Raw genomic sequence first — 57,671 nt, forward strand, 5'->3', positions numbered from 1 at the left:
CTTTCTATATCATTTGTCGGCGCTACATATACTTTACTTTCAACTTTAATTTCTGGTAAAGCTTTTTTATTCAGCTTTCCATTTGAAGTTACTGGCAGTTCATCAAGTTGCGTCATATATGCAGGTATCATATAATCTGGTAACTTTTGACCTAAAGATGTTTTTAAAGATCCAAAATCAAGTGAGTCATCTGATACTAAATACGCACAAATAGATAGTTCATTATCAACCATCGGTCTCGCTACAATCGCTACATCATTGATATGAGTATGTTGTCTTAAAATACTTTCTATTTCACCCAATTCAATACGATAACCGCGTATTTTAACTTGTTCATCTATACGGCCTATATAAATAATATTGCCGTCGCCATTCCATTTCGCTAAATCTCCCGTACGATATAATTTACCTTTCCCAAATGGATTATCAATAAATTTCTCTTGTGTTAATTCAGGACGATTTAAATAACCTGCTGTGACACCGACACCTGCAATACAAAGTTCACCAGGCACTCCGATACCCATTATATTATTATCTTCATTTAAAATATAAGCTTGAATATTGGAGATTGGTTTGCCGATTGGAATCGAATCATATGTTTTATGATTTTCACAGTCAAAACTTGTTACGTCAACGGTTGTTTCAGTAGGGCCATATAGGTTGAGTAAGGCAGTATTGTTTTTATTTCCAATAAAATGATTAAAGTCATTAACTTGTTCCGGTTTTAATGCTTCTCCACTAGCTAAAACATATTTTAGTTTCGAAATGGCTTGTGCGTTGTTTGTAGATTTAATAAAATTAACAAACATATTTAACATCGACGGCACGAAGTGAACCATCGCTACTGAGTAACCTTCTAATAATTCAGTTATTTTTTCAGGGTTCCCTTCTTCTCCAGAAGGTAGTAGAACAATTTGACTACCAAGCATTGCCCAGCCAAAGATTTCCCATACTGAAACATCGAAGGTATAAGGCGTTTTAAATAATATTGTATCTTCACCATCGACATTATATTTATTTATCACCCAGTTTAAACGGTTCATAACGCCTCCACTATGCGCCATAACGCCCTTCGGTTTTCCAGTTGTACCTGAAGTATAAATAACATACATTAAGTTAGACTCATCTGAAATTTGTTTTAAATTAGAAGTTGGGAATGCTTCTAACCTTGTTGTTTCAGTTAAATCAATGACTTTATTTCCATAATTTATAGCTTCATCTAATTCTCGATCTGTTAATAAAACCTTCGGTTGACTATCTTCTAAAATATAATTAATGCGGTCAATTGGGTACTTAGGATCGATTGGAACATAAGCACCACCTGCTTTTAAAATCCCATAAATACCAATAATCGTTTCAAGTTGTCGATCCATAATTAAGGCAATTAAACTGTTAGCTCCAACACCTTCAGCTCTTAATTGATAGGCAAGCTGATTCGCACGTGCGTTTAACTCATCATAATTTAAACTTTCACCTTCATACGTAATGGCTGTTTGATAAGGCGTTGCTTTTACTTGTTTTTCAAAACGCTCTACAAATGTTTCCTTATTATTTAAACTAGCCTCTGTATCATTAAATTCATTTAAAATTGTATATTTCTCATTTTCATCCAATATCTCTATATTTTTGATTTTTGTATTTGGATTTTCTATTGCCTTATCCATGATTTTTAAAATAATATTATGTAAATCTATAATTTCTTTCTCATTTACAATAGCTGTTTGATAATCATAATCTACAGTTAAAGTGTTCTTTCGATTTCTATTACTAATATTCACAGTTAATGGCGCGTTATTTGAGCCATTTTCTATCCATTCATCTGAATAAACATTTTTTAAAACTTCATGACTGTATTGAGTATTTTGGTAAGAGATCAGACAGTCTAATAGTCCTTTTTGCCCACCACTATCTTCTACTATATTTCTATAAGGGTATTTTCTATGCTTTAATATATTGAAGGTTTCATATTTTGTTTGAGTTAATAAATCAGATATAGAATAATCACTAGAGACATCAATTATAATTGGCAACGCCCTTGAAAATACTCCTGTAACTCCTTTTTCTGCTTTTTTATTTCTATTATGCATTATCGACCCAACTGAAATTTTTTTCGATGCCGTTTTTTTATATTTTATAATAATCATCATAGCAGAGAATAAATTATTAATACTTATATTATTTTTTTCACAAAATTCGTGTATTCTATGGGTTTCAATATCAGACAAACTATAACTTTTTCTATTACTATGACCATTATTATCACTATTTTTCTCGAATAATTCATTGTCTTCTAAATTTTCAGTCTTTTTCAACCAGAAAGATTTATCTTTTTCAAATCTTTTAGTATTTTTATATTCTATTTCTTCTTCGATGTAATCAAAATATGTAGATTCTATTTCCTTGCTATTCGGTCCATCATTTAAATATTTACTTATTGTATTTGCAGCTACTGTTATACTCCATGCATCTGAAATGACATGATGTTCCATCAAAAATATTCCGATTTTTCCAGTAGGTAATTTCACTATTTTAAAGTCAAATAAGTCACTATCTGTTGAAAATAAATTTTTGCGTGCTTGTTCATTAATCCATTTGGTATACCCTACTTGATTATTCTTAAAGTCAACAAAATCAAATTTTTTGTCTTTATGTTCACTAATATATTGTTTATATTCACTCTTCACTTTTTTCAATTTAATTCTATAAGTTTCATGTGTTTTTATTAGATTATTTAATGCTTTTTCTATTTCTTCTATTTTAATACCAGGTTTAATATAAATAATAACTGATATATTATTAATACTATTATTTTCATAATATTCTTGTAGTTGAATAATCTCAGTTTGTGCATCTGATAAATTAATTGTTTCCATAATTAAACCCCCTTTTTTTATATCTTAAGATTAACATATTTTTTTAAAAAATAACCTTTTATAACTTTTATTATTATTAAAATAAAAGTTATAAAAAGTTATAGATTTTAAATATTTTGTAAATATTTTATTGAAATCAAAAAATAATATTAATTAAAACAAACGTAGTGTAAAAACAGCCTATAGGAGCAGCTGGTTTACAACACTTTAATAAGTGATTTTTTTATATTTTGATAAGTAACCAATTCAATATCAGGTTCGGTGATATTTTTGCAACAAACAGCTACTTTGTAATTTGCGATAATATCTAACAATAGAAAATGATTTGTAATAACTTGATTATTGAACGACAGTTTAATGTTTTGTTTCCTATTAAGATCAAAAGATAAATCTTGAATATTCAAATATAAACCCTGTCCTACAAATTTAATATAGCTCTCTTTTAAGCACCAAATCGAAAAGAAATTTTCTTTATTATTGCTCAGCTTAGCGCGTTCACTATCATGTGTTATATCATTAAACAGCTTCTTATTTATGTCTTCTATTTGTTCTATATCGACCCCTACTGACGAATTGGAGATATAACAAGCCGCCCATTCATTTGAATGAGATAAATTAAAATGTACATTCTGTGCTTTTGCTAAAAAAGGTTTGCCATACTCATTTTCCTCAAAAATGAGTTCTTCAGGAGAAAATCCATAATCTTGTATCAGCGCATAATACAATAACAGTTCACTAACCAAAGCAAGCATTTTATCATTTTCAACATGTAACTTATGGATTCTGCTCCGCTTGTCGCCTTTTATACGATTTAAAAAACGTTTTTGTATAGCATCATAGTTTAAGTCACTAACATTTATTAAATATAACTTCATCTATTTGCTCCATTCTAACTAGGTTTAATACATATCGATTTACAAAAATATACAATGATATAAAAAGTTATTAAAAATATTATATTATTATTTACATAATAACACGTTGAAATAATTTTGATATTAAATATTTTTTAATATTTTGTTATTGTAATAATAATTTATATCATACAGATATATTGGTTTTAGAAGAAACAAATTGATGGAAATGACAAAATATTATGTATACCCCCTTTTATATTGTATAGTGCGTATAAAAGAGTTAGGAGATGCTTGAATGAAAGTTAACAAAATAATTTATATGCTATTAGCCTTCTTTCTAGGTGGATTGGGCGTCCATAAATTTTACTCAAACAAAAGAAAAATAGGGATATTATATTTTGTGTTTTGTTGGACTGGTATTCCTGAAATCATTGGTATCGTAGAGGCGATTTTAACTGTTTTTAAAAAGGCAGATAGTAATGGTGATATAACAGTATAAAGAAATTTAAAATTCCAGTTCCCAAGGAATCTATTAATATAAAAAATAGCAGTGAAGTCCTCTATCATTATAGATTTCTTCACTGCTATCTTCTTATGTTTTAATTTTATAACAATTCAAACATTTATATTGTTAAGAATTCTGAGCGTTGTTTCTCACGCTTATCAATTACAATTTGTGACGTTTTAACATCTAATTCTAATAATTTTTCGATATTTTGAGTTACGAATTCATCGCTTCCTACTATATAGAATAAGGCGTTTTTATCCATTGCAATATTTTCTAACTCTTCATAATATGATGCTCTACTATCCACAAATTGTGATGTGAATTTTTTATCTGGTACAGACTTAAATATATCTGTAAATAAGAATTCTCTAGACGAATCAACATTTATAGAATGTATTTTATTAACATCCTCAGCGTTCTCTAAATATTTAAGTACTATTGGTCTATATGTTGCCAAACCAACGCCAGAAGATAGTAAATACACATTTTTACTTTCTCTTTTTAGTGGAATATTTGAATGTGTTTTAAAAATTGCTACTTCCTGTCCAACTTCTAAATTATTTAAAATATTTTTAAACTCAGAACATTGTTTTCTTATTCTTGTAGTAATTCCAATTATATTCTCATTAGGAACGGTAGAAATCGACATATGGCGCACCAAGCTTTTATTTGGTTTTTCGCCTTCATTAAAGCCTTTTAAGCCCATGTGTGTATGAGATCCTTCTTCCCAAGTAAATCCCTCTGGGCAATCAAGTAAATACGTTTTAATTTCAGACGTTTCATTAATAATCTTATTTATTTTAGTCCAATATATCTGCATTTATATATTCTCCTCATCATTTACGATTAAATCTATTTATATAATATACTCCAAATGATAATAATTATCAATTAAATCATATTACTGTTTATCGAAAATAATTTTACAGAAGTGATTTTCGCTATATTTGAAGCGTGAGTAGAAAAAAGGGCAGCTAACTCTCCTGTTGAATATATAGACATATTTTTCACCTCCTATTTTATTTAATAAACTATTACCCTGAGTAACAGTCAATATAAATAAACACTCTCATTATGTTTTCTACCAAATTATTTATGAAAAGTCGAAATATTTATACCCATATAGGGTATGTGTTATACTAAAATCATCTTATTACCAATTCTATAAATATAGGGGGTTTTATTATGGAACATAATGATCAACACCATAATCATGATGCTCATAGTCATCACGAACATGAGCATCATGACAGCCATAATGGTCATGCGCATCATCACGGCAATTTTAAAAATAAATTTTTTATTTCTTTAATTTTTGCAATACCTATTATTATTCTATCACCAATGATGGGTGTTACATTGCCATTCCAATTTTCATTTCCAGGTTCTGATTGGATTGTTTTAATCCTTGCTACAATTTTATTCTTTTACGGTGGCAAACCATTTTTAACAGGTGCTAAGGATGAGATTTCAACTAAAAAACCTGGCATGATGACGCTAGTTGCTTTAGGCATTTCAGTGGCTTATTTTTATAGTTTATATGCTTTTTACATGAATAATTTCACCGATTCCTCAACGCATACAATGGATTTTTTCTGGGAATTAGCGACTTTAATTTTAATTATGTTGTTAGGTCATTGGATTGAAATGAATGCTGTAGGTAAAGCAGGCAATGCATTGAAAAAAATGGCAGAACTGTTACCGAATATTGCAATTAAAGTGACAGAAGATGACCAACGTCATGAAGTTAAAATTGATAACATCAATATTGATGATATTGTTGAAGTTAAAGCTGGGGAAAGCATACCTACAGATGGCACAATCACTCAGGGCGAGACATCAATTGATGAATCATTAGTTACTGGTGAATCAAAAAAAGTTGCCAAAAAGTATAATGATGACGTTATTGGCGGCTCTATCAATGGTTCAGGCACAATACAAGTTAAAGTTACAGCCACTGGTGAAAATGGCTACCTATCTCAAGTTATGGGATTAGTTAATCAGGCGCAAAATGATAAGTCAAAAGCCGAGCTTCTCTCAGATCAAGTAGCAGGTTATTTATTTTATTTTGCAGTGAGCGTAGGGTTAATTTCATTTATTGTATGGATGCTTATTCAAAATGATATCGACTTCGCACTTGAAAGACTTGTTACTGTATTAGTTATTGCTTGTCCACACGCATTAGGACTGGCCATTCCATTAGTTACAGCACGCTCTACTTCTATAGGTGCACATAATGGCTTAATCATAAAAAACAGAGAATCTGTAGAAATTGCCCAACATATTGATTACGTTATGATGGATAAAACAGGAACACTTACTGAAGGTGATTTTACAGTGAATCACTATGAAAGTTTTACTGATGAATTCCATGAGGAGATAATATTGAGTCTATTTGCTTCATTAGAAAGTAGTTCTAATCATCCACTTGCTACTGGAATCGTTGATTTTACTAAAGGTAAAAATATCTCGTATGCTAATCCTAAAGAAGTTAATAATTTACCAGGCGTAGGATTAGAAGGCACAGTTGATAATAAAATACTCAAAATAACGAATGCTTCTTATCTCGATAATAACAATCTTAAGTATAATAAAGAACAATTCACTCATCTTGCTCAACAAGGTAATTCTATTAGTTATTTAATTCATAACCAACAAGTTATTGGCATGATTGCACAAGGCGATAAAATCAAAGAAAGCTCACAACAAATGATTTCAGACTTATTATCAAGAAACATTACACCAGTGATGCTTACTGGTGATAATAAAGAAGTTGCAGAAACAGTTGCTAAACAATTAGGAATTAACGATGTCCATGCACAATTAATGCCCGAAGATAAAGAAAGTATTATTAAAGCATATCAAAGCAGAGGTAGTAAAATTATGATGGTTGGCGATGGAATCAATGATGCTCCCAGTCTTATAAGAGCAGATATTGGAATGGCGATAGGCGCTGGAACAGATGTAGCAGTCGAATCAGGCGATGTCATACTTGTTAAAAGCAATCCATCCGATATTATCAATTTCTTTACACTTTCTAAAAACACTATGAGAAAAACAATTCAAAATTTATGGTGGGGTGCTGGATATAACGTTGTAGCCGTTCCTCTTGCAGCCGGTATATTAGCTTTTATAGGTTTAATATTATCGCCTGCTGTAGGTGCAATACTCATGTCCTTAAGTACAGTTATCGTAGCAATTAACGCTTTTACTTTAAAATTAAAATAAATGATAGGGGTTAAAATTATGATTAAAAAATTAAGCTTTATTATATTAGCATCAGGCCTCGTATTATCAGCTTGCTCAAATGGCAGTGGAGAGGAAAAAGATTCTAAAGATCAAAAACACGAGGAACATATGGAACATAAAAGTGAAAATAAAGTTCCAGAGGATATGGAGAGCACAGAAGAAAGTAAATTTAAAAAAGATGATGAAGTTACTATTACAGCAGGACACATGCCAGGTATGAAAAATGCGGAAGCTACTGTAAAAGGTGCTTATGAGACTTATGCTTATGTCGTAAGCTATACACCCACAAATGGGGATGAAAAGGTAAGTAATCATAAATGGGTTGTTAATGAAGAAGTTGCCGATGCCCCTGAAAATGGCTTTAAGAAAGGTGATACAGTTAAATTAGAAGCTGACCATATGCCAGGTATGAAGGGGGCAGAAGCAAAAATAGATGATGTAAATAAGACAACTGTTTATGTAGTTGATTATAGATCAACTGAAAATGACAAAATGGTTAAAAATCATAAATGGATGACAAGTAACGAACTAAAATCGAGATAAATTAAATTATCCTTTTAGACTTTTTAAAATCTAACCGCATTTAGCATTCCCATTACTTTCGATATTATAATACAGATGATATGACGTAATAAAAAGAGCAAACACTTTTCAATAAAAAAATAAACCTGGCACTATCATTAAAATTACTCAATGATATTGCCAGGTTTTTGTGTACTAAGCATTTTTAAGTTTAATCAATTACGATTGTTTCTTTTTCTCAGCGTCTCTTAATTCGATACGTCTAATTTTACCTGAGTTGGTCTTAGGTAAGTCTTCGACAAACTCGATGGCTCTTGGATATTTATATGGCGCAACGTCATGTTTGACGTAGTTTTGTAATTCTTTGATTGTGTCTTCATTACCAGTTACATCATCTTGTAAAATAATAAATGCTTTAACGATGTTCCCTCTAATTTCATGTGGGCTTGCAACAACAGCACATTCTTTTACGTAAGGATGTTTCGTAAGTGAATCTTCAACCTCGAATGGTCCTATTGTATAGCCAGAACTAATAATGATGTCATCTTTACGACCTTCAAACCAGAAATAACCATCTTCGTCTATTTTAGCTAAATCACCCGTCATAAAATAGTCACCATTTTGTGGTTCTGCTGTGCGTTCTGGGTCTTTATAATAACCTTTGAATAATGCAGGTAAGTCTAACGGCACTGCGATATTACCTACTTCGCCTACTTTAGAAAGTTCACCATCATCATTAATAACTGTTACATGACTACCAGGGATTGCTTTACCCATTGAACCGGGACGGCTCTCTGTATCTTTTAAAAATCCAATCAACAGTGTACTTTCTGTTTGGCCGTATCCATCTCTTACCGTAAGATCAAAGTTTTCTTGGAATTTTTCAACGACTTCTCTATTTAATGGTTCGCCTGCAGACACTGCACTATGCAAATGTTCTAAATTATAATCTGTTAAATTAGACAGTTTTGCCATCAAGCGATACTCAGTCGGTGTACAACAAAGCGCATTAATTTTATTATCTTGTAATAACTGTAAATATTTTTCAGCATCAAATCTTCCATTATATACAAAGGCAGTTGCACCTGATCCCATAATTGATAACAATGGGCTCCATACCCATTTTTGCCACCCTGGTGCAGCAGTTGCCCAAACAATATCGTCTTCTTTAATACTCAACCAATGTTTTGGCGCCATCTGCATATGTGCATAGCCCCAACCGTGTGAATGGACAACAGCTTTAGGATTACCAGTTGTACCAGACGTATAAGATAATAAAGCAATATCTTCACGAGAAGTTTCAACAATCTCTAATTGATCCGTTGAATTTGCTTTTTCATCTTCAACTGACATCCATCCATCTTCTTGACCGCCAACAATAAATTTAGTTAAAGTGTCGTATTCTTTGACTGCTTTAAACTCATCAAGCGCATCTGAAATAACTACAATTCCTTTTACTTCACCATGTGTAATTCTGTATTGTAAATCTTTCGTACGTAACATTTCAGAACTAGGGATAATAATGATACCTAATTTTAAGGCAGCAAGATAAACCTCATATGTCTCAATACAACGTGGCATCATGACGAGCACTTTGTCACCTTTTTTAAAACCATATTTTAAAAACATATTACCAACTTTATTCGCATTTTTGATAAGGTTGGTATATGTAATTTCTCTATTTTCTCCTGTTTCATTTTCAAATATTACAGCTTTTTTAGATTGATCTACTGTAAATTTTTCGATTTCGCTCACTATGTTATAAGTTTCTGGAGCGATTAAATCTTGTTTATTCATTATTTACTCTCCTTTTATTTGAATATCTATAATCTGTACAATTGTACTTTAAATGTATAGATTACTGATTACTTATCCAAATACTTTCCAATAATTTAATGATAATTTTAAACTTATTACATGTAAATAGATACGATTATGACTTAAATGATTTATTTACTTATTTATTATAGCAAAAGTGACCCATAGATAGATATATTTTAAATTCAGAATAATTAAAATATTTTTGCAAAATCATTTTTTTATACCCTTATTAATTCCACAAAAAGCTCTAGCAATCACTTTATAGAGTTCTGAAATTAATCTAAATAATTTATGTTAACTCCTGATTTTTCAACTTCATTTATATTTCCCTTCATATAAATAGAGTTTATTTTGACATTAGCTATAATAAAAGTGTAGTATTTCATACGTAGCATTATAAATGTGTAAATCACTACGAAAATTATACGCACCATTTCAAAATTATTAAAATAGATTGAGAAATGGTCCCTGTTCATCAATTATCGGATGTATTATTTATTTTTAAGCTTAATCACTAGATTGAAAATGAGCTTAGTGTTAATCTGTTTAGATGTGCAATTTTTATGAAAGAAGTGAGTCTATTGACTGAAACAGGAGCATTCCATGTAGAAAAAAGAATCCCCTTATTTATCGTATTATTATCAGGGGCCTTTATTACAATTTTAAACCAAACATTACTTGGTACAGCTTTACCCCCTATTATGAAAGACCTACAAGTATCTGAAAGTACGGTACAGTGGTTACAATCTATATTTATGTTAGTAAACGGTATAATGATACCTGTTACTGCATTTTTAATTCAACGTTATACATCGAGGCAGTTATTCTTAACCGCCATGAGCATTTTTGCATTAGGTACTTTAATCTGTGCTGTCGGACTAGATTTTTCAATGCTATTAATTGGACGTGTCTTACAAGCAGCAGGCGCTGGTATTATGATGCCATTAATGCAAACAATCTTATTCTTACTTTTCCCTGTAGAAAAACGTGGTACCGCAATGGGCTTATTCGGCTTAGTCATTGCATTCGCGCCAGCGATTGGACCTACGCTATCAGGTATTTTAGTAGAGCATCTCTCATGGAGAAGTGTCTTCTACGTCGTATTCCCAATTGCAGTTGTTATCATCGTTGCTTCAATTTTCCTATTGAAAAACGTTACAGAAACTTCAAACCCAAAACTAGATATCGCATCAGTAATTCTATCTACACTAGGTTTTGGTGGACTCTTATACAGTTTCAGTTCTGTTGGAGAAGCAGGATGGGGCAGTGTACAATTTATCTTACCACTTATCGTTGGTATCATTGCATTAGTTATATTTATTCGTCGCCAGTTAAACCTCAAAGAACCTATGCTTGAATTTAGAGTGTTTAGCTACAGCATTTATACGTTAGGTACAGCATTAAGCATGTTCGTATTTGGTGTATTAATCGCATCAAACATTATTTTACCATTATATATGCAAAATATGATTGGATTCTCTGCATTAGAATCTGGTTTAGTATTATTACCAGGCGCTGTTGTTATGGGAATAATGAACCCAATTACAGGTTATTTATTTGATAAATTTGGCGGTAAATGGCTCGCTCGTATTGGCTTGCTCGTATTAGTTGCTTCAACAATACCATTTACAATGCTCACAGCTGATACAACCTTTACTTATCTTGCCACGGCTAACGCAGTACGTATGGTATCACTAGCAATGGTTATGATGCCTATGACAACGCTAGCGATTAATCAATTACCGAATAGTCTCATTGCTCATGGTACTGCTATGAACAACACATTTAGACAAATGGCCGGTGCAATCGGTACAGCGTTATTCATTACGTTAATGTCTGTTTCAGCTATTCCTAGTGAAGGTCTAGAAGGTATGATTCATGGTGTGAATGTAACATTCATGGTCGCTACTGGTATATCAGTCATCGCATTATTATTATCAGCTAAACTTAAAGATGACAGTAAACCATCACGCAGAACAATTTAATTAGACAATCGATCAAAAAGCTTCATTATAATAGATAATAAAAAAACACTTTCGTTACATTCATATAAATAGAATGTTTTCGAAAGTGTTTTTTATATTTTAATATATTAACTTTGGTTGATAAAAATGCTTTATTAACTGTTCGATTTGTTAGCGTGCAGTGTTTTCATTGCAAATCTCGCTATTGGTTGAGCTATGAGTAGTTCAATCCAAAATGCAATAAAAAGTTACGAGGCCAATTATAAAAGAATATTTCAAAGATTAGTCTGTAGCAGAAAGTCTGTTAATTGCAATTTCACCCACTGCTTTCGCTGCAACTAATAATGCATCTTCATTCACTTCAAACTTAGGATGATGATTCATATATGGCGCTTCAATGTCTTCTGGTTTACAGCCAACGATGAAAAAGGCACCTGGTATTTCTTTTAAATAATACGCAAAATCTTCAGAACCTGAAACTGACGGTATTTCTACAAGATGTTCAAAATAATCACCCTTACTTGCTGTTAAAATATCTACCACTTGTTCTGTTTGTGCGGGATGATTGTATAGCACAGGATAACCAAATTGGTAATCTAAATCATACGTAACATCAAAACCGACCGCTACGCTTTTTGCGACTTTCTCAATCTCTTCATACATAAATTGCTCTAAGTCATCATTAAGATAACGTGCTGTTCCTTTGATTGTAACTTTGTCTTGTATAACATTGGCTCCACCAGGTGCATCAAACGCACCAACAGTAATCACACCCATTTCTGAAGGATCGATACGTCTAGACACTATTGTTTGGAGGGTGTTTACAAAATTGGTACCTGCAATCAAAGCATCGTGTGTTTTATGAGGACTCGCAGCATGACCACCTAAACCATTAATCTTTAAAGTAAATGTAGAACTACCAGCGAAAGCATTGCCTTTATTATATCCAATCACGTCTGTACCAGCGACGGGTACTACATGAATACCATATATTTCATCTAAATCATTTAATGCACCTGATTGCATCACTTGTTGTGCACCACCTGGAGGCATTTCTTCAGCATGTTGATGAATAATTTTAACTGTACCTGAAAGTTCATCTTTTATTTCAATTAATGCGTCTGCTAATCCTAACAAATACGCGGTATGTGCATCATGGCCACACGCATGCATCACCCCTTCATTTGTTGACTTAAAGGGCACATCTATCTCTTCTTGTATTGGCAACGCATCAAAATCAGCGCGTAATCCTATTGTTTTGCCAGGTTGTCCCCCTTTGATTTCTACAATAATTGCGTTACTACCTAGAACAGGTTGCGTAACTGTAACTTCTTTCGATTTGTAAAAATCTTTAATATATTGCGCCGTAGCATCCTCTTGGAATGACAACTCCGGATGTTGATGTAAATAACGACGATGCTGAATCATCTCAGATTCCTTCTCTTCCAACTTTTCAAATAATATCTCTTTTGTATTCATAACTGTTCACTTCTTTCGATTTGTTTATAAATAATTTAACTATTTTAAAATTTTAAATCTAAAAGAAGATTAATACAAAAATAAATTACTGTTTTATGGAATTTTACATTTTTAAATATTTAATGAAGTAATGTTAATCTCTCTTATTATGAAATTTTTATAGTATATCTACTTGTACTTCTGTCTCATTTTTATAAACGATATACATCATAATGCTAGCAATCACCACCATAATAAAGCCAAAATATGGTGTCATTGAAAGAGAAAAATGATTGAGCACATATCCTCCGATGACCGCTCCCAATGTGATACCGATATTGAAGGCAGCAATGTTTAAACTAGAAGCAAAGTTAGTCGTTGCCTTATTTTTACGTTCTGCAAAAAGCACCACAATCAATTGCAGACCCGGAACGTTCATAAATGCGAACAACCCCATAATAAGTATGGCTATCGTACCTAAGAAATAATGTGTCACAGATAAGCCTAGAAGTAATAAAACAATAGCTTGAATTAAAAATATCCATATAAGTACTTTTGTTGGCTTATTGTTTGTTAATTTCCCACCAAGTGTATTGCCAATAGCAACCATTACACCATATATCACAAGTAGTAGTACCACCGCTTCGTCACTATAATTCAAAATATCTGTAAGTATACTAGTCAGGTATGTGTAGACTACAAAAGTGCCACCGTAACCGAGTGCAGTAATCAAATAAACCATCATTAATGACTTGTTTTTAAACACTTCTAATTGTTCCTTTATCGATGCCTGAGCATATTCTTTCAAATTACTTGGCACTGCAAATATATTAATGATTAAACTGATCAATCCAATCATAGCAATCGTAATAAACGACGCTTCCCAACCAAAGTGCTGACCAATCCACGTTCCTAATGGTACGCCTGTAATTGTAGCAACGGTTAAACCTGTAAACATCATTGCAATCGCGCTTGCACGCTTATCAGGCGTTACCAAATCACTTGCGATTGCTGTGGCTATAGACATAAACACTCCGTGCATTAATGCCGATAATACACGCATTGCTAGCAACATACTAAACGTGGTAGCAAAGGCAGCAAGTGTATTCGCAACAATGAAAATAAGCATAATCATTAATAGTAAATGCTTCCGTTTCATTTTATTTGTCAGTGGTGTTAGTACAGGTGCTCCTATTGTTACCCCCACAGCATACAAAGATACAGTTAATCCTGCTAATGAAATCGTAGTATTAAAAGCATTTTTAATGAGCGGTAAGAGACCTACACTAATAAATTCAGTCATTCCAATTGCAAAGGCAGACATTGCTAACGCTAATATAGCGAATTTGTTTTTTCTCATAATGTTTTTTGACTCCTTCTTGTTTTGTGTATGTGTTAATATAAACTACACGTATCAAAAGCGGAAGTACGCACTTTAAAGTACTATAGGCACCTTTGAGTACCTATAAGGAGGTAATTAAATGAGCAAATCTTATAATATTGGCATCGAAGCAACCATTGATGTCATCGGTGGAAAATGGAAACCTGTCATCTTATGTCATTTACAAAACAACGGGTTGATGCGTACATCTGCATTAAAACGTGCTATTCCAACGATCACTCAAAAAATGTTAACACAGCAATTACGTGAACTAGAGAATGACTGTATCATCAACCGTATCGTATATGATCAAATCCCGCCTAAAGTTGAATACGAATTATCAACTTATGGTCAAACACTAGGAGAATTACTTTCTTCACTTTGTTATTGGGGAGAGTTCCATATTGAAAAAATGCACCAACAAGGTGAAACAGTCTCATTAGCACAACAAGATTTTGTCGATATACCCAAACCGAGTTAAAAAAATGCCCCTTTCTATAACTTTAGAAAGGGGCATTTTTGTATACCAAATTATTATGATTTTTATCTATATTTAATAGATAGATGAGTATATTCCATACAGAAATATCGTTCTTCTATAAAATTGTGCCGATTTTTTAAAGAGATGACGCCTAGGGTAATAGTATGAGTGAGAGACTACAGGCTCGAGCCATACCCCAGGCAAGCATGCACTTTCAAAATCGGGGATTTTTATATTCTAAAATCTTTTGTATACCAAATTATTATAATTATTTTGTTCTTAAGTCTTGTTTTTGGGGATTCCTAAATCTTTAGGAACCATCGTTTCAAGTTGTAGTTCTTCATCTTCATAGTACAGTTTCTTTAAATCAACATCGAAGAATTGTTTCATTCTTTGTTCAGTCATTACTTCAGTTGTTTCACCAAAGACAATACCTTTTTCTTTTCCAGTAATAATTACATTATCTGATAGATAAAACGCATGGTTTGGATAATGCGTATTAATAATGCACGATATCCCCTGTTCTTTTGATAGCTTACGTATCGTTTGTAAAATCGTAATTTGTTTTTGAATATCTAAATGAGATTCTGGCTCATCCAGTATTAATAATTCAGGGCCCGACACAAGTGTTCTTGCGATAAGTGCTAATTGTAATTCTCCGCCACTGACTTCGTTACATGATTGATTGGCTAAATGGCTAATACCTACTGTTTCCAGCGCTTCAATTGCAGCCGCTTCATCTTTTTTTGAAGGTTGTGCTAAAGTACTTATAAATGGTGCTCTCCCCATAATCACAAGTTCTAAGAGCGTATAACCAAAAGTCATTTTTTGAGCTTGTGGCACATAACCAATCTTCTTCCATAATTCTTTTTTCTTCAGGTCATTTAACGGGACATCATTGATAAACGTTTCGCCATCCGTCCAATCTAGCAGACCAATAACACATTTTAGCAATGTTGTTTTTCCTGCACCATTAGGCCCTAGAATGGATAAGACATCGCCAGGAGCCAATTTAAAACTCACATCTTCTTTATATAAATAAGGTTTGTTTTTATAATGAAAATTGCCTGCTTTTACTTCTAAGTGCATTACCACGAACCTCCCATACGGCGTAATAAGTATGCAAAAAATGGTGCGCCAATAATTGCAGTTAAGATAGATAATGGAATTTCAGTAGCTGTTAAACTTCTAGCTAAGTTATCAATAATTAACAGATACGTACTACCGATAGCGAGTGATACAGGTAACACATATTGATTATTGTTACCTACAAACATACGTGCAATATGTGGGATGATTAAACCAACCCATCCTACGATACCCGCTACTGCAACCGTAGCTGCTGTGATTATCGTTGCACCTGCAATGATTGCCCATTTTAAAGATACAACAGGAATCCCCATAGATTTAGCTTCATCTTCTGGTAACGTGAGTAAATTGAGTCTCCATCTTAGTGTATACAATATGAGCACACCTATAATGATAATTGGTGCCGCAACATATAAATCTTTATAAGTTGCAGTTCCTAGACTTCCCATTAACCAATATGTTATTGCAGGTAATTTTTCTTCTGGATCAGCTACGAACTTCATTAATGAAATAAGCGCGTTAAATAATGCTGATGTAATGACACCTGCGAGTACAAACATAAAGATTGGAGAATTTTTTTGATTTCCCGCTACAAAGAATGCAAACAATATCGCCAATAATCCAAATGCTAAAGCCAATATTTGTGCGCCAAATGTGTTACCAAAGAACAATATACCTAGGGAAGCTCCAAATCCAGCTCCTGCTGAAACACCGAGTATGTCTGGCGAAACTAATGGGTTGCCAAACATGCCTTGGAAACTCGCACCAGAAATAGACAATCCACCCCCTATTAATAAGGCTAATAATATTCTTGGAAAACGGACATTCATCACAACTGTTTCTTGCACTGGCGCCCAAGTTTCTTCTATAGGAATAATTTGTGATGTTAAAATTTTAATAATGGTAATAGGATCTATAAAAACTCTTCCTACTCCGAGTGAAATAATTGCTACCACAAGTGGTAAAACAATTAATAATAATATTTTTGATTTCTTCATTAGTTAACTCCTTAATACTTCGCTGCATCAGATGACGGATGTAAAATAGACTCAACATCTTCGTCTGATAATTTATAGTCGTAAAAATCTTGGTAATATGATTTAATTTCATCTTTCATATCATAGTTGAATTTATCTGGGTGATTATGTTGCGCCATCCATTTAAGCATTAATGGCGCATCTCCGTTTGGTGGGAACCAACGATAGATACCTAAAGGGACCTTATAGACCGCTTTGTCTTTAACTGCTTTTACCTGACTCCAATCTTGACCAGACACTTTGTTTTTCAATAAATCATTAGGCTGGGTCTCAGTGAAGTTCGTAATATAGATTTTATCTGGATTCCATTTATAAATTTGCTCCATATTAACTTCTTTTTGACCATCGACACCGTCATCGCCAACAACATCTATACCACCAGTTGCTTCTGTCCATTTTTCACTAAAGAAATTACCGCCACCGACAACAATAGAGTTGTCTGTATGTTGATGTAAGAATAGCACTTTGGGTTTGTCTGATTTTTTCGTGCCTTTTAGACCATCATCAATCATTTTTCGAGATTTTTCTCCCTCTTTCATAAATTTCTCAGTTCTATCGCTCGTCTTACCACCTTTAACATCTGAAGTGACTTTTAACCAGCTGTTAAACGTAGCTAAAGGATCAGCGTCTTCTACCTTGATTGTTTCTAGTCCCATGGTTGGTATACCACTCTCCGCAACTTTATCTAAGGTTTTCTGTTCAGTAGCATTTTCAAAATAGACATCTGGGTTTATTTTAGAGAGTTCTTCTATATTCACATCGCCATTTTTCACAAATTCTGTAGACGCTTTTTTAATATCAGGCGATATTTTAGAAAGTATAGAATTTTCTGCAGCGTTATACGCATTAGGATGTAGACCTTTAATTTCTTTTGTAGAATTCGTCCCTACAAACCAAGTAGAAAAGTATGGTAAGATGCCTCCTACTACAATACTGTCTGGATCTTTCTTTATTTTCACTTCTCGGCCTGTTTGATCTTTCACTATTTTTTCTTCTTTTGTTAATTCTTTCTCTTCTGAATTCGTAGCTGTCGTATTTGAACTACATGCTGTAAGTAATGTAGCTGATAATACAATTCCAGCTAGAGCACTATATTTTTTCTTCATTGATTATCTCCTGTTCTTAGCCATTGTCCTAAACCATGTAAAAATGGCTTTGCTTGATTAATAAAACCGAGTCCGATATGAAACATTGGATCTAACGACGTTACGATTAACTCGCCATTGAAATTGATATCATCAATATAAAAAATAGACCGTCCATCTGGTGTATTTAACAGTGATTTCGCGCCATTTGGTGGAGCAAACGTGCCGTGATAATGCCACTTCATATCATCCACTTTCAAGTATTCATATAAACTATGCGTTTGATAATCAGGGTTTAACGGGAGGTCGCCGTTGGGTCGAACCCACCAACTGAAATTCACTTCAGAATCTTCCCAATGTATGTGAGGAAACCATTGATCCAATACTTCTCCAAAAATTACTAGCCGCTTACCTTGTTTTAAAAAATTTAAAAATATTTGTCTATGTTGTTTCAATAATTGAATATCTAGCCGACACGATAATAAAATTGTGTCATAGCAACTTAAGTCGTATGAACTTAATGTTCTAATATGTATCACGTCATTATATAAATACTTAAATTCCTGTTCTTCTAAAAATCTATTTTGGTATGGTGTCCCATTAACAATCAAAGCTATATTCAATGTTGATAATCCTCCCTAATTCTCGATGCTTCTGTACGTATGGCATTTAACATCTGTAGCCCCACTTGATTTGAAGTGTTGTCTTCGTATGTATAGATACGATACATATCGGTGCCAGCACCTGCATATATCGTTCCTTTATGTGTTCGGTCTACATAAACAATAGGTTGTTGTTCTTGATCCGTTATTAACACTTTTGCTTGCTCAGGAACTGTTTCAAAATAGCCTCTTGAAAAGAAACCCCGCACGCCTCGTCTATATTCCAAATCTTTTACTTTAATGTTCTCAAAAAGCCCATTATCCGTTGCTTTCACTTCTAAAGCCCGATCTTTTAATGGGATGGAAGACCTTTTCCAATTCGATACACAATTCAACCAAGGTAAAGATTTTTCCACTAATGTGAAAATCACTCCGCCTTGGTTGATGTAATCAGTTAATATGGCGTCATGTGCCAAAAGATAAGGTTCATCAATATGGTTTGAAATAATTACGCCATCAAATGTATTTAAATTAGTGTTTGGTAAATCGTATACATTTAAAAACACGAGTCCTCTTTGACGATCTAATTCTGTAAGTCTCGAAAATTGGATGTCTATTGCTAAATATGCGATTTCATTCATTTTTCTACTTCCCTTGCTAAATTTTATATTTATGCGTATTTTATAATATATAAACCATTTTACCGATAATGATTCTCAATTTCAATTAAAAATTTAAAATTGAATTTAAATTAAAAAATTAATTATCATCAAAAATGTTATTTCAAAAAAACAAATTAATTATAAAAGGATGTTTTTAATGACTTATTTAATTGGGCACATTGACCCTGAACATGCATTTGGCGTAACCAAAGAAAATAATATAGACAAAGAAGTAATAGTAGAATATATCCGTCAATATGAAATTCATAAATTAGACATTTTTAAATTTGATGCAATTATTATTCCAAATTTCGTAGATCAAGAATATTTGTATCGTCATAAGCGTTTGATTGATGACTATTTGAACGCTAAAAAAGTCATTGTCTTTTTTGGTCACTTATTCAAACCATTTTTACCAAAAACTGCTTTGTTTATGCCGGAACACATTAATCATTTCAGTGATTATTCGCTATATCCAAACAATGACTCCTCTATCTATGCCAATGTCGATACTGACGACATGACATTTAATAAAGGGGTCGCTGGTTTCTTTGCAAGAGGCCATTACCAAACGCAACCTGAACATGAAATACACTTAACATTTCGTAACGGACATGTTGTGACCTATGTAGATAGAATTTCAACTGAAGGCACACTCTTTATGCACGCTGGCCGTTCACTTTTAGGATACATAGCACAAAATAAAACAACCGATTATATTTCTAGTCAATTTACAACTTGGTTAAAACAAGAAATCACATCGTTACAAGGAGGAGAATTCAATGAATAAAATAGATGTTATATACTCTGGAAATGAGTCACATTATCGTACATTCCACGAACCTAAGTTTCATCAATTTATAGACCAATTAATTTACCATCCAGATTTTTTAGGAACAGACATTAGCATGCTTGATATATTGATCGTGCCTTCGCAGTTAAACCAGCCCTTATTATTAAAAAGCGTCAATAAAATTCACGCTTTCGCACAATCTGGAGGCACCGTTATCGCATTCGGACCACAACCACATGACTGGTTACCAAATCAAAATTGGGAATTTAGACCTACTAACTTTTGGTGGTGGTTAGAAGAGAATGCTGATAGTGGTTTGCTTTTATCAGCACCGAATCATTCACTATTCGCACGTTACCTTACGCTAAATGATTGCACATGGCATCAACATGGCGTGTTTTGGCCACCAGAAGATGCTGAAATATTAATTGCCTCAAAAAATGGCGGTGCTGTCCTATATGAACAAAACTCCGAACAATATGGTCATTGGATTATTACAACGCTAGATCCTGATTATCATTTTGGCTCATATTTCATGCCAGCTACAGAAAAATTTCTCGAAGGCTTTTTTCCGTACTTAGCTTATGAATGAATTTTTATAAATAAGAAAAAACCATAATATTAATGACAATCACGTAGTTTATACAAAAAATGATGGCTTCTACTTTATTTCACGTAGGAGCCATCATTTTTTAGTTATAGTTTTTTTATTTCCCAAGAAATAATGATGATAAGGTTATTCATATTTATTCTAAAATGCTGCAGTCCATCCGCCATCTGCTGTGACGATTGTCCCATTGATAAAACTCGAATCATCAGAAGCTAAAAATAATGCTACTTTAGCAATTTCTTCTGCTTGCCCTGTTTTAGGTATCGCACTTTGTGCTATTTTTGTACGTTCAGCTCCAAAGTGATTAATATTTTTCATTGAATCAGATATATTTGTTTCAATTGCCCCTGGCGCAATCCCATTACAGCGTATACCTTTTTCAGCATACATAAATCCAGTGTTTTTTGTAAGTCCTACGAGAGCATGTTTAGAAGCACTATAAATGGCGCCCGCATGAGCACCATTTAATCCGCCTGTAGAAGTCGTATTGATAATGATACCTTCTTGTTTTTCCAAGAATATTGGCATCGCCTTGCGCATTGCCCTCATCGCACCTTTAGTATTAATATCAAATATTAAATCCCATCGTTCATCCAAGATATCTCCCACAGGCTCAAATCCATCCATAACTCCAGCATTATTGACTAAAATATCTAAAGTACCATAGGATTCTATAGCAGTATCGATCATATTATCGATATCTTCTTGCTCAACTATGTTTACCTCAATGGCTTGAGCAACACCATTATTTTCGTTAATCTCTTTTGACACTGCTTCTGCCTTTTCTAAATTAAGATCAGCTATGATAACTTTAGCGCCTTCTTTAGCATATAATTCAGCAATTGCTTTACCCATTCCAGATGCTGCACCTGTGACAATCGCTACTTTATCTTTTGATTTCATAATATTCTCCCTTTCTTTCTATTTTAATAGCTACTAGTGTAAATATATCATTTCGAGATTTTTTTAGCCCAAAATGAAGTTGTCGCTTTCAATTGCCTTACAACAAATATAAATAATGAAATGATTGTACGTATCTTTTGCTATAATTGGTTCAATGATATATTAGTTAAAAGAAGATATGCCCTATACACCAAATATTTAGTTGATAACATAGCTAAAGTTCATTTCAATAAATTTTAATTTTTCATATTTCTCAGTACAATAGAAATATGAAAAATTTAACACACTAAGGAGAATACAATCATGAAACTAGATGAATTTCACATTGGCGAAGAATTTACGACTAAGCCATATAAAATAAGCGAAGAAGCTATTACTGATTTTGCTAGTGAATTTGATCCACAATATATGCACTTAGATAAAGAAAAAGCGCAACAAGGCAGATTTAATGGTGTCATCGCTTCTGGTATCCAGACACTAGCCATTTCTTTCAAACTATGGATTGAAACAGGAAAATATGGAGAAGATGTCATTGCAGGTACACATATGAATAATATTAAATTTATCAAACCAGTATTTCCGGACGACGAATTACATACAGTTATAAAAGTTATTGATAAAAAGGCTGGTAAAAGAGACCAAGGATTACTTACGGTATTAATGACAACATTTAATCATGAAGAAGTTAAAGTATTTGAAGGCGAACTCACGGCACTTATCAAACGTTAAAATTTTCAAAATATATAACAAAAGCGGGACAAAAACCAACATTTGAAAGTTGTTTTTTGTCCCGTTCTCGTTAATAAATTATTTTATTTCAACTCAATTGATACAAAAATACTTCGTTATACTTTTAACATCATTAGTATAATTTAATACTACCGCCATCTACCATAACCGTTTGTCCTGTGATATATTGTGCATCTTCGCTTCCTAAAAATACTGCTACTGGACCAATATCATTTTCAACATCTCCAAATTTTTGCAACGGAATGCCTTGAACGACCTTTTCATAATAATCTGGGTTATCTTTACGCCACTGATCAACGCCTTCAGAATAAGCGATTGGCGATATGATATTTGCATTAATGCCAAATTCTCCAAATTCATTCGCTATCACACGTGTAATACCACGTATCGCCTCTTTTGCTACAACATATGCACCTTGATTCTTATCACCTTTTACAGCGGCACCTGAACCAAAGTTTATAATATTACCTTTTGTTTCTTTCAAATAAGGTATAACCATTTGGCATAAATAAAATGTCGCATAAAACCCCGTATTCAGAGATAAATTCAAATCTTCTTCTGTAATATCTAAAAAAGAATTCATGCGAGATGCATGTGCATTATTAACCAATATGTCAATTTTTCCATAGTTTACAATTGTAGTATCGACACAAGCTTGCAAAGAATCTTTATTTGTTAAATCTGTTTTAATAAATAATGTTTCGTATCCTTGATCATTCAATGTTTCACTCAATAATCTTCCTTTTTCTTCAGCAATATCAGCGATAACTACTTTAGCATGTTCCTTAGCATAAGACTTCACAATTCCAGAGCCAATACCTCCTGCACCGCCTGTCACAATTGCTACTTTACCTTCTAGTTTAGCCATTAAATCACACTTTCGTTTTTTATATTGGGTTACTTACAAAATGTTATTTATTCATTTGTTTTACATGACTATAAAGTTTCTTCTGAATATTAAGTAGTTGTGTCACTTCATCATCATTCAATACTGAATAAATGTCATTTCTCATTGCTTGACCTTGTTTTTGAGCCTCTTCTAACACATCCAACCCCTTTGCAGTAATAGTAATTAAAATGGAACGTCTATCTTCTTCTTGGTGTTCCCTTACTATGTAACCTTCTTTAACGAGTTTGTTTGTCAAACCGGTAATTGCTCCTGAAGTATAGCCAAGGGACTGCGCAAGCGCTGATGGTTTTTGCGCTCCATGCTCCTTAAGTTTAGATAAGGCAATAATTTGTGAAATATTGACATTCATATTAAATTGTTTCAAAAAAAGTGTCATTGTCGCATCGTTAAATAACTCAGCAGTATGAATGAGTTCGAAAAAATTATTCTTTTCCATGATATCCCTCCTATATATGTTGATATAACAATAGTATATATAAATTTACTTTAGCAGTAAAATACTTAAACCTAAATATTTAACTTTTAATGTATTTACTGTTAAATTATATAATAAGAAATAGAAATTGGGAGGATGTTATTTATGAAAAGATTAGACAATAAAGTTGTAATTATTACTGGGGCAGCACAAGGTATGGGGAAAATGCACGCAGAAAAAGTATTGAATGAAGGTGCAAAAGTCGCGATAACTGACATCAATGAAACGCTCGGTCAAGAGGTTGCACAAGAACTTGGGGAAAGTGCACTTTTTATTAAACATGATGCTTCTAATGAAGCAGATTGGCAAAATGTAGTAGATACGGTAATCAATAAATGGGGCAAAATAGACGTCTTAGTTAACAATGCTGGCATTACTTATAACACGCCTTTAGAAGAGCTCAGTTTAGAAAGTTATATGAAAATTGTAAACATCAATCAAGTGTCTGTATTTTTAGGTATGAAATCAGTCGCTTCAACTATGAAAGAACAACAACACGGTTCAATTATTAACATATCTTCTATGAATGGACTTGTCGGTGGTGCTATTGGTTACACAGATACAAAATTTGCAGTTCGGGGTATGACGAAAGCTGCTTCAAGTGATCTTTCACCATATAATATACGTGTAAACTCAGTACATCCGGGTGTGATTCAAACACCTATGATTGAACAAGAAGGCGTTAAAGAAGCAGTTGAAGAATTTGCGAAAACTATTCCAATGCGTCGTATCGCTTTAACAGAAGAAGTATCTAATATGGTCATCTTTTTAGCTTCAGATGACGCGAGTTACTCTACAGGTTCTGAATTCGTCATCGATGGCGGTCTTACTGCGTTATAAACAACTTATGAAAAGCAAATGTTTTACACATTAAAAACCCCTTCACAACCATTTAAATGGTTGTGAAGGGGTTTTATAATAATTCATAGTATCTATTGAAATCAAATTGCTAATTCTATTTTTTAGGCTCTACATAAGCAACAAATTTTTCAGCATTATCTTTATTTAAATCTGTTAATGAAAATGTGCCAATGCTAAAGCGCATCGTTAATACATTATCATTTAATTCGATATTTTCAATTTCGTCATATCTAATGTTTCTATAGTAAAACTGTCCATCCATATCAACATTTAAAATAAGACGTTCATTTGTTGCGACATAAGCTGCCTCATATACTTTGATTTCACCTTGAACAGGGTACTCCATTTTTCCTAAAACGGAAGGACCTTGTTTCTCAGTTGGAAATAAATCTTCTGGATTAATATTATCTAATATCATTCGATTACCTACCTTTTCAATTAGTCTGCAACTTCTAAGTCTACAGTATTAATATCAATACCCATAGCATCTGCTACACCTTGACCGTAAGCAGGATCTGCTTTATAACAATGTCTAATGTGACGGTGTTTAAGTGGGTCAGTAACTGGCCCCATTTCGTTAGCCGTATTATTAAATAATATTTGTTGCTTATCAGGTGACATGCGACGGAATAATTCACCAGGTTGTTCAAAGTAGTTATCATCATCTTCACGATAGTCATATTCGAATGCTTGACCTTGAATGTCTAAGCCTGGTTTTTTGTATTGCGGTTGGTCTTCAAGCGCACCGTTACTATTTGGATAATAGTGTGTGCCACCGCCTTGATTATTATCTAAAATTCTCATTTGACCATCTCTACTGAATGGACAAATATTTTCAACACCTACACCTTTAGGTTGGTTTACTGGAATTTGCCAATGGTTAGCACCAAGTCTGTAACGTTGTGTGTCACCATATGAGAATAAACGGCCTTGTAACATTTTGTCTGGTGAAAAGTCTAGCCCTGGTACGATGTTTGTTGGTGCAAATGCTGCTTGTTCAACATCTTGGAAATAGTTTTCAGGGTTTCTGTTTAATTCAAACTCTCCTACTTCGATTAATGGGTATTCGTCTTTATACCAAACTTTTGTTAAATCAAATGGATTACCTTTATGGTTGCGTGCTTGTTCTTCAGTCATTACTTGGATGTACATTTTCCATTTAGGGAAGTTACCTTCTTCAATGTTTCCAAATAAATCTCTTTGAGAAGACTCTCTGTCATTTGCTATAACTTGTGCTGCTTCTTCAGGTGAATAGTTTTCTATACCTTGTTGTGTTCTGTGGTGGAATTTAACCCAAACACGCTCGCCTTTATCATTGTACATAGAGTATGTGTGAGACCCAAAGCCATGCATATTTCTGAAACCTTTAGGAATACCACGATCTGACATCACTATCGTAATTTGATGTAACGCTTCTGGTAATAATGTCCAGAAATCCCAGTTTGCTTGAGGATCTCTCATGTTTGTTTTTGGATTACGTTTAACAACATGGTTTAAACTTGCGAATAATTTAGGGTCTCTGAAGAAGAAGACTGGTGTATTGTTACCAACTAAATCCCAGTTACCTTCGTCCGTATAAAATTTCAATGCAAAGCCACGAATGTCACGTTCTGCATCAGCTGCACCACGTTCACCTGCTACTGTTGAAAAACGAGCGAACATTTCAGTTTCTTTTCCAACTTCAGAAAAAATACTTGCACAAGTGTACTGTGTAATATCATTTGTTACTTTAAATGTACCAAACGCACCAGAACCTTTTGCATGCATACGACGTTCCGGAATAACTTCTCTATCGAAGTGCGCCATTTGTTCTATGAAATATATATCTTGCATTAAAAGCGGACCTCTAGGACCTGCTGTCATACTATTTTCTCTATCTCCTACTGGTACACCAAATAATCCTGTTAGTTTTTTACTCATTATATTATCTCCTTTAATTTACCGCAGTTAAGTGATTCTTTTCTTTATAATTATTGATGACTGCATTTGCAATACTTTCAATGAACAGTTGATTTGAGCCAGGCATTTCAGCTCTATAATAATTACAACCTAAATCATCGCAAACTTTTTTACATTCATAATCATTATCATATAAGACTTCTAAATGTTCACATGTAAAACCTAATGGAACGTATATAAAGTTTTGATAATCATATTGTTCATGTAATGTTTGAGTTAAATCTTGCACATCTGGTCCAATCCAAGGTTCTCCAGTATTACCTTCAGATTGCCAACCGTTAAAAACATGGTTATGTCCAATTCGTGATTGGATTAACTGTGCTGTTTCTTCAAGCTGACTTGGATAAGGATCATTATGTTCCAATATCTTTTCTGGAAGACTATGAGCCGAAACGATAATTGCTGTTTTTTGATGCGCTTCTTCAGGTATTAAATTCAATTGTGTATTTACTGAATCAACCCAATATTGGATAAATTTCTCTTCTTTATAAAATTGATCCAATGTAGTTACTTTAATATTTTTCTCATTTGCATATTGAGATGCGCGTTGGTTATACATTTCTACTGAAAATGAAGAATAATGTGGTGTTAAAACTACACTGACGATTTCATCAATACCCTCCGCACTAATGTCATCTATCGCATCTTCAATGAATGGATGTATATGTTTCAAACCTATATATAATTCATAGCTTATGTCATTCGTCATTGAGTTAAGTGTATAACATAATGTTTCTGCTTGTTTTTCCGTCGTTGTTGCTAAAGGTGATACGCCACCAATATATTCATATCTATCTTTCAAATCTATGTATGCTTCATGGCTTGGTTCGTGTCCATGTCTGATATGCGTATAGTAAGGTAAAATATCTTCTTCCTTATATGGCGTACCATAGGACATACATAATAATGCTACACGTTTCATGTTAAGTGCACCTCCACTAACTCGCTCTTCTTTACAATAATTATCTATTTGTAATTATTATAATCTATTATAACGCAAAAATGATTAAAGTCTATATTTAAATATTTAATAAATCATTTGAATTGATAATACATCCTTATAAGTGATAATGAATTATGCGTTTTCATTATTTTTCATTGTTATTAAATTGTGAAATTATACTTTATTTTCTTGCAATAATCTATGTTTTATATGTAGAAAGTGAAAGTAGTAGCCGTCTGCCTCACATTAAATAATTTAATCCGAATTGAACACATACAGGCTGTAGCTGTGCCCTTGGCAAGCGAGTATGAAATAATATGTAATATAGCAAAATAGAGCTACCAATAATTTGGCAACTCTATTTAACGATAATATTCAATTTACATCACAATTCTTCCGTTATACAAAATCATTTTTTATTATAGTCATTATATATCTTTCCTGTTAAAACCGATCACACCTATGACACACAGTATAATGAAAATAAGTAAAAGGGTTATTATCGGCCCACTTGTAAAATCATCTATCGGCAGACTTGGAATATGCTCAAATGGCGTGATATCTTTCATCCAATCTTTCACATTCAGTAAAGTACCTAAATAATTCACTAAAAAAGTATAAGCAAGATAAGCATAGACTAAAGTCGTTAACTTTATGCCCCATCCAATTACGACAGTTCCTATACCAACAAAACTCAGTATGGCTGGTATATAGACGATAGCTGATTGGATAACCATGTCAAAATCGAGTGGCGTATCCATTGAATAGAATTGTCCAGCATACAAACCGAGTCCTGCGACAAAAATCATCACTACCGCATTCACCACACTGATGATTAGAAAACTCAATAAGTACTTGATACGCGAAATCGGATTCGCTAATACAAGCGTCGCGTACTCTTTATCTATGGCTTTCTTTATTTTAAATAAAGCTAACAGTGTAGGCACCGTACTGATTATTGCCATCACCAACATTAATTGCGGTAAAAATTGTTTGACGTAATCTCCATTTGGATTTTCTAACATAGACAGTAATAATGGATTATCTTTAAAAAAGTCGTCTAAATTTCCAAAAATAGAGCCATATGATAAACCAAGTATAAATAACCCAATAGCAAAATATATAAAACTCATTTTTTGTAATTTTATTTGTAAACCTAGTGGAGATTTCATGTACGATTTCGCATGTTGCTTGCCTTTTTTCTGTGGTAATAATTTAGCTTCAATATCACGCAAACCATTTAACACAAAGGCAGATATAACAAAGATAACTGTAATGCCTAAAATGCACCACACCGGCCACCAATAATCTTCTGAAAAAGCATACGTTCTAGACAGCCAGCCCATCGGTGAAAACATAGATAGCGTCTCGTTGGCTACGTCTCCAAACGCCCTAACCAAATACATGATGAGTAATAGCGCGATACTCACACCGGTTGTTTCACTACTTGATGATACAAATTGGGCAACTAACATGGTCAATGCAGCAAACATAATACCAAATACACCTAAAGCCGAACTATATAAAAATGCCCCAACTAAATCTATACCATCAACGCTTAACAACGTTAGACCTAATGTAAGTAATATCATTAGACTGACATTAAGTAATAAAGTCTGAAGTAGGTGGCCCATCAATGGTGCTTGTTTACCAATAGGCAAAGCAGTTAGTATGATTATTCTACCGTCTTCTTCATCGCCACGCGTACCTCGAGATACTATCAAAATATTCATAATTGCTACCATTATTGCTGTGAATAAAGTCATTTCATGCGTAAAAAGGACACCAATGTTTACATGTTCAAAATCAGCTGGACCGAGCATCGCTTGCATCGCAGGGTTTTTTGACATTTCAATAATAGGACTCATCTTAGATTGGCTCGGGTACATCGACTCAAAAGCAGGTGGAATCATTAACGTTAAAGCAGTTAATAAGACCACCCATAAAATCATTTTTTTACTATTTCTTTTTACATAAAAATAAAATAACTTTGAGGTTTGGTAAAATGATTGTTTCATATCATTCACCTACTTCATCTGTGGCTTCATAATATCGTTTAAATATTGCTTCTAGTGTTGGTGGCATAGATTCCAATTTTTTAATTTCGAAGCGACTTAGATATTCAATTACAGCAGAAATTTTATCTGAATCGACTTCAAAATAATATGTGTTGTCTTCTTGCCTCACATTATTCACACCCGTCACTTGTGTTAACGTTCCTAATTGCTGTCCACTTTCAACGGTGAATTGCATACGTGTAAGATGACGCATCTCGTCTAAAGTCCCAGAAGTTATCATTTTCCCTTTACGGATAATACCTACGCGATCGCACAATTTTTCAACTTCACTTAAAATATGACTCGAGAGTAGTACACTTTTGTTATTGTTTTTAATGTCTTTTATGCATTCTTGAAAAACTTCTTCCATTAAAGGGTCAAGGCCAGAAGTAGGTTCATCTAAGATATATAATTTTGCATCAATACTAAACGCAGTAATTAATGCTACTTTCTGACGGTTTCCCGTAGAATAAGCACTACATTTTTTACTAGTATCTAATTCAAAGCGTTTAATTAATTCATTTTTTCTAGTGTGATTTGCTTTAGGATGAAGATTGAGAAAGAAATCAATAATTTCTCCACCGGTTAAATTTGGCCAAAAATTGACATCACCAAGCACAAAAGCGAGATCTTTATGCACAGCGACTGCATCTTTCAGCGCATTTTTGTCAAAAATTTCAATATTACCTTGTGTTGGTTTCAACATACCTAATATTGCTTTAATTGTCGTCGATTTTCCAGCCCCGTTTGGTCCAATAAAACCATAAACTTCACCCTCATTGAGTTCTAAATTCACACCATCTAAAGCGTAAAATTTACCAAAGCGTTTTGTTAAATTATGAATTTTAAGTAGGGTCATACATACCACCCTTTACACGATTTATAACAGCCCTTTAACTCTAAAATCAGTAACGATTAAAATTATCTTGTCTTCTTTCATATCTGCATCACAAGTTTCTGCATCACTAGAAGGCACACCTAATATGCTAAGTTTTTCTTTTAATTCTTCAGCTTTTGAATCAAAATCTTCATCTATATCAACTTCATTATAATCAACTGCTGTAACTTTTATTTGTTCAGTAACCTCTGCAGTTCGATTTTTATCATTTGATAGCACGTATATATCTTGGCTACCAATACCTCTATCTTTTAAAGCCTTCACATCCGCTACTAAAGCCGAGTCATTTGTATAAGGTTTCACAACAGGTGCCATACGAATCATCCCTTTCCAATACTTCAACTTATTAAGATACTAATTTTTCGCCTTAATCATTAAACTGTTATATCGATTTTCAGTTATATAAAAATAAGTGTTCTCTAACATTAAATCGAACAATTCATCTCTGACCATGTCATCTGTCATTTTAAATTGCGTTTCAACCTTTTCTTGTTCTTCATCTTCAACAAAAATAACTTGATCTTTTCTTACATCTACGGTCTTACGTTTATAAATGAGTTCGAGATGCGCACGCCCTTGATGTATCGCTTCTAAGTTGTCTATCTTATAGGCACTTTGTACAAACTCTTCAATTCGTCTTTCTCTGTGACGCTTACCTTTTGAAGTTTTAAAATCCTTTGTATACTTTAGCTTAACAAGTAAATAAATGACTAATATGAAAAGTATCGTTACAAGAAATAGTAGCGTAGCCATACATAGTCCCCCCTTTTATTCATGTGAATCTTCAATTTAAGTTTACATTTTCCAACATTACAGTTATTTTTCCCTTTGAAAACGCTTTTAAACACTTTTAAAATCTTAAAATTAACTTTTATTGTTTTAAAAGATTACTATTAATAATTTATACTTATTTACTAATACAATCTGACAATATATAAAGTTTAACTTCTATAAAAAAGGCAAAATGTATAGTATGTAAGAATTATGAAGGGTGATATATAATGCTTTTACAAGAAGAAATTAATAACTTGGAACAATTCGATGGTAAGTCACGAAATCAGAAAGTATTCTCAATTTATTTAGATACTAGTCCCGAACAAGGGACAAAGTGGAAGATCGAATTAAAAAATGCCCTAAAAGACTTATCAGACAAAACAAAAAGCAGTGACAATCATGAAGAAAAAAACCAAGCTAAAGACATTATCAATAAAGTAGAAACTGAAATACAGGGCGCTGAACCTAATTTAAAAAGAGGTCTTATTTTGTTTATGACTGCCGACGAGACATTAAAGTTCGAAAAGCACGTAAATATTTCTATAAAAACAGAATTTAAATGGGATACAAAACCTAAATTAGATCAGCTAAAATCATTACAACAAAGCTATCCTTATACGGGTGTTTTAGTTTTACAACAAGACAAAGCACGTGTGATTGAAACTGAAATTGGTACGATTGTAGACGAAGATTATTACACTCTAGATTTAGATACTAATGATTGGAGAGAACATTCTGGACCACAAGGTGATGATTTAACTCAAGGCGGCGCGCAAAGAGATGAATATAAAGAACGTGTGAAAGCTAATCAAGAACGTTGGTTCAAAAGTTTAGTAGCTACTATTGAAAAAAATGCTAAGAAAAAAGGTTGGCACCAACTTTACTTAGCTGGTGAAAAAGAAGAAGTAGAAAAATTAAAAACGATGTTCAATCATAACATTGACCAAGTAACACCAAGTAATATACTAAATTTAAATGCGACAGAAATTATAAATAAAGTAATGGAAGAATAAACTTCAAATCATGCTAGTCACAATATACAAAAAACCTTAATATGTACTAAATTTTAAAATCTGTACTTTGCTTTACCATATAATTTAAAGGGTTTGTTTCCTTATTTTTGTAGGAGACAAGCCTTTTAATTTTTTTGATTCGTTCATAGTTATGAAACTGAATATATTAATATTATTATATCTATTTTTTCAATTCATTTTGATAGTATTTCAATATAAAAATGCCCCCTTCACATTTAGCTTTTTAAGCCTAAATTTGGGGGGCATATCAATAACAATTTATTTTTGTTAAGGTGTTTTTATACATGGATAGTAATGTCACCTATTGTTTTGAGTTGAGGTTGCGTTACCCACTTTCAAAGCTTGGAGCATAATCCCTATAATGAGTATGCTACCTATTGTATCTGTAAAAAAGTGTGCACGTAGATAAATTCTGGAAATGATAATCGAAATGACCAATAATACGCAGATGATAGTTAACCATTTATTATTTTTCAACAATAATATGAGACTCACCAGTAGACAGACACTTAACACGTGCATACTCGGAAAGCTATAGCCATCTATACTAATATCAGGTCTTGGTCGTTGAATAATATATTTAAAAAATGTACCTATCAACAAAACACTGAAACACCAAAATCCATACCACCAAAACTTAAATTGATTATAAATAAATACGAGTATTAAAATCACCAATATCATGAGTAAACAATGCAACGGCTGAAATATATTAGAAATTATTTCAAGATATACAACGACACCGTTAGAGTTAATCGTCCCATGTAACCATTGATAAATAAAATTATCTAATGGATCAGTTAAATCTATATGTATACATATCATGAGTATCAATAAGCACAAACTTATTAAAATCATTTTCAAATAGTCTCTCACTTAGTTTAATTTCCTTTCGTTATTAATTCTTCTAGCTACTGCTAATAGCGTTCCATAGGCGATACTTATGCTCAATATAGATGATCCGCCATAGCTTAATAGCGGCAATGTTACCCCTGTTAAAGGAATGATGCCCGAGACTCCTGCTAAATTAATGAACACTTGCATAAATAAATAACTTACGACACCGACGCAAATTAATTTATAAAATTGATTTGTGGTTTTATTTGCATATATAAGCCCTTTAACTAAAATAAAGCCATAAATCAGTAATATAAATAATACACCCAGTAAACCTAATTCTTCTGAAATAACCGTGAAAATAAAGTCAGTATGCGGTTCTGGTAAGTAACCTAGTTTAGCAATGCCATTACCTAGACCTTTTCCAGTAAATCCACCATTTCCAATTGCTGTTAAAGCACTCGTCAGTTGATACCCATCATCTTTTTCGTATTTAAATGGGTCAAGGATGACTTGAATACGTCTTAATCTGTAAATATTTTTAGCATCAAAAATCAAAGTATAGATACTATAAAATACAATTGGAATCACTGCAATTGCCATGATCTGAATTTTCACCTTATTTTTTAAATCTGAATAAATAAGTATGCAAGCAATAATCGCTACTGTTAATAAAGTACCGCCCAAGTCCCCTTGCATTAAGACAAGTAATAGACTAATACCGATGATGCCTAGTGGTGGGATGAGATGTTTCAACTGATAATCCCTTCGACTCGATACACGTTGATTAATCACATAAGAAAGATAAAAAATTGAGGTTAGCTTTAAAAATTCTGAAGATTGAATACTAAATAAACCTAAATTAATCCAGTTCTTGGAACCGTTTATTTCCTTACCAATTAACACAGTAATCAGTAATAGTAACAATGTACCTAACACCATTATTTTCTGTACATTATGCTCTTTAACAGCATTAATGTTAACAAAACTACCAATAAATATAATAATAACTATACCTAAAATCAAAAAAAGCAATTGTCTTTTCATAAAATAATTACTTTCAATAGGTATGCCACCTGTTAATGCGCCCTTAGATGCAGAAACCATACTAGCACTGTACACCATCATTACTCCTATAATACCGAGTATGATAAAACAGAGAATCATACTAAAATCTAAACCTTCTAAACGCCTACGCGCCATTGTTAAAAATCGCTTCATGACTTCACCTCATTATGACTGATAGACTCCAGTAAAACATATTTTTACTATACCCTCAATCATACTTTAGGCTCACCTAACTAAGATTCGATTATACACATTCTCATATTATTAAATATGCTGCTTTAAATCATATGCATTGTGCTACTTTTCATCTTATGATAAACTCTATTAACGACTTAACATATCTATAATAACTATTATATAAATGAATGATTTTTTTAATAATTTCACTCAACAAAGGAGTTTTAACTTGAATAAAGACCGTTTTGATCAAATTGCCAAAAAGTACGATGGCCCGAGTAGAATACATCTTGCTGATACAATTGCAGCAGAGGTAAACAAGGTATTCGAAAACACTTCGTATCAGTCGTTATTAGATTATGGTGGCGGCACTGGTCTAGTAACATTAAATATAGAGCACCATTTTGACGAAGTCATAATGATGGATGCTGCGTCTCAAATGATCGAGGTGTTTGAAAGCAAAATTTCTGAACTAGGTAAAACACATATTAACGCTTATGTAGGTGACATTCTTTCAGATGAAACACAGATTAATACTAGCTATGATGTAGTTTTCCTTTCCTTAGTATTACTACACAGCGGTGATTACAAAGCGTTATTAACAGCATTACGTGCGAAATTAAATTCTGGTGGTCTGCTCGTTCTTGTTGATTTTAATAAGAATGAAAATGTATACCATCCAAAAGTCTATAATGGCTTTGAACAAACGGATATCCAGCAACTATTTACTGAATTAGGCTTAACGGATGTCCAATCACACACATTTTATGAAGGTCAAAATATATTTATGAATAAAGACGCGAGTTTATTTATTGCAACTGGCCGTTCATAATTTAATATACAAAAAGCGAACTTTCAGCTGTTGAAAGTTCGCTTTTTGTATAATTACATCACTGATTTTAAATTTTCTTTTTCAACATCTGACAAAAAGGCATATTGAACTGCTCTTAAATTGATAAATTCAATCTGTTCAATAGAAATAAGTTGATGTTTCATCAATAACGCATATTCTTCATTTAGTGAGGTTTGAGTGACCGTACGATTATCCGTGTTAATAATAAAAGGAATATCCTGTTCTAACAAGTAAGGTATATTTAATTCTGTTAAATCCTTTATCGCTTTCGTTTGAACATTACTTTTCGGACACATTTCTAACATCACATTGTTTCGCTTTATTTCTTGTAACGCTGCTTCATTTTCATTAATGGCAACACCATGACCCACACGTTTTGCGCCTAATTTAATAGACTCCATAACATTATGCATACATCCACATTCACCGGCGTGTAAAGTGAGATTAAACCCTTTATCTAAACCGTATTGAATTGTGGTACGAATATCTTCTGGTGGAAATGCTGCTTCAGGACCTGCAAAATCAATTCCACGCACCACTTCACTATCTCTCTGCTCAAGATAATCGAAAAGCGCTTCATTCACTGTAGCTTCATGCTGTCTCATTGCACAAACCAATAAATTAATTTTGATATCCATCGTTTCTGTTGCAAGTTGGACACCCGCTTCGACTGCTTCCAATACATCTGCTAACGACAAGTCGTGTTCAGTATGCAATAACGGTGCAAAGCGAATTTCTATATACTTTACATTATCCTTACTTGCCTGTTGTGCAACATCTACGACAGCTCTTTTGAGACTATCTTTTGTCTGTAGCACTTTTAATATTTCATCAAAACACTGCAAATATTCATCTAGGCTTTCACAATTTTCACTTACGAGCAAATAGGATTCTTTTAAAGTTATATTTTGTTCAGCAGCAAGTTGCTTTATTAACGCTATACTTGTTGAGCCATCGAGATGACAATGAAGTTCTATTTTAGATATATCTTGTATGGATTTATGCATGTCTGAAACCTTCCTTACTTCCGATATGTCACTATAATTATATTTTGCTGTAGACACAAAGAAAGATTTTATTAGAAATTAATTCATATACTATAACATGATTATTTTAACATGACCATAAAACTATCCGCATTAAAGACAGATGCTCATCAATTATAAATCGCTTATACACTTTAATTTATTATAGTTTTCCAAAATACCCCAAAATGGTTAATGTTATACCTAAACCTATAAAGCATGTGAATAATATTAGGACAATCACTTTGAACTCTAGCATAAAATAATTTCTATCTTGTCCTTTATTTACTAGGAAAACACCACAAAACACTACTAAGATCAATATAATAAGCAAACTATAAGCAATTATATTTAAGATTTCCAACCATATTCCCCTTTCGTGTTTTGTCTTTTTTTAATACTTTAATCAACACGCCACAATATTTAATTCATCTATCTAAATATATTGATACAGCTTCAAATAGTTAACAATTTTATTTACAGATTGCTCGATACTTTCTTTTTCTGTATCTATGACTATTTCTGGCGTTTCTGGTGTTTCATAAGGTGCACTGATACCAGTAAATCCAGCAATTTCTCCACTTCGAGCTTTCTGATACAATCCCTTAGGATCTCTCGCTTCACATTCCTCGAGACTGCATAATGTATGCACTTCTATAAATTCGTCCGTTTGCAATAAACTGCGTACCGTGTCACGATCCGCTTGATAAGGTGAAATAAATGCAGAAACAGTGATTAACCCTGCATCGACCATTAGCTTTCCTACTTCGCCAATCCGTCTAATATTCTCTGTACGGTCTTCTGGACTAAACCCAAGATTATTGTTAAGTCCATGTCTGACGTTATCTCCATCTAATCTATACGTATGTATCTGACGTTGAAATAATGCTTTTTCTAACGCAACAGACACCGTTGATTTACCAGACCCTGATAATCCAGTAAACCAAATCAATACACTTTTGTGGTCGTTACGGCGTTGTCTTTCTTCTTTTTTAACTTCAGATTCGTGCCATGTAATATGTTGAGATGTGTTCATTCACTTCACTCCTTTAAATTATTTCTCTTGCAAGCCTTTAATCAATACTTCTGCTACTTCTGGTCTTGAAAATGCTTTAGGCAGTGATTCTCCATTTTTAAGCTTTTCGCGGACTTTTGTACCACTCAGATGTAAATGTGACGAAGCATCGTGTGGACATGTCTTCGCTGTTGCCATGTTTTCACAAGTTTTGCAGTAAAAGGCGTGTTCGAATTTCAATATTTGTATTCCTAATTCTGCTTCATATTTAGTAATAAGCTCTTGGGCTTCATACGTACCATAGTAATCACCTACACCAGCATGATCACGTCCAACAATAAAATGAGTACAGCCATAATTTTTTCGCACTGTCGCATGTAATATCGCCTCTCGTGGACCCGCATAGCGCATTGCCGCAGGATAAATGACTAAGCGTGCTTTATTTTCCGGGTAATAATTTTTAAGAATGACTTCATAACTCTCCATGCGTACAGCAGCTGGAATATCGTCAGATTTTGTTTCTCCAACTAATGGATTCAATAATAGACCATCAACAGATTCTAAAGCTGCTTTTTGTATGTACTCGTGTGCTCTATGTACTGGATTTCTTGTTTGGAATCCTACAACTGTCTTCCAATTCAAGTCATTAAATAATTGTCTTGTTTCAGCAGGATCTAAATGATAATCTACAAAATCGTCATGCTTTGGTCGATCTAATAAATAGATTGGTCCAGCAAGATAGACATTCCCTTTTTCATATACTTTCTTCACACCTGGATGGTCAACGTCTGTAGTTCCATATACATGTTGCGCTTCTTTCTCTTTGTCGTACGTATATTTCTCCTCTAATTCAAGTACGCCATATAAATGTTCGTCTTCACCATATAATGCGACACGTGTTCCTATCTCTAGTTGCTTTGCTTTATCTTCAGTTACAGGTAAGGTAATTGGGATACTCCACACTAAGCCATTACTTAAATGTAACTCTTCTACTACATTTTTATAATCTGCTTCATTCATAAATCCTGTTAACGGACTGAACCCACCAATAGCAATAAGCTCTAAATCTGACAAACTCCAAGGATTCAGCGTAATAGCAGATAATGATTTCGACTCCGCCAATAATTCTTTTTTTAGTAAGTCACTCACTTCTCTGTTAATGAGTTTTCCACCATGTGCTTCAATCGTATTTGTAATCGTTTCTGTTGTTAATGTCATACTTAGACACTCCCTTTATGTTTTAATCTAGTTCATTCGTATTTGCTTTATTTTTAGAAATTGAAAATGATAATTTTTTATTTTGATATAAAGCATAAGTAATTAAAATAATCCAAATGACAATAAGTGATACTTTAATTGTTATAGATATTACTGGTGTTGGTTCAAAAACGCTGATTAAAGAACTACTATTAGTAAAGATAATCAAACCACTTACGCAAACCGCTAAGATATTCACCGGTAAAATTTTAACAAGCCAAGCTGCGAAAGGCGCTGCAATTAATCCTCCAATACTCAATGACACCACTAAACCTAAATTAATCTGACTCCAACCTAAAAAGATAATAAAGCTAATTGATGCTGAGAGTGCCACGAAAAATTCACTCGCAGACACGGTACCAATTGCATATCTTGGCTCTAACTTTTTTTGAGCTAGTAACAATGGTGTGTTGACTGGCCCCCAGCCCCCGCCACCAACTGAATCAAGGAAACCTGCAATTGCGCCTTGTGGAATCATAGCGTAACGACCTATTTTACTTGCATCTTTTTGTATTTTGTTGTCTTTTTTAAATAAAAATTGGTATAAAATATAAAAACCCATAGTTAATAAAAACACAGCAATAAAAGGCTTAATTAAATTACTATGTATATGACTTAAAAATGCCGCTCCAATAAATGCTGTAATTGCGCCTGGAATTGCTAATTTAATCATTGTCGGCTTGTGCACATTTTCAAACTTCCAGTGTGCTGTGCCAGAAGCAGCAGTTGTAGCAACTTCAGCAAAATGAATCGTTGCAGATGCAATTGCTGGCGCTATACCGAAAGTTAATAATATTGAGGAAGAAGATGCACCGAATCCCATACCAAGGGAACCATCTATCAATTGTGCGAGAAATCCTGCAAGTGCGAAGATAAATAACTTATACATGTGTCATACTCCTTCCGAATTGTGTTTAGTTCAGTGAATCAAGCCATTTAACCACATCTCTTTGGTTATCTTTTTCTAAATAACGATCTGCTAAAATTGATTTTAAAAATCTTTGCTTTTCTAATGAAGATAACGAACTACGTTTAACGCGTTGTCTACATTCATATAAGAAATCTACATACATTTCATAACGACTCGTAAACTGTTGTTGAAATTCAGCGAGAATTTGTGCGGTAAGCGCTGGGCTTGCACCGTTTGTAGAAATACTTAATGTCAACTTGCCACGCCGTAATATACTTGGAAATACCACATCACCTGAGGTCGCTGCTCCAGCCATATTTATCATTGCGTGATTTGGTTTATGTTGCAATACACATTGATTTGTAGATGCGCTATTTGTCGCTACAACAATGAAATCTGCTTGTTGGATATCGTTAATTTCAAATAATTTTTCACTCCATTTGATTGCTGAGCGCTGTACCATATCTTTCAAATTTTCAGTAATAGTGGGGCTAATCACATGAATGTCTTTGGCATAATCGACTAAAGTATCCACTCTTCGTTCTGCAACATTACCGCCGCCAATTACAAAGACTTTCTTGTTTGAAATATCAATCATGAGCGGAATCAATGGCATTATGTCACTCCTTACTATCTTGAGTAATTAAGACTGTTACTGGTTTACAGTTTCAAATGTTTCTTCTACACGTTCTTTCAATGCAATTTGTAAATGACTATGGTTGCCAAGTCGGTCACACAGTACAATGCCATGCTCTCCGTGATATTCATCTATAGTTGTTGCTATATGACGTTCTAAAATACCTGTAAACCACAAATATGGAACTACAAATATTTGTGAATGCGCTTTATTGACTGCATCTTGAAGTGCTTCTTCAAATGAAGGCCCACACGCAGCTAAATAACACACTTCGATGTCTAAATTAATATTTATATCTTGTAACTGCGCTTTGATCGTTGAGAGATCTTTTTGTGTTTGAGGGTTATAACTCCCCCTACCTACGATCAATACTTTCGCATCTATATTAGGTGTCATCTGTGTTTCTTCAATTCTTTGATGTAGTATTTCAGTTAAGCGTTGTTGTACTCCTAATGGTTTTCCATAAAAAACTTTGACATGTGGGTACATTTGCTGATTTCGTTGAATTTCTTTTGGTATATCTTTGAAATAATGTCCTGCACTTAGTAAAAGTACGGGTATCACAGAAATTTCAGTTGCTCCTTTATTGACTAATCGCTGAAAGCCTTGTGACAAGTTAGGCTGTGTTAGTTCTAAAAAGCATGTTTCTTGTAACGGCACATCGATTTGATTTTTAACTAATTCAATAAAGTTCACAGCTTCTTTAACAGCTTCATCTACTCTACTACCGTGGCTGACATATAAGACGCCTCGCATACTAAGCCCTCCCTCTATTGATATGTTAAATTCGCAAGTGACGCTTGTGATTGCCCCGCTTCAAACCAACTGATATGTTCTCTTAATTTGACCACTTCACCTACGACTATCATTGCTGGGTTTTCAATATCTTTGGCAACTTCAACAATGTTCATCAAGTTACCAACCACTGTCTTTTGATTCTCTGATGTACCAAGCTGAACTAAAGCGACCGGTGTATCAATGGGACGTCCGTGTTTAATCAATAGTTCACTAATTTCTGGTAATTTTTTGACACCCATATAAATACACAGTGTTTCTGGACCGAGCGCAAGATGTTTCCAATACGAATCTTTATCTATATTCTTATTAATCACACCTGTAACAAAGGCAACAGATGAGCTATAATCTCTATGTGTAACAGGGATACCTGCATATGCAGGTGCTGCGATACCTGATGTAATACCTGGCACAATTTCAAATGGAATTTGATGTTCCGATAAAATTTCTGCTTCTTCTCCACCTCTTCCAAAAATAAAAGGATCTCCACCTTTTAATCTTGTAATGGTTTGACCTTTTTTCGCAAAATTCACTAACAATTTATTCGTATCTTCTTGTGGTAAAGAATGACGATGAGGATCTTTGCCACAATACATAAACTTCGCTTTCGGCGATGCATGACTTAATAACTGTTTGTTTACTAGTCGATCATATAAAATGATGTCTGCTTGTTGAATCGCTTTTAATCCCTTTACAGTGATTAAATCAGGATCTCCTGGACCCGCGCCTACTAAAAATACTTTGCCCATCTTGCCACCACCTTCTCAATTTATTAGCTATGGAATACTTGACCATCTGTAACTTCGTCTACGATACCTGCACGTATGACGAAATCACCAAAATGTTCACCCTCGGTTCTTTCTTTCGCATATTGTATTAATATTGGTCTTAAGCTTTCTAAAATCTCAGCTTCTGCTATATTTTCTTTAAAAAGCTTATTTAATCGATCACCTGTAAAGCCGCCACCCAAGTACATGTTATATTTTCCTGGCCCCTTACCTATAAATGCAATTTCTGCTAATGCAGGTCTGGCACATCCGTTAGGGCAACCTGTCATTCGAATCGTAATTTCTTCGTCGTTTAAGCCTGCTTCGTCTAATAATTCTTCGATTTTTCCAATAAGTGATGGTAAATAACGTTCGGATTCAGCCATCGCTAAACCACAAGTCGGAAAAGCAACACATGCCATAGAATTTCGTCTTAATCCTGTATAATGTTCGCCATCTGTCAGACTATATTCTGAGATGATTTTTTCTATCTTTGGCTTTTCACTATCAGAAACATGTGCAATTACTAAATTTTGGTTAGGAGTTAGTCTAAAATCACCTTTATGAATTTGAGCAATTTCCCTTAACGCTGTTTTTAATTTATAGTCATCCGTATCTTTGACCCGACCATTTTGTATAAATAGCGTGAAGTGCCATTTACCGCTGCCTTCTGTCCAACCATAGCGATCTCCATTATGGTCAAAATGATATGGTCGCTCACTTTCTAATTGCCATCCAAGACGTGCGTTTAATTCATTTTTAACCCACTCTACGCCTTTGCGATCTACTGTATATTTAAAACGTGCGTTCGTACGGTCTTCACGATTACCATGGTCTCGTTGAATCGTTAATATTTTTTCACAAACGTCCACAACTTCTGCTTTAGGAAAATAGCCAATCAGCCGACCTAATTGAGGATAGGTAGCTGTATTGCCATGTTTCATTCCCATGCCACCACCAATCGTTACATTGAAACCGACGAGTTCGTCTTGTTCTATAATGGCAATCAAACCAACATCTTGTGAATAAACATCGATATCATTTGAAGGTGGTACTGCAATACCAATCTTGAATTTACGTGGAAGATACGTTTTACCGTACAATGGCTCAGGTTCTGCATCACTCGTATCTAATACTTTCTCACCATCTAACCAAATTTCATGATAGGCTTGCGTCTTCGGTGACAAGTGTCGACTAATGTCATTCGCAATTTGATTAATTTCTCCATGTACATGAGACTGATAAGGATTTGGATTACACATCACATTACGATTGACATCACCACAAGCTGCTAAAGAATCTAGTAATGCCTGATTTATACTTTGCATAGAACTTTTTAAATTTTTCTTTAAAATGCCATGAAATTGAAATGCTTGTCTTGTCGTAAGTTTGATTGTTCCATTGGCATAAGTATTCGCAATATCATCCATCGCAATCCACTGTTCAGCAGTTGAAGCACCACCTGGCGCGCGTACTCTAATCATGAAACTGTATGCCGGTTCTAATTTTTGCTTGCGACGTTCATCTCTAATATCTCGGTCGTCTTGCATATAACTGCCATGAAACTTTAAAAGTTTTGTATCATCTTCTGTAATCGAGCCAGTAATTCTATCTGCTAAACCTTCAACAATCGTGCCACGGAGATAATTACTCTGCTCTTTGATACGTTCTAATTCATCTAGTTTGTCAGAAAAGCTTACATTCGTTTCAGCCATACATCATCCCTACCTCTCTTTTAATAAACATCTCTTTGATAACGTTTTTCTTTTTTCATTTGTGTAAGATACGCTTCAGCATCCGTTTCAGACATGCCGCCTTCTTGTTCTAATACGTAGCGAATCGTTTCATGGACATCTTTAGCCATTTGTTTTTCATCACCACATATATATAATGCAGCGCCATTCATTATCCATTCGTAAAATGTTGCACTTTGTTCAGCAATACGATGTTGCACATAAATTTTTTCTTCTGAATCGCGTGAAAACGCTACATCTAATTTGCTTAATACATCATCTTTTAACCAAGTTTGCCATTCTGTTTGATATAAAAAATCTGTAGTAAAGTACTGTTCTCCGAAAAACAGCCATGTATTACCAGTTAATCCTAGTTCCTCTCTCTCTTGAAGATATGATCTAAACGGTGCAACTCCAGTACCTGGGCCAATCATTATAACGGGCGTTTCTTCGCTAAATGGAAATTTAAAATTAGGATTCTTCTTCAAATAAATCGGTATACTATCTCCTGGCTGTAAGCGTTCGGCTAATTGTACGGAACAAACACCATCACGTTGACGTTCGTGAGCCTCATATCTTACTGCACCGACTGTAATATGCACTTCATCTGGATTTGCTTGAAAACTACTTGCAATAGAATATTCTCGTGGTGGTAACTTTCTTAACAATTGATGTAATGACTGTGAATCAAATTGATTCGGCGGAAAATCTCTTAATAAATCGATTAAGTCCCGACCTTCTATGTAACACTGTATCCATAACGCATCCTCTACTTGCTCGGTTAATGTCGTATTTTCAAATAATGTAGAGGCTTTTAGCACTAAATTCTTTGTTAATTTAGTAATTTCGAAATGGTCTCGTAATGCTTCCTCAAGTGTTAGCTTGTCACCATTGGAATTAATAGGAATTTCGTCTTGCGCATGCCAACCTAAAGTCTCAATAAGTAATGCCACGAGATTAGGATTGTTTTGTGGCACTACGACTAAGCAATCACCTGGCTCATATGCTTCACCATAGTCATCTAGTAAAAACTCAATATGCCTTACTTCTTTGTTAGATCCTCGACCGTTCAAATTAATGTTCTCCAAGACTTCTGCTTCATATGGATTTGACTTGGAATAGCGCTTTTCTTTTGTATCCTGTGCTGTTTCTGCTAGTATTACTGTTTCTTTATGACTGGATGATTGGTTGAGTTGTTGAATATTTTCATTCATCCAGATTTCTGCTTGCTCATCAAAATCTAAATCACAATCATGTCTTGCTACTAAACGTTCGCCGCCTAATTCTGACAATCTAGCATCAAAGTCTTTACCTGTTTGGCAAAAGAACTCATATGATTCATCTCCAAGGGCAAGTACTGAATAACGTACACCTTCTAATTTAGGGGCTTTTCTACCATGTAAAAATTCATGAAATGTAAGTGCATTATCTGGTGGATCACCTTCACCATGCGTAGCTGAAATCACAAATAAATCTTCTACTTTTTTCAAGTCTTTAGGTTTAAATTCGTCCATTGCAGTCAATTTCACAGTGTAGTTATGTTCTACTAATCGATCTGCAAAAATTTCTGCCAAACTTTGCGCGTTACCAGTTTCTGAGCCATAAAGCACTGTAATATTTCTATCAATATTGTCTTCTGACTCACTATTTAATACATATTCTGCTACTTGCTGTGGTGCTTCAGCATCACTGACTAAAGTGTTTTGATATGCTGAAAGATAACCACTCAACCAAACTTTTTGTTCTGTGGTTAAAATGCTAACGACCTGATTGAGTTGGTCTGCTTGATGCTCATTAAATGGACTATTTGATACAGATAAATTCACCGCAAGTTCACCTCTTTTTGTTTTGTATACCATTTGTAAAAATGTTGATTAATCTTTCTAATGCTATTGTATTTCTTAAAGACAATTCTATAAATTAAACATAATATAGTTGTTATATAAATAATGGTTTAATTCTATACATGTCCGATGTGTATACTAAGGATTAATAGTAAAAAAAAAGAATCTTAATCTAAATCATGGTTTTTCAGTCGTATGAAGACCACATTCTGTCTTGTTAGAATTACTCCATCTACCTTCCCTTGAGTCTCCAGAAGTTGAAACTGCTGATGTACAAGGTATGCAGCCAATACTCGGAAAATTAAAATCATGTAGTTCATTATAATGTAAATCATGTTTTTTAATATAATGCCATACATCATCCCACGTCCAATGAATAAGTGGGCACACTTTTACTGATTTAAATCTTTCATCTTTGTTTACATAATTTGTAAATTGACGACTTGGTGATTGCTCTCTACGCAATCCTGAAACCCAAGCTGTAGCACCTGATAACACTTCTTCCAGTGGCTTAATTTTACGTATGTAACAACATTGATTAGGATCATTCTTCCAAAGTGCTGAATTGAACTGGTCAGCCTGTTCATCTAGAGTTAATTCTGGTTTTTTAAGCTTGATATTTAGTTCTGGATAACGTGTTTTCACTCTATCGATTAAATCATAGGTTTGTTGAAAATGAAGATCTGTATCTAAAAATACGATTTCAGCATTTTTTCTAACACTATGAATCAAATCAATCAAAACCATACCTTCTGCACCAAAGCTACATGCATAAACAATTGAATCACCATACATTTCATACGCCCATGCGATAACCTGACGTGCACCTTTAGTTTCATCTGAAATATCTAAGTCATTAAAAGCGTCGATTTTAAAGTGCTCATATGTTATTTTTTCCTCTGACATTAATGGGTTCATCCCCTTTTCTTTAATGTTCTGTTTTTAAAATTCATATTATTTTTAGTCTTTAGAATTATTCGAAAATAATTATGATACATACTTTACTCATTGTAATTTTTTATGTCAAGCGTACTTTTAAACTATGGTTTCTATTAAAAACAGTATAATTCCGTTAAATATAAGCGCTTAACATAGCGTATTCAAAATGTTTCGATAATTATTTTTAAATAATAATTATAATAATGTAATTTTCATTAACAACGTTGTAAAACACGTTACATCAACATTTATTATTTTTTATAAATATTTTTCTTATTTTAATTATTGTAAGCTCATATTTTATTCTTTAATCAAATGACAAAAGCGCCAATAACAACTAAATGTCATTGGCGCTAGTTCATGAATAAATTCAATTTTATCTAATAATTATGCTGAAAAACTAAGTCTTGGAATAAATGTTTCAAAGTGAATGTTATCCATTGGTATACCGATTGTTTGTAATTCAGAAATCATTGCTTTTAAGAATGAATCACCACCACAAATATAAACTTCTGTTTCATTATCTACATATTGTTGTAGTTGTGCTACTTCAATAAAGCCGTCTTCATCACGGAAATGTGTGTCAAAACGTGCAAGTGAAGACTGGTCAGAAATATCGTTTAATTTGTTTTCAAAAGCGACATTTTGCGCATTAGACGTTGATTGTAAGAATGTTGATTCTAAACCTGAACTAACCGCTTCTTTATACATAGAAACAAGTGGTGTAACACCCACACCTGAACCTAAGAATAATTGTTTATTTTCTTTATTCGCTAGAGTAAAACCGCCTACTGGCGCAGATAAGCTCAACGTATCTCCAACTGACACTTCATCGTGTAGTATTGTTGATACTTCACCTTCATGCGCTTCAGTAACATCTTTTCTAACTCCAAATGTTAAGAAGTCTTTACCACCATCAACAATAGAATAATGTCTCTTAGCTTGGTAAGGTAGTTTGTCACTCGTAATATCTACAGTAATATATTGACCAGGAACAAATTGACTTAAATCAATATCATCTGATTTAATTGTAAATGCTTTAATAATCTCAGTTTCTTCAGTGATTTCAGTAACTTCAAATGGTTTGAAGCCATCCCAAGCCATATTGCTATAAACTTCTTTTTCTAAGCCGATAAACGCATCAGCAATTTCTCCATAAGCTTTAATCCATGTTTGGATAATTGGATCTTCATCTTCAAGACCAGTCACTTCTTCAATCGCCCATATTAAATTTTCACCAACAATTGGATAATGTTCGGGTTTAACTTGTAATGCACAGTGTTTGTATACAACTGGCATAATCGCTGGAACAATCGGTGACAAATCTTCGATATTTTCAGCTGCTGCTAATACAGCCATTGCAAGTGCTGAAGATTGTAATCCTCTTTTTTGGTTAGTTTGATTAAATACATTTTTTAATTCTGGATGTTGTTCAAAGAGTCTCTTATAAAAAATTGATGTAATCGTTTGTCCTTTATCTTTTAGTAATGGCACTGTTTCTTTAATTGTTTGTATCTCTTCTTGAGTTAACATATTGGCCCTCCTAATTTATTCTATATACCCATTATTATACGAACTTCATTTACTTACAATGGGTTCAAACTTATTTCACACAACATTCACATTCTAGATACATAAATTTGTAACTATTTTCTGTTTTTTTAAAATAAAAAAATGTACATAACATGAATTTGAAATTTATACTACTTAAAAACTTATATTTTAAACTAATAAATTAATCTTTAAAATATGTTATCAATTGAAATTACTTTTTTTCAAGATTAGTATGTGTAATGGATACAAAAGACACGTAGGAGGCTTTACTTTGAAAATTTCAAAAATAGTAAATGCAATGATTTTGGACATGGAAGATAACGAACCATTTTTAGGCACACTCATATTAAATGGCGGTGTCATCTCTGACATTGTGCCACAAGAAGATATTGTAGAGGATGACAGGGCACTAGACTTGGAACAACAATGGATTACACCTGGATTTATAGATACGCACAGTCACCCAACAGGCTATGGATCGACAAAATTAATGGTGAACTGTGCTGCTTCTGACATTTTAAACATTACGGACTTAATTAATAAATTTAATGACAATAAGGATAGCTTAACTAATAACGGATGGTTGATAGGTTACGGTTATAATGAAAAAGCTTTAGCCGAACAACGCCATCCTAATCGCTTTGATTTAGACCAAATTTCTCAAGATACTGCGATTGCGATTATGCATTACTCAGGTCATATGGCTACTGTAAATACAAAAGCACTGCAAATTATGGGGATTGAACTAACAGACGATAACCCAGAAGGTGGTTATTACGAACGAGATTCTGAGGGTTATGTCAACGGTGTGCTTATTGAATTGCCAGCGATTGTTAAATTAAGAGCAGCACTGCCTAAAGCTACAGCAGATAGTTTCGCTTATAGTATGAATTTAGCAATTGATGATTATGTAAAAAACGGTATAACGAATACTTCTGATTTACTCATCGGTGGTAATGGTTACACAGATTATGAAGGTATATTAACATTCTTAAACACACCTCAACGTATCCGTACACGCTGGGTAATTACGCATGAATTACTAGAAAAACATCCTGAATTTAAAGACGTACATGCCGAAACACTCGATCGCACTTTTCAACAACATAGTAACCGTATGAGTCATTTAGGCGGCGTAAAATTCTTTAATGACGGATCTATTCAATTACAAACTGCTTCTATAAGAGGTACTTACTTAGATGGCGCAACACCACCTGCACCTTTAATGTCACAATCAGTAATGACAGAAAAATTTAAACATTTTCAACAATTAGGCTTTAATATTATTACCCATGCAAATGGTGATTATGCAGCCCAATCTGTAATAGAAGCTTATAAAGATACAGCAATGTATAAAACGAACGCTTTACGCAATAGAGTTGAACATTTACAAACTGCAACGCGTTCAGATATTCAAGAAATGGCAGAGCATCATATTGGAGGCTCTTTCTTTATTAATTATGTTTATTATTTTGGTGACTTACACCGTGATGTCTTTTTAGGTAGCGATAAAGCAAACAATTTAGACCCAGTTAAATGGGCAGAAGATGAAAACATGCTGTTTACTTTGCATACTGATGCGCCAGTGACACCAATTTCTCCTTTGGAATCTATCCAGATTGCTGTTGATAGAAAAACTAAAAACGGTGATATACTTGGTGCCCACCAACGTTTATCTCGCAGCTCTGCATATAAAAAGATGACTGCAGATGCAGCGCGTTTGAATCATACAGAAGACTACGAAGGTACAATTAAAGTTGGTCATGTTGCAGACTTTGTCATACTGAATCGTAATCCACTAGAAGAAGATGTAACACTCGATAACAACTTAATTGAAGCAACGATTTGTGACGGTAAATTAGTCTATAAAAAATAATAGCATCACATGGCTTATGCATATTGTTTGAAAGACTTCTATGAGAATAGTATGCATCTAAAGACTACAGTCTCAAACCATATCTACAGAAAGCGTGCACTATAATACGAAACATTGATATAAAAAGGACATGTTGAATTTTGAGTTCAACATGTCCTTTTTAGTGATTTAACATTCATCAAAATTTTGACGAGTCGTCTGAGAGAACCACACGAATCGAAGACTGCAAGCTGAGTCAGTGTCCTAGACAAGTCAGTCTAAAATTTTAGGGGTTTAAGTCCTCACATATGAAGTAAGTTATTCATTATTATATTTCTCATTTAATTGATGGATTAGCCTTTTAAATTCAGCTTCTGATTTAAATTCAAAAGTGATGTGTCCTTTTTTATTATGTGTAGAAATAGAAACGCTTGAACCATATTGTTCTTTAAGTTGTCTTTCTTGTTGTTGAATAAACTTAGGTTTCGTAGCTACTTCTTGTGTTTTTTTCTTTGTACTTTTTTCATTATAATTTTCATTTACGTATTGTTCTAAATAACGAACACTCCAAGACTCCCGGGAGACTTGCTTGGCGATTTGACGCATTTTTTGTGCGTCTTTTACAATTAATAAGGTACGCCCATGAGCACCTGATAATGTACCTTCTCTGATCATATTCGATACGTCTTTAGGTAATTGTAACAAACGTAGCATGTTCGCAATATAAGGTCTAGATTTACTTAAACGCTCTGCAACTTCTTGTTGTGTTAGCTTTAAATCATCCATTAATTGACGATAGCTTTCTGCTTCTTCAATAACATTGAGATCTTCGCGTTGTAAGTTTTCAATAATGGCAAGTTCCATCATATCTTCATCAGATAATGCTTTAACAATTGCAGGCACTTCTGCTAACCCTGCTATTTTTGCCGCTCGGTAACGTCGTTCACCTACTACAATGTGATAACCTGTAATAGTCTTTCTTAATACGATAGGTTGTAAAATGCCGTGAAGTTTAATCGATTTTGCTAAGTCATTTAAACGTTCTTCATCAAATGTTTTACGTGGTTGATAAGGGTTTGCTTTAATAGTCGTGACTTTAACTTGTTGAATTTGAGCATCTTCTTCTAATTGCAATCTATGATCTTTTGAATTTTCGATTGTCATACACCTACTTTCATCATCAAATATCTCTTTACGTATATAATATATTCACAGTATATCATCACACTCATGACAGTAAATATACATAAAAAATAATTTGTTTAATCTAAATTTTCAGATAAGTTGTTGACAAAAAGGATTTTGGTGTGTAATCTAAGGTATATCAAATACGAATTGCACATACGAAACACAGTAATAGGGAAAGTAAAACTTACACTGCTGACACAGAGAGTCTTTGTTCGCTGAAAGAAGACACGGAAAGAAAGTTTGAAAATGGCCTTTGAGTGTTGATACCAATATGAGGTGTCAACGGGATCGCCCGTTATAGCGATACAGTATTAACATTTTGTTAAATGGCGTACTGGATTAAATCCACGCGTCGTATATTTCGTTAATACTCATTTTATTCATATAAGATGAGGTTTTTTAATTCCAACGAAGATACGATGTCACTATTCAGTCTCTGTTGCCTATTCAACAATTTGGCGTACTGGATAAGGTTACTTTAGTGATAGAGTAACAAACAAAGGTGGTACCGCGAGCTAAGCTTTCGTCCTTTATATCCGATTATTCGGGTGTAAAGGACGGAAGCTTTTTTTATTTTTAAAAGGAGGTTATCTATTATGAAAAATACTGAACTGGCACAAATTGCTTTGTCACAAGATCATACAGGCGCAGTTGCAAATCCAATCTATTTATCAACAGCATACCAACACCCTCACCTAGGCGAATCAACTGGTTACGACTATACAAGAACGAAAAATCCAACCCGCTCAGCATTTGAGGAAGCTTTTGCAAAACTAGAACGAGGTACTGCTTCATTTGCAACTTCAAGTGGTATGTCAGCCATTCAACTTATTTGTAATTTATTCAAAACTGGTGACGAAATATTGGTATCTTTTGATTTATACGGTGGCACATTTAGACTTTTTGATTTTTACGAGCAACAGTACGGTATTCATTTCAAATATGTAGACTTCCTTAATTATGAAGAAGTAGAACAAAGTATTACTGAAAATACAAAAGCACTATTTATAGAACCGATTTCTAATCCACAAATGATAGAAGTTGATATCGATCCGTACTATATCTTAAGTAAAAAATTCAATTTACTAACAATTATAGATAATACATTTTTAACACCTTATCTTTCAACGCCACTTGAGGATGGTGCAAACATCGTCTTACATTCTGCTACAAAATATATAGGTGGCCATAACGATGTACTTGCTGGCGTTGTCACAGTGAATGACGATGCACTAGCAGAACAATTAGCACAGTTACACAATATGATTGGTGCTACACTATCACCTTTCGATAGTTATTTACTACAACGTGGCTTAAAAACACTACACATCAGAATGGATCGTTCAGAATATAACGCTAAATTACTCGCAGAACGATGTAGTAACTTAGACGCAATTGATAAAGTACTTTATAGCGGACGTACTGGCATGTTGAGCTTACGTTTAAACAAAGCCTATAAAGCTGACAAATTCTTAGAACATTTAGAAGTTTGTTTATTCGCCGAAAGTCTCGGTGGTACTGAAACATTTATAACATTTCCATATACCCAAACCCATGTCGATATGCCAGATGAGGAAAAAGACAAACGTGGCATTGACGAACATTTACTTAGACTATCTATCGGAATTGAAAATTATGAAGATATTGAGAAAGACATCGTACAAGCATTACAAAAATCTAACCAAGGAGTGATTTCATGAGTTTATCAAAAGAGACAGAAGTAATATTCGATGCACATAGAGGTACAGATTATGATTCGGCGAACCCTCCTTTATATGATTCTTCTACGTTTCATCAAAAAGTGTTAGGTGGCAATGCAAAATACGACTACGCACGAAGTGGTAATCCTAATAGAGCATTATTAGAAGAAAAATTAGCCAAACTAGAAGGTGGCAGTCACGCATTTGCTTATGCTTCAGGTATCGCCGCAATTTCAGCAGTATTGCTTACGTTAAATGCTGGTGATCACGTTATTTTACCTGATGATGTTTATGGGGGTACATTCAGACTAACCGAACAGATATTAACACGTTTTAATATTCAATTTTCAACAGTAGATACGACAAACTTAAATGAGATAGAAGATGCGATACAAGACAACACAAAACTAATTTACGTAGAAACACCATCTAATCCATTATTCAAAATTACAGATATTAAAGGTGCAGCTCACATCGCAAAACAACATCAACTCTTACTCGCAGTGGATAACACATTTATGACACCGCTTGGTCAATCACCATTAGCACTTGGTGCAGATATCGTTGTTCATAGTGCAACGAAGTTCTTAAGTGGTCATAGCGACATTATTGCCGGTGTAGCGATTACCAATAATCAAAGCGTAGCAGATGCACTTTATTTATTACAAAATGGTACAGGCACAGCATTATCTGCTCACGATAGCTGGACTTTAGCAAAACATTTAAAAACGTTGCCAGTGAGATTCAATCAATCTGTGGAAAATGCGCAACAACTTTATGAATTTTTAGCTCAGCGTGATGAAATTGCTGAGGTATATTACCCGGGAAATGACGCCTTACATTTATCACAAGCGCGTCACGGTGGTGCAGTATTAGGCTTTAGATTAAAAGACGAAACCAAAGCACAAGCATTTGTAGACGCATTATCATTACCACTCGTATCTGTGAGTTTAGGTGGCGTAGAAACAATTCTTTCTCACCCAGCTACAATGTCACACGCAGCAGTGCCTAAAGAAGTACGCGAAGAACGTAACATTACATTCGGATTATTTAGATTAAGTGTTGGTTTAGAATCTGCGGATGAATTAATTTCAGATTTAAATTACGCAATTAAGGAGGCTTTCAATGAGTCAACTCATCGACAAACTGAAGAACAACATATTAGTAGCTGACGGCGCGATCGGCACCATTCTTTACTCTGAAGGTCTAGATACATGTCCTGAAGCTTACAACTTAACACATCCTGAGAAAGTAGCACATATCCATCGTTCTTATATTGAAGCTGGTGCAGATATTATACAGACCAATACGTATGGTGCAAACTTTGAAAAGTTAAAAGACTTTGGCTTAGAACATAAAGTGAAAGAAATTCATCAATCTGCTGTAAAAATCGCAAAAGAAGCTGCAAAAGATGACACATTCATCTTAGGTACTGTTGGAGGCTTTAGAGGCGTTAAACAAGAAGATTTAGGTCTATCTGCGATTCAGTATCATACAGAAATACAAGTAGATACTTTAGTAGAATCTGGCGTAGATGGTTTACTTTTTGAAACCTATTACGACTTAGAAGAACTTACAAATATTATAAAAGCGACAAAACGTAAACACAATATACCGATTATTGCCCAACTCACTGCTTTGAATACAAATTATTTAAGAGACGGTACAGAGATTAATACAGCGTTACAACAAGTAGCAGCAAGTGGTGCTGATATTGTGGGATTGAATTGTCATCATGGTCCCCATCATATGCAACAATCATTCTCACATATTGAATTACCAGAAGGCGCATACTTATCGTGCTATCCGAACGCAAGTTTGCTTGATATAGAAAACAGCCAATTTAAATACAGCGATAACGCCGAGTATTTTGGCAATGTCGCACAGAAGCTTATTAACGAAGGCGTTCGCGTCATTGGTGGTTGTTGCGGTACAACACCTGAGCACATTGAATTCATTAAATCATCTATAGATAATTTGAAACCTGTAACACAAAAAAATGTAATACCGATCACAAAATATACGAGTACTTCATCTAAATCAAAACAATCTCAGAATCTAACATCAAAAGTAAAACAACGTCCGACGATTATAGTTGAATTAGATACACCGAAACACTTAGATACAGATACATTTTTCAGAAATATCAAAAAACTTGATGACGCCAATATCGATGCGATCACCTTAGCAGACAATTCTTTAGCAACCGTAAGAATTAGTAATGTCGCTGCAGCAAGCATTATTAAACAACAATACGATATCGAACCATTAGTGCACATCACTTGTCGCGACCGTAACCTTATCGGATTACAATCTCATTTATTAGGGCTATCACTACTAGACATCAATGAAATATTAACCATCACAGGTGACCCTTCTAAGATTGGTAACTTACCTGGTGCTACAAACGTATACGATGTAAACTCCAAAGGTTTAACCGAAATTGCATCGCGTTTCAATCAAGGGATTAACACAGATGGTGATGCGCTGAAGACAAAGACAAACTTCAACATCGCAGGTGCCTTTGATCCAAATGTAAGAAAATTAGACGGTGCAGTAAAACGCTTAGAGAAAAAATTAGAGAGCGGTATGCACTACTTTATTACACAGCCGGTTTATAGTACTGAAAAAATTAAAGAAGTCTATGAAGCAACGAAACATTTAGATGTTCCTTTCTTTATCGGTATTATGCCAGTGACAAGTTATAATAACGCTTTGTTTTTACACAATGAAGTACCTGGTATTAAATTATCAGAAGAAGTGTTAGAACAATTTGAAGCCGTTAAAGATGATAAAGAAAAATCAAAAGAACTGAGCTTGAAACTATCCAAAGAACTGATTGACACAGTACATGAATACTTTAATGGTTTGTATTTAATTACACCATTCCAAAAAGCAGATTACACATTAGAACTTGCAGCTTATTCAAAATCAATTACTTCAACTAAACAGGAGGCAATATTATGACTATTAAAACATCAAACTTAGGTTTTCCAAGATTAGGTAGAAAAAGAGAGTGGAAAAAAGCAATCGAAGGTTACTGGTCTAAAAAATTAGATTTAGATACATTACATCAACAATTAACAGATTTGCATAAAGAAAATTTATTACTACAAAAAAATTACAATTTATCAAGTATTCCTGTCGGCGATTTTTCACTTTATGACCATATTCTTGATACATCTTTACTTTTTAATATTATTCCTGAACGTTTCCAAGGTAGAGACATAGATGATGATTTATTATTCGATATTGCTAGAGGTAATAAAGAACATGTTGCAAGTGCCTTAATCAAATGGTTCAACACAAACTATCACTATATCGTTCCAGAATGGGATCATGCCGAACCGAAACTTAATCACAATGTCTTATTAGAACGCTTTAATTATGCAAAATCTTTAAATGTAAACGCACATCCTGTCATTGTAGGTCCGATTACATTTGTTAAATTATCTAAAGGTGGCGACCAATCTTTCGAAGAAAAAGTAAACACACTGTTACCTTTATATAAAGAAGTACTACAATCACTAAAAGAAGCTGGTGCTGAATATATTCAAATCGACGAACCTGCATTAGTGACAGATGACAGCGCAGATTATGAAGCTATTACACAAGCAGCATATGAGTATTTCGCTGAGGCTGGTTTAGAAAATCATATCGTGATACAAACCTATTTCGAACGTGTTAATCTACAATTTTTAAACAGCTTACCTGTTAAAGGGCTTGGCCTAGATTTCGTTCATGACCATAACTTTAACCTTGAACAAATTAAAGCTGGCGATTTTGATAAAAACAAAACACTTTATGCAGGTATTATCGATGGTCGTAACGTTTGGGCTGCTGACATTGAAGCTAAAAAAGAACTTATCGACACGTTACAAAATTATACAAATGATCTTGTTATTCAACCATCAGCGTCATTATTGCATGTTCCTGTATCATTAGATGACGAAACACTTGAAGAATCAATTGCCGAAGGATTAAGTTTCGCAACTGAAAAATTAGACGAATTAGATGCCTTGAGACGCCTATTTAATGACAATGATGCTGAAAAATATAATCAATTAAAAGCACGCTATGAACGTTTCCAGAATCAATCATTTAAAAACCTTGAATACGATTTTGACAGCGTACGTACTTCAAGACAATCTGCTTTTAAAACGCGTAAACAAGCACAAGACAAACGTCTTAATTTACCAGATTTACCAACGACAACAATTGGTTCATTCCCACAATCTCAAGAAGTACGTAAATATCGTGCTGATTGGAAAAATGACCGCATATCAGATGAAAATTACCAATCATTCTTAAATAATGAGATTGCACGCTGGATTAAAATTCAAGAAGATATTGGTTTAGACGTCTTAGTACATGGTGAATTTGAACGTAATGATATGGTCGAATTCTTTGGTGAAAAACTACAAGGTTTCCTAGTAACTAAATTCGGTTGGGTACAATCATACGGATCACGTGCGGTGAAACCACCTATCATTTATGGCGATGTGAAATGGGCTGAACCACTTACAGTGAAAGAGACACTTTATGCACAAAGTTTAACAGACAAGCCTGTAAAAGGTATGCTCACTGGACCTGTCACAATTCTGAACTGGTCATTTGAACGTGTAGACTTACCGCGTGAAGAAGTACAAGATCAAATTGCGCTCGCTATTAATGAAGAAGTATTGGCACTTGAAAATGAAGGTATTCAAATTATTCAAGTAGACGAACCTGCTTTAAGAGAAGGTTTACCGCTTCGTTCAGAATATCACGAAGACTACTTAAACAAATCTGTGCATTCGTTTAAACTTGCAACATCTTCCGTGGCTGATGAAACACAAATTCATACACATATGTGCTATTCACAATTTGGACAAATCATACACGCAATCTACGACTTAGATGCAGACGTGATTTCTATTGAAACATCTCGTAGCCATGGTGACTTGATTAAAGATTTCGAA

General features: G+C 33.8%; 51 protein-coding genes and 1 other annotated feature (2 of these 52 only partly in view). Of the genes, 16 read left to right on the top strand and 35 right to left on the bottom strand.

The features are described from left to right. Positions 1–2,873, bottom strand: the beginning of a protein-coding gene (locus tag NSR03_RS11600) for a non-ribosomal peptide synthetase (protein WP_285328665.1). Its footprint begins 4,576 nt before the window's first position; the window shows 2,873 of its 7,449 coding nt (coding positions 1–2,873); its start codon is at positions 2,871–2,873; the stop codon falls past the left edge of the window. Positions 2,874–3,070: 197 nt separating this feature from the next. Further along, entirely contained in the window at positions 3,071–3,748 is a 678-nt protein-coding gene (locus tag NSR03_RS11605; protein WP_021339914.1) for a 4'-phosphopantetheinyl transferase family protein, read from the bottom strand. 277 nt (positions 3,749–4,025) lie between these two features. Here NSR03_RS11605 and NSR03_RS11610 point away from each other — a divergent pair, with 277 nt between their 5' ends. After that, the gene (locus tag NSR03_RS11610; protein ID WP_021339915.1) at positions 4,026–4,229 is read left to right on the top strand and encodes a TM2 domain-containing protein; all 204 of its coding nucleotides are present in this window, start codon (positions 4,026–4,028) and stop codon (positions 4,227–4,229) included. Positions 4,230–4,353: 124 nt separating this feature from the next. On the opposite strand, the gene NSR03_RS11615 is transcribed toward NSR03_RS11610, so the two are convergent. Next, positions 4,354–5,058, bottom strand: coding sequence for a hypothetical protein (locus tag NSR03_RS11615; RefSeq protein WP_021339916.1), 705 nt, complete (start codon positions 5,056–5,058; stop codon positions 4,354–4,356). A gap of 365 nt (positions 5,059–5,423) precedes the next feature. On the opposite strand from NSR03_RS11615, the gene NSR03_RS11620 reads away from it, so the two are divergent. After that, complete coding sequence (locus NSR03_RS11620) at positions 5,424–7,466, top strand: heavy metal translocating P-type ATPase (protein ID WP_002506106.1); 2,043 nt, start codon at positions 5,424–5,426, stop codon at positions 7,464–7,466. 18 nt (positions 7,467–7,484) lie between these two features. Beyond that, the gene (locus tag NSR03_RS11625) at positions 7,485–8,030 is read left to right on the top strand and encodes a DUF1541 domain-containing protein (protein ID WP_002506107.1); all 546 of its coding nucleotides are present in this window, start codon (positions 7,485–7,487) and stop codon (positions 8,028–8,030) included. 198 nt (positions 8,031–8,228) lie between these two features. Here the strand turns inward: NSR03_RS11625 and mbcS are convergent, their stop codons facing one another. After that, on the bottom strand, positions 8,229–9,806 hold the full coding sequence (gene mbcS / locus NSR03_RS11630) for an acyl-CoA synthetase MbcS (protein ID WP_002506108.1): 1,578 nt from the start codon (positions 9,804–9,806) through the stop codon (positions 8,229–8,231). A 587-nt stretch (positions 9,807–10,393) separates the two neighbouring features. On the opposite strand from mbcS, the gene NSR03_RS11635 reads away from it, so the two are divergent. Further along, a complete protein-coding gene (locus NSR03_RS11635; protein ID WP_002506109.1) occupies positions 10,394–11,815 on the top strand; it encodes an MDR family MFS transporter in 1,422 nt (473 codons plus the stop codon). Positions 11,816–12,076: 261 nt separating this feature from the next. Here the strand turns inward: NSR03_RS11635 and NSR03_RS11640 are convergent, their stop codons facing one another. Next, positions 12,077–13,273 carry an amidohydrolase gene (locus NSR03_RS11640; protein ID WP_069821184.1) on the bottom strand — a complete coding sequence of 399 codons (1,197 nt, stop codon included), beginning with the start codon at positions 13,271–13,273 and terminating at the stop codon, positions 12,077–12,079. Between the two features lie 157 nt (positions 13,274–13,430). Then, positions 13,431–14,612: an MFS transporter gene (locus tag NSR03_RS11645; protein ID WP_069813742.1), complete on the bottom strand. Its 1,182-nt coding sequence runs from the start codon at positions 14,610–14,612 to the stop codon at positions 13,431–13,433. A gap of 121 nt (positions 14,613–14,733) precedes the next feature. Here NSR03_RS11645 and NSR03_RS11650 point away from each other — a divergent pair, with 121 nt between their 5' ends. After that, positions 14,734–15,114, top strand: coding sequence for a winged helix-turn-helix transcriptional regulator (locus NSR03_RS11650; RefSeq protein ID WP_069821185.1), 381 nt, complete (start codon positions 14,734–14,736; stop codon positions 15,112–15,114). 279 nt (positions 15,115–15,393) lie between these two features. Here NSR03_RS11650 and NSR03_RS11655 read toward each other — a convergent pair whose 3' ends face one another. Genes NSR03_RS11655 through NSR03_RS11675 form a run of 5 tightly spaced genes read right to left on the bottom strand, consistent with a single transcriptional unit; the run spans position 15,394 to position 19,568 of the window. Beyond that, on the bottom strand, positions 15,394–16,203 hold the full coding sequence (locus NSR03_RS11655) for an ABC transporter ATP-binding protein (RefSeq protein ID WP_069821186.1): 810 nt from the start codon (positions 16,201–16,203) through the stop codon (positions 15,394–15,396). Further along, positions 16,203–17,201, bottom strand: coding sequence for a FecCD family ABC transporter permease (locus NSR03_RS11660; protein WP_002506115.1), 999 nt, complete (start codon positions 17,199–17,201; stop codon positions 16,203–16,205). The genes NSR03_RS11655 and NSR03_RS11660 overlap by 1 nt, the downstream gene beginning before the upstream one ends. 11 nt (positions 17,202–17,212) lie before the next feature. Next, positions 17,213–18,346: an ABC transporter substrate-binding protein gene (locus tag NSR03_RS11665; protein ID WP_069821187.1), complete on the bottom strand. Its 1,134-nt coding sequence runs from the start codon at positions 18,344–18,346 to the stop codon at positions 17,213–17,215. Next, positions 18,343–18,948, bottom strand: a complete 606-nt coding sequence (locus tag NSR03_RS11670) for a hypothetical protein (protein WP_002511942.1) — start codon at positions 18,946–18,948, stop codon at positions 18,343–18,345. The genes NSR03_RS11665 and NSR03_RS11670 overlap by 4 nt, the downstream gene beginning before the upstream one ends. Next, positions 18,945–19,568 (bottom strand): hypothetical protein, encoded by a 624-nt coding sequence (locus NSR03_RS11675; RefSeq protein WP_002506118.1) that lies wholly within the window; start codon positions 19,566–19,568, stop codon positions 18,945–18,947. Before NSR03_RS11675 ends, NSR03_RS11670 begins: the two co-directional genes overlap by 4 nt. 178 nt (positions 19,569–19,746) lie before the next feature. Here NSR03_RS11675 and NSR03_RS11680 point away from each other — a divergent pair, with 178 nt between their 5' ends. Continuing rightward, positions 19,747–20,379, top strand: coding sequence for a hypothetical protein (locus NSR03_RS11680; RefSeq protein WP_064783277.1), 633 nt, complete (start codon positions 19,747–19,749; stop codon positions 20,377–20,379). Beyond that, positions 20,372–20,974 carry a hypothetical protein gene (locus NSR03_RS11685; protein WP_069821188.1) on the top strand — a complete coding sequence of 201 codons (603 nt, stop codon included), beginning with the start codon at positions 20,372–20,374 and terminating at the stop codon, positions 20,972–20,974. Before NSR03_RS11680 ends, NSR03_RS11685 begins: the two co-directional genes overlap by 8 nt. A 159-nt stretch (positions 20,975–21,133) precedes the next feature. On the opposite strand, the gene NSR03_RS11690 is transcribed toward NSR03_RS11685, so the two are convergent. Continuing rightward, positions 21,134–21,895 (bottom strand): SDR family oxidoreductase, encoded by a 762-nt coding sequence (locus NSR03_RS11690; RefSeq protein ID WP_069821189.1) that lies wholly within the window; start codon positions 21,893–21,895, stop codon positions 21,134–21,136. A gap of 303 nt (positions 21,896–22,198) precedes the next feature. Here NSR03_RS11690 and NSR03_RS11695 point away from each other — a divergent pair, with 303 nt between their 5' ends. Beyond that, a complete protein-coding gene (locus NSR03_RS11695; RefSeq protein ID WP_002506122.1) occupies positions 22,199–22,624 on the top strand; it encodes a MaoC family dehydratase in 426 nt (141 codons plus the stop codon). A 133-nt stretch (positions 22,625–22,757) separates the two neighbouring features. On the opposite strand, the gene NSR03_RS11700 is transcribed toward NSR03_RS11695, so the two are convergent. Both NSR03_RS11700 and NSR03_RS11705 read right to left on the bottom strand, forming a co-directional pair. Beyond that, positions 22,758–23,513, bottom strand: a complete 756-nt coding sequence (locus NSR03_RS11700) for an SDR family NAD(P)-dependent oxidoreductase (RefSeq protein ID WP_002506123.1) — start codon at positions 23,511–23,513, stop codon at positions 22,758–22,760. A gap of 43 nt (positions 23,514–23,556) precedes the next feature. Beyond that, complete coding sequence (locus tag NSR03_RS11705; protein ID WP_002506124.1) at positions 23,557–23,991, bottom strand: MarR family winged helix-turn-helix transcriptional regulator; 435 nt, start codon at positions 23,989–23,991, stop codon at positions 23,557–23,559. Positions 23,992–24,135: 144 nt separating this feature from the next. Here NSR03_RS11705 and NSR03_RS11710 point away from each other — a divergent pair, with 144 nt between their 5' ends. Then, entirely contained in the window at positions 24,136–24,870 is a 735-nt protein-coding gene (locus NSR03_RS11710; protein WP_069821190.1) for a glucose 1-dehydrogenase, read from the top strand. A 115-nt stretch (positions 24,871–24,985) separates the two neighbouring features. On the opposite strand, the gene NSR03_RS11715 is transcribed toward NSR03_RS11710, so the two are convergent. From NSR03_RS11715 to NSR03_RS11745, 7 genes are all read right to left on the bottom strand, one after another. Continuing rightward, positions 24,986–25,309, bottom strand: a complete 324-nt coding sequence (locus NSR03_RS11715) for a PH domain-containing protein (RefSeq protein ID WP_002506126.1) — start codon at positions 25,307–25,309, stop codon at positions 24,986–24,988. Positions 25,310–25,329: 20 nt separating this feature from the next. Continuing rightward, complete coding sequence (locus tag NSR03_RS11720; RefSeq protein WP_069821191.1) at positions 25,330–26,811, bottom strand: catalase; 1,482 nt, start codon at positions 26,809–26,811, stop codon at positions 25,330–25,332. Positions 26,812–26,824: 13 nt separating this feature from the next. Next, positions 26,825–27,772, bottom strand: a complete 948-nt coding sequence (gene hemH / locus NSR03_RS11725; RefSeq protein WP_064783280.1) for a ferrochelatase — start codon at positions 27,770–27,772, stop codon at positions 26,825–26,827. A 449-nt stretch (positions 27,773–28,221) separates the two neighbouring features. Next, a complete protein-coding gene (locus tag NSR03_RS11730) occupies positions 28,222–29,811 on the bottom strand; it encodes an ABC transporter permease (RefSeq protein ID WP_069821192.1) in 1,590 nt (529 codons plus the stop codon). 1 nt (position 29,812) lies between these two features. Next, on the bottom strand, positions 29,813–30,709 hold the full coding sequence (locus NSR03_RS11735; protein WP_069821193.1) for an ABC transporter ATP-binding protein: 897 nt from the start codon (positions 30,707–30,709) through the stop codon (positions 29,813–29,815). A 21-nt stretch (positions 30,710–30,730) separates the two neighbouring features. Beyond that, the gene (locus tag NSR03_RS11740) at positions 30,731–31,090 is read right to left on the bottom strand and encodes a general stress protein (RefSeq protein ID WP_236582924.1); all 360 of its coding nucleotides are present in this window, start codon (positions 31,088–31,090) and stop codon (positions 30,731–30,733) included. A gap of 12 nt (positions 31,091–31,102) precedes the next feature. Further along, positions 31,103–31,501, bottom strand: coding sequence for a hypothetical protein (locus NSR03_RS11745; RefSeq protein WP_002506132.1), 399 nt, complete (start codon positions 31,499–31,501; stop codon positions 31,103–31,105). Between the two features lie 248 nt (positions 31,502–31,749). Between NSR03_RS11745 and NSR03_RS11750 the strand changes: the two genes are divergently transcribed. Next, positions 31,750–32,535 (top strand): VLRF1 family aeRF1-type release factor, encoded by a 786-nt coding sequence (locus NSR03_RS11750; RefSeq protein WP_002506133.1) that lies wholly within the window; start codon positions 31,750–31,752, stop codon positions 32,533–32,535. A 318-nt stretch (positions 32,536–32,853) separates the two neighbouring features. Here the strand turns inward: NSR03_RS11750 and NSR03_RS11755 are convergent, their stop codons facing one another. Then, positions 32,854–33,381, bottom strand: coding sequence for a phosphatase PAP2 family protein (locus NSR03_RS11755; RefSeq protein ID WP_231111864.1), 528 nt, complete (start codon positions 33,379–33,381; stop codon positions 32,854–32,856). 51 nt (positions 33,382–33,432) lie between these two features. After that, positions 33,433–34,614 carry an FtsW/RodA/SpoVE family cell cycle protein gene (locus NSR03_RS11760; RefSeq protein ID WP_069821194.1) on the bottom strand — a complete coding sequence of 394 codons (1,182 nt, stop codon included), beginning with the start codon at positions 34,612–34,614 and terminating at the stop codon, positions 33,433–33,435. Positions 34,615–34,867: 253 nt separating this feature from the next. Between NSR03_RS11760 and NSR03_RS11765 the strand changes: the two genes are divergently transcribed. After that, a complete protein-coding gene (locus tag NSR03_RS11765) occupies positions 34,868–35,470 on the top strand; it encodes a class I SAM-dependent methyltransferase (RefSeq protein ID WP_002506136.1) in 603 nt (200 codons plus the stop codon). A 53-nt stretch (positions 35,471–35,523) separates the two neighbouring features. Here NSR03_RS11765 and add read toward each other — a convergent pair whose 3' ends face one another. From add to NSR03_RS11820, 11 genes are all read right to left on the bottom strand, one after another. After that, complete coding sequence (add, locus tag NSR03_RS11770; protein ID WP_002506137.1) at positions 35,524–36,498, bottom strand: adenosine deaminase; 975 nt, start codon at positions 36,496–36,498, stop codon at positions 35,524–35,526. 454 nt (positions 36,499–36,952) lie between these two features. Continuing rightward, positions 36,953–37,552 (bottom strand): adenylyl-sulfate kinase, encoded by a 600-nt coding sequence (gene cysC, locus NSR03_RS11775; protein WP_002506138.1) that lies wholly within the window; start codon positions 37,550–37,552, stop codon positions 36,953–36,955. Positions 37,553–37,570: 18 nt separating this feature from the next. Next, positions 37,571–38,749, bottom strand: coding sequence for a sulfate adenylyltransferase (sat, locus tag NSR03_RS11780; protein WP_021339278.1), 1,179 nt, complete (start codon positions 38,747–38,749; stop codon positions 37,571–37,573). Positions 38,750–38,771: 22 nt separating this feature from the next. Further along, positions 38,772–39,677: a sulfite exporter TauE/SafE family protein gene (locus tag NSR03_RS11785; protein WP_069813703.1), complete on the bottom strand. Its 906-nt coding sequence runs from the start codon at positions 39,675–39,677 to the stop codon at positions 38,772–38,774. Between the two features lie 25 nt (positions 39,678–39,702). Beyond that, positions 39,703–40,314, bottom strand: a complete 612-nt coding sequence (locus NSR03_RS11790; RefSeq protein ID WP_340719234.1) for an NAD(P)-binding protein — start codon at positions 40,312–40,314, stop codon at positions 39,703–39,705. A gap of 36 nt (positions 40,315–40,350) precedes the next feature. After that, complete coding sequence (locus NSR03_RS11795; protein WP_002511921.1) at positions 40,351–41,091, bottom strand: sirohydrochlorin chelatase; 741 nt, start codon at positions 41,089–41,091, stop codon at positions 40,351–40,353. Positions 41,092–41,105: 14 nt separating this feature from the next. Then, on the bottom strand, positions 41,106–41,879 hold the full coding sequence (gene cobA, locus NSR03_RS11800; RefSeq protein WP_002511920.1) for a uroporphyrinogen-III C-methyltransferase: 774 nt from the start codon (positions 41,877–41,879) through the stop codon (positions 41,106–41,108). 23 nt (positions 41,880–41,902) lie between these two features. Further along, positions 41,903–43,612 (bottom strand): NADPH-dependent assimilatory sulfite reductase hemoprotein subunit, encoded by a 1,710-nt coding sequence (locus NSR03_RS11805; protein ID WP_340719235.1) that lies wholly within the window; start codon positions 43,610–43,612, stop codon positions 41,903–41,905. A 20-nt stretch (positions 43,613–43,632) separates the two neighbouring features. Further along, positions 43,633–45,489, bottom strand: a complete 1,857-nt coding sequence (locus NSR03_RS11810; protein WP_285848524.1) for an assimilatory sulfite reductase (NADPH) flavoprotein subunit — start codon at positions 45,487–45,489, stop codon at positions 43,633–43,635. A 162-nt stretch (positions 45,490–45,651) separates the two neighbouring features. Further along, positions 45,652–46,380 carry a phosphoadenylyl-sulfate reductase gene (locus tag NSR03_RS11815; protein WP_064783286.1) on the bottom strand — a complete coding sequence of 243 codons (729 nt, stop codon included), beginning with the start codon at positions 46,378–46,380 and terminating at the stop codon, positions 45,652–45,654. Positions 46,381–46,800: 420 nt separating this feature from the next. Further along, the gene (locus NSR03_RS11820; RefSeq protein WP_069813699.1) at positions 46,801–47,946 is read right to left on the bottom strand and encodes a globin domain-containing protein; all 1,146 of its coding nucleotides are present in this window, start codon (positions 47,944–47,946) and stop codon (positions 46,801–46,803) included. Between the two features lie 292 nt (positions 47,947–48,238). On the opposite strand from NSR03_RS11820, the gene NSR03_RS11825 reads away from it, so the two are divergent. Continuing rightward, the gene (locus NSR03_RS11825; RefSeq protein WP_069821196.1) at positions 48,239–49,843 is read left to right on the top strand and encodes an amidohydrolase; all 1,605 of its coding nucleotides are present in this window, start codon (positions 48,239–48,241) and stop codon (positions 49,841–49,843) included. 297 nt (positions 49,844–50,140) lie between these two features. Here the strand turns inward: NSR03_RS11825 and NSR03_RS11830 are convergent, their stop codons facing one another. Beyond that, a complete protein-coding gene (locus NSR03_RS11830) occupies positions 50,141–50,986 on the bottom strand; it encodes a ParB/RepB/Spo0J family partition protein (protein ID WP_021339285.1) in 846 nt (281 codons plus the stop codon). A 180-nt stretch (positions 50,987–51,166) separates the two neighbouring features. Then, positions 51,167–51,544 (top strand) — a binding site (T-box leader). 62 nt (positions 51,545–51,606) lie between these two features. On the opposite strand from NSR03_RS11830, the gene NSR03_RS11835 reads away from it, so the two are divergent. The 4 genes in view from NSR03_RS11835 to metE are tightly spaced (each overlapping or abutting the next) and all read left to right on the top strand, a layout consistent with a single transcriptional unit that may run on beyond the window. Continuing rightward, positions 51,607–52,710 carry a PLP-dependent transferase gene (locus NSR03_RS11835; RefSeq protein ID WP_069821197.1) on the top strand — a complete coding sequence of 368 codons (1,104 nt, stop codon included), beginning with the start codon at positions 51,607–51,609 and terminating at the stop codon, positions 52,708–52,710. Next, positions 52,707–53,882: a cystathionine beta-lyase MetC gene (gene metC, locus NSR03_RS11840; protein ID WP_021339286.1), complete on the top strand. Its 1,176-nt coding sequence runs from the start codon at positions 52,707–52,709 to the stop codon at positions 53,880–53,882. Before NSR03_RS11835 ends, metC begins: the two co-directional genes overlap by 4 nt. Beyond that, entirely contained in the window at positions 53,836–55,677 is a 1,842-nt protein-coding gene (locus NSR03_RS11845) for a bifunctional homocysteine S-methyltransferase/methylenetetrahydrofolate reductase (protein WP_069821198.1), read from the top strand. The genes metC and NSR03_RS11845 overlap by 47 nt, the downstream gene beginning before the upstream one ends. Beyond that, positions 55,671–57,671, top strand: the 5' portion of a protein-coding gene (gene metE / locus NSR03_RS11850) for a 5-methyltetrahydropteroyltriglutamate--homocysteine S-methyltransferase (protein ID WP_031266001.1). 246 nt of this gene lie beyond the right edge of the window; 2,001 of the gene's 2,247 nt are visible here — the first part of the coding sequence; the start codon lies at positions 55,671–55,673; the stop codon falls past the right edge of the window. Before NSR03_RS11845 ends, metE begins: the two co-directional genes overlap by 7 nt.

It is taken from the genome of Staphylococcus sp. FSL W8-1207, assembly GCF_038003745.1.
GTDB classification, from domain to species: domain Bacteria; phylum Bacillota; class Bacilli; order Staphylococcales; family Staphylococcaceae; genus Staphylococcus; species Staphylococcus equorum.

What these genes read in the sequence shown, in the direction of transcription:
- NSR03_RS11605 (WP_021339914.1), bottom strand. Translation starts at nt 3,748, where the DNA reads ATGAAGTTATATTTAATAAATGTTAGTGACTTAAACTATGATGCTATA.
- NSR03_RS11610 (WP_021339915.1), top strand. Translation starts at nt 4,026, where the DNA reads ATGAAAGTTAACAAAATAATTTATATGCTATTAGCCTTCTTTCTAGGT.
- NSR03_RS11615 (WP_021339916.1), bottom strand. Translation starts at nt 5,058, where the DNA reads ATGCAGATATATTGGACTAAAATAAATAAGATTATTAATGAAACGTCT.
- NSR03_RS11620 (WP_002506106.1), top strand. Translation starts at nt 5,424, where the DNA reads ATGGAACATAATGATCAACACCATAATCATGATGCTCATAGTCATCAC.
- NSR03_RS11625 (WP_002506107.1), top strand. Translation starts at nt 7,485, where the DNA reads ATGATTAAAAAATTAAGCTTTATTATATTAGCATCAGGCCTCGTATTA.
- mbcS (WP_002506108.1), bottom strand. Translation starts at nt 9,806, where the DNA reads ATGAATAAACAAGATTTAATCGCTCCAGAAACTTATAACATAGTGAGC.
- NSR03_RS11635 (WP_002506109.1), top strand. Translation starts at nt 10,394, where the DNA reads ATGAAAGAAGTGAGTCTATTGACTGAAACAGGAGCATTCCATGTAGAA.
- NSR03_RS11640 (WP_069821184.1), bottom strand. Translation starts at nt 13,273, where the DNA reads ATGAATACAAAAGAGATATTATTTGAAAAGTTGGAAGAGAAGGAATCT.
- NSR03_RS11645 (WP_069813742.1), bottom strand. Translation starts at nt 14,612, where the DNA reads ATGAGAAAAAACAAATTCGCTATATTAGCGTTAGCAATGTCTGCCTTT.
- NSR03_RS11650 (WP_069821185.1), top strand. Translation starts at nt 14,734, where the DNA reads ATGAGCAAATCTTATAATATTGGCATCGAAGCAACCATTGATGTCATC.
- NSR03_RS11655 (WP_069821186.1), bottom strand. Translation starts at nt 16,203, where the DNA reads ATGCACTTAGAAGTAAAAGCAGGCAATTTTCATTATAAAAACAAACCT.
- NSR03_RS11660 (WP_002506115.1), bottom strand. Translation starts at nt 17,201, where the DNA reads ATGAAGAAATCAAAAATATTATTATTAATTGTTTTACCACTTGTGGTA.
- NSR03_RS11665 (WP_069821187.1), bottom strand. Translation starts at nt 18,346, where the DNA reads ATGAAGAAAAAATATAGTGCTCTAGCTGGAATTGTATTATCAGCTACA.
- NSR03_RS11675 (WP_002506118.1), bottom strand. Translation starts at nt 19,568, where the DNA reads ATGAATGAAATCGCATATTTAGCAATAGACATCCAATTTTCGAGACTT.
- NSR03_RS11680 (WP_064783277.1), top strand. Translation starts at nt 19,747, where the DNA reads ATGACTTATTTAATTGGGCACATTGACCCTGAACATGCATTTGGCGTA.
- NSR03_RS11685 (WP_069821188.1), top strand. Translation starts at nt 20,372, where the DNA reads ATGAATAAAATAGATGTTATATACTCTGGAAATGAGTCACATTATCGT.
- NSR03_RS11690 (WP_069821189.1), bottom strand. Translation starts at nt 21,895, where the DNA reads ATGAAATCAAAAGATAAAGTAGCGATTGTCACAGGTGCAGCATCTGGA.
- NSR03_RS11695 (WP_002506122.1), top strand. Translation starts at nt 22,199, where the DNA reads ATGAAACTAGATGAATTTCACATTGGCGAAGAATTTACGACTAAGCCA.
- NSR03_RS11700 (WP_002506123.1), bottom strand. Translation starts at nt 23,513, where the DNA reads ATGGCTAAACTAGAAGGTAAAGTAGCAATTGTGACAGGCGGTGCAGGA.
- NSR03_RS11705 (WP_002506124.1), bottom strand. Translation starts at nt 23,991, where the DNA reads ATGGAAAAGAATAATTTTTTCGAACTCATTCATACTGCTGAGTTATTT.
- NSR03_RS11710 (WP_069821190.1), top strand. Translation starts at nt 24,136, where the DNA reads ATGAAAAGATTAGACAATAAAGTTGTAATTATTACTGGGGCAGCACAA.
- NSR03_RS11715 (WP_002506126.1), bottom strand. Translation starts at nt 25,309, where the DNA reads ATGATATTAGATAATATTAATCCAGAAGATTTATTTCCAACTGAGAAA.
- NSR03_RS11720 (WP_069821191.1), bottom strand. Translation starts at nt 26,811, where the DNA reads ATGAGTAAAAAACTAACAGGATTATTTGGTGTACCAGTAGGAGATAGA.
- hemH (WP_064783280.1), bottom strand. Translation starts at nt 27,772, where the DNA reads ATGAAACGTGTAGCATTATTATGTATGTCCTATGGTACGCCATATAAG.
- NSR03_RS11730 (WP_069821192.1), bottom strand. Translation starts at nt 29,811, where the DNA reads ATGAAACAATCATTTTACCAAACCTCAAAGTTATTTTATTTTTATGTA.
- NSR03_RS11735 (WP_069821193.1), bottom strand. Translation starts at nt 30,709, where the DNA reads ATGACCCTACTTAAAATTCATAATTTAACAAAACGCTTTGGTAAATTT.
- NSR03_RS11745 (WP_002506132.1), bottom strand. Translation starts at nt 31,501, where the DNA reads ATGGCTACGCTACTATTTCTTGTAACGATACTTTTCATATTAGTCATT.
- NSR03_RS11750 (WP_002506133.1), top strand. Translation starts at nt 31,750, where the DNA reads ATGCTTTTACAAGAAGAAATTAATAACTTGGAACAATTCGATGGTAAG.
- NSR03_RS11755 (WP_231111864.1), bottom strand. Translation starts at nt 33,381, where the DNA reads ATGATATGTATACATATAGATTTAACTGATCCATTAGATAATTTTATT.
- NSR03_RS11760 (WP_069821194.1), bottom strand. Translation starts at nt 34,614, where the DNA reads ATGAAGCGATTTTTAACAATGGCGCGTAGGCGTTTAGAAGGTTTAGAT.
- add (WP_002506137.1), bottom strand. Translation starts at nt 36,498, where the DNA reads ATGCATAAATCCATACAAGATATATCTAAAATAGAACTTCATTGTCAT.
- cysC (WP_002506138.1), bottom strand. Translation starts at nt 37,552, where the DNA reads ATGAACACATCTCAACATATTACATGGCACGAATCTGAAGTTAAAAAA.
- sat (WP_021339278.1), bottom strand. Translation starts at nt 38,749, where the DNA reads ATGACATTAACAACAGAAACGATTACAAATACGATTGAAGCACATGGT.
- NSR03_RS11785 (WP_069813703.1), bottom strand. Translation starts at nt 39,677, where the DNA reads ATGTATAAGTTATTTATCTTCGCACTTGCAGGATTTCTCGCACAATTG.
- NSR03_RS11790 (WP_340719234.1), bottom strand. Translation starts at nt 40,314, where the DNA reads ATGCCATTGATTCCGCTCATGATTGATATTTCAAACAAGAAAGTCTTT.
- NSR03_RS11795 (WP_002511921.1), bottom strand. Translation starts at nt 41,091, where the DNA reads ATGCGAGGCGTCTTATATGTCAGCCACGGTAGTAGAGTAGATGAAGCT.
- cobA (WP_002511920.1), bottom strand. Translation starts at nt 41,879, where the DNA reads ATGGGCAAAGTATTTTTAGTAGGCGCGGGTCCAGGAGATCCTGATTTA.
- NSR03_RS11805 (WP_340719235.1), bottom strand. Translation starts at nt 43,612, where the DNA reads ATGGCTGAAACGAATGTAAGCTTTTCTGACAAACTAGATGAATTAGAA.
- NSR03_RS11810 (WP_285848524.1), bottom strand. Translation starts at nt 45,489, where the DNA reads ATGGTATACAAAACAAAAAGAGGTGAACTTGCGGTGAATTTATCTGTA.
- NSR03_RS11815 (WP_064783286.1), bottom strand. Translation starts at nt 46,380, where the DNA reads ATGTCAGAGGAAAAAATAACATATGAGCACTTTAAAATCGACGCTTTT.
- NSR03_RS11820 (WP_069813699.1), bottom strand. Translation starts at nt 47,946, where the DNA reads ATGTTAACTCAAGAAGAGATACAAACAATTAAAGAAACAGTGCCATTA.
- NSR03_RS11830 (WP_021339285.1), bottom strand. Translation starts at nt 50,986, where the DNA reads ATGACAATCGAAAATTCAAAAGATCATAGATTGCAATTAGAAGAAGAT.
- NSR03_RS11835 (WP_069821197.1), top strand. Translation starts at nt 51,607, where the DNA reads ATGAAAAATACTGAACTGGCACAAATTGCTTTGTCACAAGATCATACA.
- metC (WP_021339286.1), top strand. Translation starts at nt 52,707, where the DNA reads ATGAGTTTATCAAAAGAGACAGAAGTAATATTCGATGCACATAGAGGT.
- NSR03_RS11845 (WP_069821198.1), top strand. Translation starts at nt 53,836, where the DNA reads ATGAGTCAACTCATCGACAAACTGAAGAACAACATATTAGTAGCTGAC.